Below are 56,482 nucleotides of genomic sequence, written 5' to 3' on the forward strand. Positions count from 1 at the left end.
CCCGGTGGAGCTGGAGACGCAGATCAACGCGATCGTCGGCGTGGTCACCAATGGCCTGTTCGCGGCGCGTCCGGCGGATCTGCTGTTGTTGGGGACCAGTGAAGGCGTGAAGACCCTGCGCGCGGAGTAAGCCGTACGCAAAACCCTTGTGGGAGCGGGCTTGCTCGCGAAAGCGATGTGTCAGCCGACATTCATGTAGCTGACACATCGCTTTCGCGAGCAAGCCCGCTCCCACATTGGAGGTGGGGTGCAGGTCAGTTTTGCGCTGGTTTCTTGAAGACGTAAAACAGATTCGGTTCGCTCACCAGGTACATCGTACCGTCGTCATCCATGGCGATCCCTTCCGCTTGCGGCACAGTCTTCTGCAATCCTTGGCGCCCCTTGCTCAGCGACATGGTGCTCAGCGGCCGCCCGTCCACATCCAGCTCCAGAATCAGCCGCGACTCGTCGGACAGCGCCAGCAAGTGGCCACTGCGCTCGTCATATTGCAGGCTCGACAGATCGCGCACGAACATCCCGGCATCCCGCTTGGGGTTGTTGACGACGTGCACCGCGTAGGATTTTTCCGGATTGAAATGCGGAAACCCATGCACTTCGTAGATCAGCATCGGGTCGCGCTCCTTGGCGACAAACAGGCGCTTGCCCACCGAGTCATAGGCCAGGCCCTCAAACCCTTTGTTGCCCGCCATGTGCACGCCGAGGGTCATCTGTTCCGCATCGGCGGAATCGAGAAAGGTGGTGCCTTGCTCCAGATGGATCTTGATCAGCCGCTGCTCGCGCTCATCGGTAATCACATAGGTGTCGGCACTGATGAACTCGACGGCTTCCGGATCGCCAAAACCGACCAGGGCAATGCGGCGCAGGATCTTGCCGTCGAGGGAGAGTTCGATCAGCTCGGAATTCTTGTTGGTGACGGTGAACAGGCTTTTGCGCACCGGATCATAGGTCAGCGCTGAAACATCGTCATCCAGCCCTTCGATAACCTGCCCCTCCAGCACCACCCGATACTGGTCCAGGCCAATGGATTGAGTACTCAACGGCTGCCAGAGGGTGTGCAGGTTGAACCAGGCGCGTTCGAACAGGCGCAGGTACTGGCCAATCGCAATCAACACGACCAGCGCAATCATCGACACGATGAACATCAGGGGTTTGGGGCGGGCTAATCGACGCATTGGGAGGGCAGGCTCAGAATCAGAACAGGCGGATGAAATACCACGGCTGTCTGAATTAAAGCTTAATGGCCACTTGCCCGCTCCTACAACCCGACGGCGAAAATCCTACAAAACGCCTTCAACGCTGTTTTTCGAAGCGGTAGAACAGGTTCGGCTCGCTCACGATGTACACCGTTCCCGCCTCGTCCATGGTCACGCCTTCGGCACGGGGAATGGTGTTTTTCAGGCCATTGAAACCACGCAGCAGGGTCATGAAACTGACCTGCTCGCCTTTCTCGTCCAGTTCCAGCAACAGGTGGGAATCGGCCGACAACACCAGCGTGTGGCCGGTCCGCGGGTCGATGGCCAAGGCTGACAGATTGCGCACGTCCAGCTCGTCACTGGCGAGCTTCTGCTTATCGCCAATCAGTTTCTGGCCGTCGCTTTTCCAGGTGAACAGCGCCGGCGGACGTTCCTCACCCAGCAGCAGTTGTTGATGGCGTGAATCCCAGGTGACGGCTTCGAAGGCCTTGTTCTGGTCTTTCGAAGGGCCGAGGTCATATTGGGTGAAATCGGCAATGTTCAGCTCACGGGTATCGGCATCGACCTTGACGACAGTGACTTGATGGTTGCGCTCATCGACAATCGCCAGGAGCCCGTTACCCATCACCGTGACACCTTCGGGATTGCTCCAGCCCACCAGCGGCATTTTGCGCAGCACATCACCCTGCAGGGACAGTTCGACCAGGAACGGGTTTTTGCCCATCACCGAAAACAGGGTTTTGGTCCGGGGGTCGTAGGCCACGTCCGAGGCTTCATCCTTTTCCATGCCCGGCAGCGGCTTGGCATCGATCACCGCGCGGTAATCCGGCAGCCAGATGCTCTGCTGACGCTCGGCGGGGCTTTCGAAACGCTCCTGCAGCCAGAGCAGGCCACGGTCATCCCAATGCATCGCAAACGCGAGGCCGTACGCAGCGGCGACCACCAGCAACAGCCAGGTGTACCAGCGCAAGGCGAAGCGCGAGCGGCGAGCGGTTTTCAGCGAAGGGAACGGTTGGGTGGCCATCAGGTCGTGCATCCAGAAATTCAGGCTATGGGTAATAGCACAATTGGGACCGGCTCAGACGCCGAAAACCCGGGAATTATCCAGATCAGATGTGAAAAAAACGGGAAATGGCGGGAAAGCCCTGCATGGGCGACCACTAGCAAATGTGGGAACGGGCTTGCTCGCGAAGGGTCCGTGTCAGTCGATTAGCGATGTCGACTGACACGGACCCTTCGCGAGCAAGCCCGCTCCCACAGGTTTTTGCGGCGTCCGGGCTAGCGAACGCTGCTGGTGAAACTGCTCGCGCCCGGCAGCTCCAGGACGATCTCATCGCCTACGTTCAGCGGGCCCACGCCCACCGGCGTACCGGTCAGGATCACGTCACCGGCCTGCAGCGAGAAGCAGCCGGCCATGTGCTGGATCATCGGCACGATCGGGTTGAGCATGACGCTGCTGTTGCCATCCTGGCGGACTTCGCCGTTGATGGTCAGGCGGATGCCGATGTCGGTCAGGTCGGCGAACGTACCGGGGGACACGAACGGGGCAATCACCGCCGCGCCGTCGAAGGACTTGGCAATTTCCCAGGGCAGGCCCTTGGCTTTCAGCTCGGCCTGCTTGTCACGCAGGGTCAGGTCCAGGGCCGGGGCGAAACCGGAGATCGCATCGAGCACTTCTTCACGGCTTGGCTTGGTCGACAAGGGCTTGCCGATCAGTACCGCGATTTCCGCCTCGTAATGCACCGAGCCACGCTCGGTCGGAATGCTGAAACCACCTTCCAGTGGCACCACGCAACTGCCCGGCTTGATGAACAGCAGCGGCTCGGTAGGCACCGGGTTGTCCAGCTCCTTGGCGTGTTCGGCATAGTTACGGCCGATGCACACCACTTTCCCCAGCGGGAAGTGAATACGCGTACCGTCGACATACTGGTGCTGATAGCTCATTGACCGACTCCTGGTTCGTAGCGCTTAAATTCGAACGTCAAACAGCGAAAATCTTGCCCGGGTTCATGATGCCGTTCGGGTCGAACACGGCTTTGACAGCCTTCATGTATTCGATCTCGACCGGGGAACGGCTGTAGGTCAAGTAGTCACGCTTGGTCATGCCCACGCCGTGTTCGGCGGAAATCGAGCCGTTGTACTTCTCGACGGTCTCGAACACCCACTTGTTGACCGTGGCGCACTTGGCGAAGAACTCGTCCTTGCTCAGGTTATCCGGCTTGAGGATGTTCAAGTGCAGGTTGCCGTCGCCGATGTGGCCGAACCAGACAATTTCGAAATCCGGGTAGTGTTCGCCGACGATCGCGTCGATTTCCTTGAGGAATGCCGGCACTTTCGACACGGTGACCGAGATGTCGTTCTTGTACGGCGTCCAGTGGGAAATGGTTTCCGAAATGTATTCGCGCAGTTTCCACAGGTTCTGCAGCTGAGTCTCGCTCTGGCTCATCACGCCGTCCAGCACCCAGCCCTGTTCCACGCAGTGTTCGAAGGTTTCCAGGGCGTGGTTGGCCACTTCTTCGGTGGTCGCTTCGAATTCCAGCAACGCATAGAACGGGCAATCGGTCTCGAACGGCGCCGGCACGTCACCGCGCGCCATGATTTTGGCCAGGGCTTTATCGGAGAAAAATTCGAAGGCGGTCAGGTCGAGCTTGCTCTGGAACGCGTGCAGCACCGGCATGATCGAGTCGAAGTCGGCGGTGCCGAGCACCATCGCCGTGAGGTTCTTCGGTGCGCGATCCAGGCGCATGGTCGCTTCGACCACGAACCCCAGGGTGCCTTCGGCGCCGATGAACAGCTGACGCATGTCGTAGCCGGTGGCGTTCTTGATCAGGTCGCGGTTCAGTTCCAGCACATCGCCCTTGCCGGTGACGACTTTCATGCCGGCCACCCAGTTACGGGTCATGCCGTAGCGAATGACCTTGATCCCGCCGGCATTGGTGCCGATATTGCCGCCAATCTGGCTGGAACCTGCCGAGGCGAAGTCCACCGGGTAGTACAGGCCTTTTTCTTCGGCGACGTTCTGCAGGTGCTCGGTGACCACGCCCGGCTGACAAACGGCAGTGCGGTCAGTCATGTTCACGTCGAGGATCTGGTTCATGTAGTCGAAGGACACGACCACTTCACCGTTGGCGGCCACGGCAGCGGCGGACAGTCCGGTACGACCACCGGACGGCACCAGCGCCACCTTGTGTTTATTGGCCCACAGGACGATGGCCTGGACCTGCTCGGTGGTCTTGGGGAACACGATGGCAGTCGGGGCCGGGGCGAAATGCTTGGTCCAATCCTTACCGTAAGCATTCAGGGAGTCGGCATCGGTCAGCACCTTGCCAGGCTCAACCAGGGTCTTCAGCTCATCAATCAGGGCAGGATTGGTCATCGACAGAACTCTCGAACAATTCATGGTCATCCTGAGAACGCTTCACGTCGCAGGAATGAGTGTTTAGCGGGGCGCATATGCTAGCATACCGACCCCGCAGCATAGTGCCCAACGGCTATTCTGCGGCGACGGCTGTCATGCCGCTCGGGTCAGCGTCTGTTGACCATTTCCTGCCAATTTTCTCCGGGATACAGGTTTACGCAGATGAGCAAGACTTCTCTCGATAAGAGCAAGATCAAGTTCCTTCTTCTCGAAGGCGTCCACCAATCGGCTGTCGACGTCCTCAAGGCGGCGGGCTACACCAGCATCGAGTACCTCACAGGTTCTCTGCCGGAAGCCCAGCTCAAGGAAAAGATCGCTGATGCTCACTTCATCGGCATTCGCTCGCGCACTCAACTGACCGAAGAGATCTTCGATCACGCGAAGAAGCTGGTCGCGGTCGGCTGTTTCTGCATCGGCACCAACCAGGTCGACCTGGACGCGGCCCGCGAGCGCGGTATCGCCGTGTTCAACGCGCCTTACTCCAACACCCGCTCCGTTGCCGAACTGGTGCTGGCCGAAGCGATCCTGTTGCTGCGCGGCATCCCTGAGAAGAACGCTTCCTGCCACCGTGGCGGCTGGATCAAGAGCGCGGCCAACTCCTTCGAGATCCGCGGCAAGAAGCTGGGCATCGTCGGTTACGGCTCGATCGGTACTCAACTGTCGGTCCTGGCTGAAGGCCTGGGCATGCAGGTGTACTTCTACGACACCGTGACCAAGCTGCCACTGGGTAACGCCACCCAGGTCGGCAACCTGCACGAACTGCTCGGCATGTCCGACATCGTGACCCTGCACGTTCCGGAAACCGCTGCCACCCAGTGGATGATCGGCGAGAAAGAAATCCGCGCCATCAAGAAGGGCGGCATCCTGATCAACGCCGCGCGCGGCACCGTGGTCGAACTGGACCACCTGGCCAACGCCATCAAGGACAAGCACCTGATCGGCGCGGCCATCGACGTATTCCCGGTGGAGCCACGCTCCAACGACGAAGAGTTCGAAAGCCCGCTGCGCGGCCTGGACAACGTGATCCTGACCCCGCACATCGGTGGCTCCACCGCCGAAGCCCAGGCCAACATCGGTCTGGAAGTGGCGGAAAAACTGGTCAAGTACAGCGACAACGGTACGTCGGTATCGTCCGTGAACTTCCCGGAAGTGGCCCTGCCGGCTCACCCTGGCAAGCACCGCCTGCTGCACATCCACGAAAACATCCCGGGTGTGATGAGCGAGATCAACAAGGTCTTCGCCGAAAACGGTATCAACATCTCCGGTCAGTTCCTGCAGACCAACGAGAAAGTCGGCTACGTGGTGATCGACGTAGACGCCGAGTACTCGGACCTGGCGCAAGAGAAGCTGCAGCACATCAACGGCACTATCCGTAGCCGCGTGCTGTTCTGATAGCGACTTGAGCGACAAAAAAGGGAGCCTTCGGGCTCCCTTTTTCATTCACACCACAGCCTCACTTGACGTTGACGGTGATCTTCTCCGAAACGATTGGCGGATCGAACGGCATGTGGCCGCTATCACCCAGCTCTAGCTGCAGTGTGTGCTTGCCCGGTGTCAACGTCACTTCAGCTTGAGTCTGTGCCTTACCGAAGTGCAGGTGGTTGGCATCGTTCGGGATCGGCTGGCCGGCGGCAGGCAACTCGTCCACGTCGATCAGCAAATGATGGTGACCGGTGTTCTTCGTGACATCCCCCGCCGGCGCCAGTGCGATGTTCTCGACCGCGAACTTGACGATGAAAGTCTGCGGAACCGTGCCGCCATCCTTGGGAGAAACGATGGACACTTCGGCACCTTTGGGGGCCGGCGTCGCCGCACTGGCCAGCACCGAAACGCCCATCAGCAGGCCAGCCAAAGCAGCACGTGACATAAAGGTTTTCATTCTCTTCTCCAGTTTTTCCGTAAAATTCGCGTGACCATCACAACTTCATGGTCAATCGTTGTCGAAGGCACTCGACAACCATAGCAAAGCGAGCCTGAATCAGAGCGTCGCGATAATGATTTCAAAGGAGTGACCATGCGCTTTCTGCCTGGCCTGATCTGCCTGCTACCCCTTTTGAGCCCTTTGGCTCATGCCGAACTGATTGACGACGTCAACGACCGTGGCGAATTGCGCATTGCCGTTGAGGCTAATACACCCCTCTTCAATTTCAAGGAAGACGGCAGCCTTGCCGGTTTCGAAGTCGAGCTGGGCCAAATGCTGGCCAACGAACTGGATGTGCGCGCCGACTTTGTCGTCACCGACGCCAACGATCTGTTGACCGGTGTCGAAAGCGGCAAGTACGACATCGCCATCAATCACATTTCAGAGACACCGGCGCTCAAGGATCGTTTCGACTTCAGCGAACCTTACATTCGCACCGACGCGCAATTGATCGCGCAAAAAGACCCGGAACCGCGCTCGATCCTGTTGGTGCAATCGCTGACGGAAGAAAAGCCGAAAGCCGCCCCGGCGGTGAGCCTGGCGATTCCGTTTCAGAAGGGTAACCCGGCGTTCCATGCCAGCCTGGAAAACGCATTGCAGCGAATCAAGGCCGATGGCCGGCTGGAAGCGCTGGAGCAGAAGTGGTTCGCAGAGGATTCGGGTATGCCCGCGAAGCCTTGAAAACAATGTAGAGCCCTTGTGGGAGCGGGCTTGCTCGCGAATGCACAGTGTCAGTCGACATCAATGTTTTTGACACACCGCATTCGCGAGCAAGCCCGCTCCCACATTTGTTTTGTAGTGATTGTCAGTCCTGCGTAGACAGCACCTGTGCCGCTTCAGCCAGCTCCAGCTCGCTGAAGACTTGCACACCATGGCGCTTGAGCAACGCCGCCGTCACTCCTTCGCCACTGACCTTCACCCCACTGAACGTCCCGTCATAGGTCAGCCGGTTGCCGCAGGACGGGCTGTTGGCCTTGAGCACGGCAATGCGGATGCCGTGTTTGCGCACCAGTTCCAGCGCCTGATAAGCCCCGCAGAGAAACTGCGCGCTGACATCCTCGCCCTCGGTGGTGATCACCGAGGCCTGCCCCTCCAGCACCTGCGCGCCCTGCCCGCCCGGAATCTCCGCGGCCGCCCGTGGCGTCGGCAGACCTCCCGCAACCTCCGGGCACAGCGGCACGACCCGACCTTCGTCGAGCCACAACTGAAGCTGATCGAACGGCCCGCTGGCACCGCCGTCGTACCGTACGCGGTGACCCAGCAGGCAGCGGCTTACCAGAATTTTCTGCATGATCAGAACGGCTCGTTGCCCCGGCGCCGGAACCAGCCCGTCAACGACAGGCGCTCACGGGTTGCGGGCAGGACTTCATGGGGGACGGCACCGGACAGGAAGACCACCAGGCAGCCACCGGTCGGCACCACATCGTAGTGCGTATCGTATTGCGCGCCTTCGTCCAGGTACATGCGCAACTGACCGCCGTGCTCCGGCAGCCAGGCGTCATTGAGGTAAACCACCGCCGAGACCATGCGCCGGTCGTCGTCGCGAAAACGGTCGAGGTGCTTGAGGTAGAACGCACCGGGCGGGTACAACGCGAAATGGCTTTCGAAATCCTCCAGCCCCAGGAACAGATCGCGGTTCATCGCCTCGCGCAGGCTGTCCATCAGGCGCAGATAGCTGTCACACGACTCGGCCTGGCCAGGCTCGATCCACTGGATATGATCGCCGCGAATCCCCTCGCGAATCTCCGAGGAAGGCCCACGCCCGACCGCTGCCGGCGCCAGTTCACCTTCGGCCGCACGTTTACGGCACTCGGCGGCCAGCGCCCGGGTCAAATCCAGAGGCAGGAAAATATTCTGCTGCGACCAGCCGTTGGCAGCCAGGTCATCGACGATTCGTAACAGCAACGGGTGATCAGAAGGTATTTGCATGGCGCGCATAGTATTCCGGCGCCTGAAAATCCGACAGAGCCACGCAGCGGGTTGATACGAATTCTCGACAAGACCGTATGCCACACGGAGAATAGTCGCCTGCTGACAGGAGTCCCTATGCGCCGTTTGCTTTTCTCTCTGCTGATGTTCTGTGTTTTGCCCGCCTGGGCAGACGGCCACGACCAGTTGTACAAGGTCGCCGGCTGGCCGGAACAACGCGCGCATTTCAGTGACGCCCTCTCCGCCGCGCAACAACGCTACCAGAACAGCCTGCCACCGGCCGTGTTCCAGGCGCTGGTCAATAACAGCAACCAGCGGTTTGACCCCAAGGCCGTGGACCAGCGCGCCGAAGCGCAATTGCGCAAGAACCTCCTCGACCCGAAGCCGGCACTGGCGTTCTTTCAATCCCCGCTGGGCAAGAAAATCGTCGCCGCCGAACTGCTCGCGACCCGTCGCGATCAACTGGCGAAAAACGCCAAGGGTTTGCCCAAGGTGCAGGCCAGCGACAGCCGCCTGCTGATCATCGGCCACCTGGCCCAGGCCCTGCCTGCACGCGAGGCCGGCGCCGAAGTCAGCCTGGCGATTGCCGGGGTCGCCGCCGACAGCCTGAGCTCGATGATCCCCGGCCTGCTCGGTGCGGGCCAGGCCCAGGGCATGTTGAACGGTCAGCGCCAGCGCTTGATGGACCAGATCGGCAGCGACCTGAACAACACCTTGCTGTACGTCTATCGCGACCTGTCGGACGAAGAGCTGGAAGAGTTCGCCACCTTTGCCGAGTCGGCCGAGGGCAAGGCGTATTACCAGGCGGCCCTGGCGGCGATCCGGGCGGGGTTGGCGGTTGGGCAGAGCAATTCGAACCTGAGCCAGTAACCGTTAGCGCCAGGCAAATCGCTTTCGCGAGCAAGCCCGCTCCCACATCTCCTGTGGGAGCGGGCTTGCTCGCGAAGAGGCCGGCAAGGTCGCTAAAGATTCCTGCCCTTGATCCGCTTGCTCAAAAACCCGAAAAATTCCCCGCGCAACACTGCCGCCTCATTCGCCAGGTGATGCCGCGCCTCGGGCAACATCAACACCTGAGGCCGATCGAATTTCGCCCGCAGCACCTCAAGGTTGTGCTGCCAATCCACCGTCATGTCCGCTTGCCCCTGCACAATCAACGGTCGTCGAGGGCTGGCAGGTGCCGCTTCGACACGCTTGATCCAGCGCGCCAACGCCCCCACCCACGCCGTCGGCAAGCGCAGCGGTTGCAACGGATCGGCTTGCAGGAACGGCAGGAAATCCGGGTCGTTGGAGTTTTCGCTGAAACGCCGGGCGATGGCCTTCACGAAAGGCCTGAGCAGGTAATAGCTCAGCTGCGACCAACCCCACGCCCGTGGTCGCACCAGCGGCGCCAACAGGATCACCTGGCCCTGGGCCGGGCTGCTCGTGCCCGCATTCAACACATGATCGATCACGATCGCGCCGCCCGTGCTCTGTCCGCACAGGTGCCACGGTTGCGGCAGATCAAGGGACTGCGCCTCGACAAACAGCCCTTGCAGCGTGTCCTGGTACTCGGCGAAATCCTTGATGCTCGCCCGCTCGCCACTGGACAGCCCATGCCCTGGCAAGTCGCAGGCGATCACCGCAAAATCCTGCTCCAGCGCCCACTCGATCACGTGCCGGTAGAGCCCGGTGTGATCGTAGAAACCGTGGAAGACGAACAGCGTCGCCTTGGCGCGCTCGGGCCACCAGACCTGGCTGACCACGTCATACCCGTCGACCTGAAACCGCCCCAGGCCACTGCGGACGTTGCGCGAAGAAAAATCCAGCCCGTAGAACCGTTGATAGGCCTGCGCTTGCGCCGACAACGGCTGCCCCTCGGCCAATGGCCGCAGGCTGGCGCGCAGATGATCAGGGTCGAATGTAGCGGGCATGGACGATTCCGGAGCGTGAAACGGACTTTATGGACCTGCGATATTCATCTGTCGCGGCAAGCATGGCAAGCTAGCCGACCTTCGAGGATTGAACCCATGCGATCGCCCGTGCGCGCCACCCTGTTTGTCAGCCTGCTCGCCCTGGTGTGTGCCGGCGTGTTGTGGGCGGCCTACGACTGGTTCCAGGGGCGTTACCTGCGCGCCTTCAGCGAGCACACCGCGCTGTTCTCCGGCGACCCGCTGCGCCTGCCCGACACCCTCGCCGGCCCTGGCGCCATTCGTCTCGTGCACTTCTGGGACCCGGCCTGCCCGTGCAATGTCGGCAATCAACAACACCTCGGCGAGCTTATCGAGCAGTACGGCCCGCAAGGCGTTGAGTTTTACGCCGTGCAAAAACCCGGCAGCCACGGCCAGTTGCCGAGCACCTTGAGCACGCTTAAAACCCTCAACGTGCTGCCCGGTTCCGAGCAGATTCCCGCCAGCCCCGCCGTGGCGATCTGGGATCGCAACGGCAAGCTGGCGTACTTCGGCCCCTACAGCGAAGGCCTGACCTGCAATTCCAGTAACAGCTTTATCGAACCGATCCTGCAAGCGCTGAACGAAGGCCGCCCGGTGAGTGCCACGCACACACTGGCCGTGGGATGTTACTGCCCCTGGCCTGTCGACCCGTCCAGGCAGTAAAAACGCGGCCACCCGAATCCCTCCTACGGGCGATGGGCCGATCCGGTGGGCCGTGTTAAACAGTGGCACCAGGGAACTGCTGCCACCCATAACAACAAGGAGTCACCATGAAACGTAGCCTGATCGCCCTCGGCTCGCTGGTCGTCACGCTCGCCGCTGCTGGCGGCTGGTACGTCTACAGCAAGCAGCCGACACGCCAGGGCATGGTGGAACTGCAACACCTGCAAGGCTCGGTCACCGTGCGCTACGACGAGCGCGGCATCCCGCACATCCGCGCCGACAACGAACCCGACCTGTACCGTGCCCTGGGTTACGTTCACGCCCAGGACCGACTGTTCCAGATGGAAGTGCTGCGTCGCCTGGCCCGTGGCGAACTGGCCGAGGTACTCGGCCCGAAACTGCTCGACACCGACAAGCTGATGCGCAGCCTGCGCATTCGCGAACGCGCTGAAAGCTACCTGGCGAACCTGGACAAACAATCGCCGACCTTCATCGCCATGCAGGCGTACCTGGATGGCATCAACCAGTATCAGGACAGCCACGCCAAACCGGTGGAGTTCGATGTGCTGGGCATCCAGAAACGCCCGTTCACCGCCCAGGACACCATCAGCATCGCCGGCTACATGGCCTACAGCTTTGCCGCGGCGTTCCGCACCGAGCCGCTGCTGACCTTCGTGCGCGATCAATTGGGCGCCGACTACCTGAGCGTTTTCGATCTCGACTGGCAGCCCAAGGGCGTGCTGGCGGATCGCGCGGCACCGACGCTGGCCAGCGCCGACTGGAAGGACCTCAACGCCCTCGCCCGCCTGAGCGAGCAGGCCCTGGCCGACAACGGCCTGCCCCAATTCGAGGGCAGCAACGCCTGGACCGTGGCCGGCAGCCGCACCAAAAGCGGCAAGCCGCTGCTGGCGGGTGACCCGCATATCCGCTTTTCCGCGCCCTCGGTGTGGTACGAAGCGCACCTCTCGGCGCCGGGCTTCGAACTCTACGGCCACTACCAGGCGCTGATGCCGTTCGCCTCGCTGGGCATGAACCGTGACTTCGGCTGGAGCATCACCATGTTCCAGAACGACGACCTCGACCTGATTGCCGAGAAGGTCAACCCGGACAATCCGAATCAGGTCTGGTATCGCGGCAAATGGGTGGACATGGTGAGCAGCGAGCAGCAGATCGCAGTCAAGGGCCAGGCTCCCGTGACCCTCGTGCTGCGCCAGTCGCCCCACGGCCCGATCGTCAACGATGCGCTGGGCAACAGCGTCGGCAAAACACCGATCGCCATGTGGTGGGGCTTTCTCGAAAGCCAGAACCCGATCCTCGAAGGCTTCTACCAGCTCAACCGCGCCGACACGCTGGCCAAGGCTCGCACGGCGGCCGCCAAGGTCCAGGCGCCTGGCCTGAACATCGTCTGGGCCAACGCCAAGGGCGACATCGGCTGGTGGGCCGCGGCGCAACTGCCCAAGCGTCCGGCCGGGGTGCGCCCATGGTTCATCCTTGACGGCAGCAGTGCCGAAGCGGACAAGGACGGCTTCTACCCCTTCAGCGCCAACCCGCAGGAAGAAAACCCGGCGCGGGGCTACATTGTCTCGGCCAACTTCCAGCCCGTATCACCAACGGGCATGGAGATCCCCGGCTATTACAACCTGGCCGATCGTGGCCAGCAGCTCAACCATCAACTCGGCGACAAGGGCATCAAGTGGGACCTGGAGTCCAGCCAGACACTGCAACTGGGCACCACCACCGGTTACGGTCCGCGCGTGCTGGCGCCCTTGCTGCCGGTGCTGCGCAGCGTGGTGAGCGATCCTGCCGAGCTGAAACTGGTGGAGCAACTGGCCCAGTGGAAAGGCGATTACCCGCTCGACTCCACCAGCGCCACGCTGTTCAACCAGCTGCTGTTCAACCTGGCCGACGCCGCGATGCACGATGAATTGGGCAATGACTTTTTCGAGACACTGCTCTCGACCCGGGTGATCGATGCCGCGCTGCCGCGCCTGGCGGCAAACCCTGATTCACCGTGGTGGGACAACCGCACGACCCTCGGCAAGGAAACCCGCGCCGATACGGTCAAGGCAGCCTGGCAGGCCAGCATCGCCCACCTCAAGGCCACCCTCGGTGCAGACTTCGCACAATGGCAGTGGGGCAAGGCGCACACCCTGACCCACGGTCATCCGCTGGGCCAGCAAAAGCCGCTGGATCGCCTCTTCAACGTCGGGCCTTTCGCCGCGCCCGGCACCCACGAAGTGCCGAACAACCTGTCGGCCAAAATCGGCCCGGCACCGTGGCCCGTGACGTACGGCCCGTCGACGCGGCGCCTGATCGACTTCGCCGACCCGGCCCACAGTTTGACGGTGAACCCGGTTGGCCAGAGCGGCGTGCTGTTCGACAGTCACTATGACGATCAGGCCGATGCGTACATCGAGGGGGTTTACTACCAGGCGCATCTCAATGATGAAGAGGTGACGGCCAATACGCGCAGTACCTTGAAGCTGTTGCCGGCAAGGTCAGCGCAATAGTTCTTCGTTGATTGGACTGACGCCTTCGCGAGCAAGCCCGCTCCCACTTTGGAATGCATTTCAATGTGGGAGCGGGCTTGCTCGCGAAAAGGCCCTGACAGACACCCAAAACCCAGCTCAAACCATCGCCGCAAAATTCAGCCTGAACTGCTGCGGCGTCACCCCCAGCCTGCGGTTGAACACGCTGCGCATGTGCTGGGCATCGCGAAACCCGCACTGGTACGCCACCGTCTTGAGCGGTGCGCCGGTGCTTTCCAGCATCACCCGCGCCGCATCCACCCGCGCCCGTTCGACGAACTCGGCCGGGGTTATTTTCGCTTCCTTGGCGAACACCCGGGAAAAGTTGCGCGGGCTCATGTTGGCGGCGTTGGCCAGGTCGGCGATGGTCAGGTCGCCGGTCAGGTTGGCCAGCACGTAGTGCTGGACCATCGCCACGGCCGACGTCGGTTCGGCGTGGGGCGTGAGGAACGGGCTGAACTGTGACTGCCCGCCCGAGCGCTGGGTAAACACCACCAGCCGCTTGGCCACGCTCAATGCGACTTCCGGCCCGTGGTCACGGCCCAGCAGGAACAACGACAGGTCAATGCCCGCCGTGACCCCGGCCGAGGTGTAGAGCTCGCCATCCTGCGCGTACAGGCGATCAGCCTCGACCCTGGTCGACGGGCACAACGTCGCCAGCGCCGCCGCGTCATTCCAATGGGTGGTCACTGTGCGCCCTTCCAGCAACCCTGCGCGGGCGAGCATGAACGCGCCGTTGCAGATCGAACCAAAGCGCCGGGCCCGCGCGCAGGCATCACCCAGCCAGGCATCGAACGCAGCGCCAAAATCCATGAACGGCAACTGCGGACCGCCGGCGACCAGCAGCAGGTCATAGGCCTGCAACGCATCGCTGAAATGCCGATGGGCATTCAGCGCCAGACCGTTGGAACACGCCATCACCCCGCGCCCCACGCCAATCACCTCCAGCCGATAGTGATCCTCGGGCGCGAGGAAACGATTGGCCTCGGAAAACACATCCATGGGACCGGTGACATCCAGCGACTGCACGCCGGCGAATACCACGATGGCGACGGTTTTACTCATGACGTGAATGGCCCTCTAAGAACCGGATTACACCGCCCCCTGTAGGAGCGAGCATGCTCGCGATGGACGTCAACGATGACGCTGGAGTCCTGACACCCCGAGGCGCTCTCGAGTGCATCGCGAGCATGCTCGCTCCTACAGGGGCGCGCAACAAGCGAGGCTGGCGCGATATGCATGCGCATTGGCCGGGATCGCAGCCATGGATCGATTGTCCGGTTTCAGGTGCGCGAACAGACTGGGCACCTCAGCGCCGCCACGGCGTACATCACGAGGAAGCTGCCATGAGCACCACCATTGCCGGTATCAAAATCCCCGACAGCGCATTGGCCAAGGCCACCACCGAATACATCCGCGACATCGAATCCGACCTGCTGTACCACCACTCGCGCCGGGTGTTTCTGTTCGGTGCCCTGAGCGGGGAGCGCAAGCAACTGGCCTACAACCCGGAGCTGCTGTACGTCGGCGCGATGTTCCATGACCTGGGACTGGTGGAGGGTCACCGCAGCGACAACGAGCGCTTCGAAGTCGATGGCGCCAACGCGGCGGCGGCGTTCCTCAAGCCTTACGGGTTGAGCGATGACGATATCGAGCAGGTCTGGCTGTCGATTGCCCTGCACACCACGCCGGGTGTGCCGCAGCATCTGCGCCCGACGGTGGCGCTGGTGACCGCCGGTGTCGAGATGGACGTGCTGGGCATGGACTACGCGGCGTTTTCCACCGTGCAGCGCGAAGCGGTGGTGCATGCGCATCCACGGGGAGAAGGGTTCAAGGAGTGCATCATCTGCGCCTTCGCCGACGGCTTGCGCCATCGTCCGCAGACGACGTTCGGCAATGTGAAGACCGATGTGCTGGTGGATCAGGAGCCGGGGTTCAAGCCGATGAACTTCGTCGAGGTCATCCGCCAATCGCCTTGGGTTGCGTAAAACCAATGTGGGAGCGGGCTTGCTCGCGAAGAGGGAGTGTCAGTCTACATATTCGTTGACTGATACACCGCTTTCGCGAGCAAGCCCGCTCCCACATTTGAATTGGGTTGACCACAAGAATGTGGTCAACCCAATTAGTGGCTCAAGCCGCTTCCGGCGCTTGCGCGCGGCGCACGTCCGGTTGTTTCCAGGAGTCGGCGGCGCTTTCTTCGATGGCTTGCTGGATCGCACGCTTGCGCGCTTCTTCGGCACGACGGCTGAAGAACCAGACCAGGAAGGTCATCAGCGACACCGCCAGCAGAATCAGGCTGGCCACGGCGTTGATCTCAGGCTTCACGCCCAGGCGCACCGCCGAGAACACTTCCATCGGCAGGGTCGTGGAACCCGGACCCGACACGAAGCTGGCCAACACCAGGTCATCCAGCGACAGGGCAAACGACATCATGCCGCCCGCCCCCAACGATGGCGCGATCATCGGGATGGTGATCAGGAAGAACACTTTCCACGGCTTCGCACCCAGGTCCATGGCCGCCTCTTCGATGGACAGGTCCAGCTCACGCAAGCGCGCCGACACCACCACCGCCACATAGGCCGCACAGAACGTGGTGTGGGCGATCCAGATGGTCACGATGCCGCGTTCCTGCGGCCAACCGATCATCTGCGCCATGGCCACGAACAGCAGCAACAGCGACAGACCGGTGATCACTTCCGGCATCACCAACGGCGCGGTGACCAGGCCACCGAACAGCGTACGCCCCTTGAAGCGGGTAATACGGGTGAGCACGAACGCGGCCAGCGTTCCCAGTGCGACGGCCGCAATCGCCGTGTAGCAGGCGATTTCCAGCGAGCGCACCACCGAGCCCATCAGTTGCGTGTTGTCCATCAGGCCGACGTACCACTTGATCGACCAGCCGCCCCACACCGTCACCAGTTTCGAGGCGTTGAACGAGTAGATCACCAGGATCAGCATCGGCAGATAGATAAACAGCAGGCCCAATACCAGCATCAGGCTGGAGAAACGGAAGCGCTTCATTCTTTACCCTCCATTTCCTTGGCCTGACTGCGGTTGAACAGGATGATCGGCACAATCAGGATCGCCAGCATCACCACTGCCAGGGCAGACGCCACCGGCCAGTCACGGTTGTTGAAGAACTCTTGCCAGAGCACTTTACCGATCATCAGGGTTTCCGGGCCGCCGAGCAGTTCCGGGATCACGAACTCGCCCACCACCGGGATGAACACCAGCATGCAGCCGGCGATGATGCCGTTCTTGGACAGCGGGATGGTGATTTTCCAGAAGCTGTTGAAGGTGCTCGAACCCAGGTCCGATGCCGCTTCCAGCAGGCTGTTGTCGTGCTTCACGAGGTTGGCGTACAGCGGCAGGATCATAAACGGCAGATAGGAGTAAACGACCCCGATATAGACGGCGAGGTTGGTGTTGAGGATCTGCAGCGGCTCGCTGATCCAGCCCATGCTCATCAGGAAACCGTTGAGCAAGCCGTTATTGCTGAGGATGCCCATCCACGCGTAGACGCGGATCAGGATCGCGGTCCAGGTCGGCATCATGATCAGCAGCACCAGCACCGTTTGCATCTCTTTGCGGGCACTGGCGATGGCGTAGGCCATCGGGTAGCCGATCAACAGGCAGAGAATGGTGCTGATCAGCGCCATCTTCAGCGATCCGAGGTACGCGGCGATGTACAACTCATCGTCGCCGAGCATCGCGTAGTTGCCCAGGTTGAGCAGCACTTGCAGTTTCTGCTCGGCGAAGCTGTAGATTTCGGTGTAGGGCGGAATGGCCACGTCGGCTTCGGCGAAGCTGATCTTCAGGACGATGAAGAACGGCAACATGAAGAACAGGAACAGCCAGATGAAGGGAACCCCGATGACCAGCTGACGGCCACCGGGAATTATTCGATTGAGGCGGCGTTTGAGTTTGCGCATGTTCATGAGCGAAGCACCACGCCGCTGTCGTCTTCCCACCACACGTAGACCTGGTCACCCCAGGTCGGACGTGCGCCACGGCGTTCGGCGTTGGCGACAAAGGACTGGACGATCTTGCCGCTCGGCAGTTCGACGTAGAACACCGAGTGGCCGCCCAGGTAGGCGATGTCGTGCACCTTGCCGCTGGACCAGTTGTATTCGCAGGTGGGCTGGGTCGGCGTCACCAGCAGTTTTTCCGGACGGATCGCGTAGGTCACCGACTTGTCCTGCACCGAGGTGCTGATGCCGTGGCCGACGTAGATCTGGCGATCCAGGTCCTTGCAGGTGATGGTCGCGTGGCCTTCGGCATCGTCGATCACTTCGCCGTCGAAGATGTTGACGTTGCCGATGAACTCACAGACCAGGCGGCTGGTCGGGGTTTCGTAAATGTCGATCGGGCTGCCAATCTGGGCGATCCAGCCCAGGTGCATGATCGCGATGCGCTCGGCCATGGTCATGGCCTCTTCCTGGTCGTGGGTCACCATGACGCAGGTTACGCCGACGCGTTCGATGATCTCCACCAGCTCCAGCTGCATCTGCGAGCGCAGCTTCTTGTCCAGTGCGCCCATCGGTTCGTCGAGCAGCAACAGCTTCGGTCGCTTGGCCAGCGAACGGGCCAGGGCCACGCGCTGACGCTGGCCGCCGGACAACTGATGCGGCTTGCGCTTGGCGTACTGGCTCATCTGCACCAGCTTGAGCATGTCGGCCACGCGCGCATCGATTTCAGCGGCGGGCAGCTTGTCCTGCTTGAGGCCGAAGGCGATGTTCTGCGCCACGGTCATGTGCGGGAACAGGGCATAGGACTGGAACATCATGTTGATCGGCCGCTCGTACGGCGGCATGTCGGTGATGTCCACGCCGTCGAGGAAGATCCGCCCTTCGGTCGGTCGCTCGAAGCCGGCGAGCATGCGCAGCAAGGTGGATTTGCCCGATCCCGAACCGCCGAGCAGGGCGAAAATCTCGCCTTTCTTGATTTCCAGGGACACATCGTCCACGGCAATCGTCTCGTCGAACTTCTTCGTGACCCGGTCGATTTTGACCAGCACCTGTTTAGGTGACTGGTCGCCCTCGAGGGCTTTCTTATAGGCGCCGGAGGCAACTGCCATTTACGAAACTCCCAAAAAAAAGAGTGCAGTTCGCTCAAGGTGAGCCAACTTTGGATAGTTTGAGCCTTGAAGCTACTTGCCCGACTTGACCTTGGTCCAGCTACGGGTCATCAAACGTTGAATGTTGGGTGGCAACTCGATGGACACGTAAGTCTTGTCGAGCACGGCTTGCGGTGGATACACCGCTTCGTCGGTGCGAATGGACTGTTCCATCAGTGAGTCCGACCCCGGGTTAGGGTTGGCGTAGCCGACGTAATCACTGACCTGGGCGATCACCTCAGGTTTCAGCAAATAGTTGATGAACGCGTGCGCTTCTTTCACGTTGGCCGAGTCTTTCGGAATCGCCAGCATGTCGAACCACAGCGCACCGCCTTCCTTGGGAATCGAGTAGGCGATGTTCACGCCCTTCTTCGCTTCGGCCGCGCGGTTGCGGGCCTGGAACATGTCGCCGGAGAAACCGATGGCCACGCAGATATCGCCGTTGGCCAGGTCCGCGATGTATTTGGAGGAGTGGAAGTAGGTCACGTAAGGCCGCACCGCGAGCAACTTGGCTTCGGCCTTTTTGTAGTCTTCCGGGTTGGTGCTGTTGGCATTAAGGCCCATGTAGTTGAGGACTGTCGGCATCATTTCATCGGCGGAATCGAGGAACGCCACGCCGCAACTCTGCAACTTCTTGATGTTCTCCGGTTCGAACACCGCCGCCCAGGAGTCGATCTTGTCGACGCCCAGTACAGCCTTGATCTTGTCGACGTTGTAACCGATGCCGTTGGTGCCCCACAGGTACGGCACGGCATAGAGGTTACCCGGATCGTTCTGCTCCAGACGCTTGAGCAGGACAGGGTCGAGGTTCTTGTAGTTGGGCAACAGCGACTTGTCGAGTTTCTGGAAGGCGCCGGCCTTGATCTGCTTGCCGAGGAAGTGGTTGGACGGCACGACCACGTCGTAGCCGGTGCGCCCGGCCAGCAACTTGCCTTCCAGGGTTTCGTTGGAGTCGAACACGTCGTAGACCGGCTTGATCCCGGTCTCTTTCTGGAAGTCGGCCAGGGTGGTCTCGCCGATGTAATCGGACCAGTTATAAATATGCACGGTGCCGGCGGCCTGAACATTGACGGCGAGCGTCAACCCGGCAGCGACCAGCATGGCATTGCGTAACAAAGAAGAAATAGGCAAGTGGAGGTCCTCTAAAATGAGTTGGGCCCAAGTTGCCCCGAGTTACATGACAGCCTGGGCTGCCTGGCAACTAAACCGGCGCGCAACTTACCCTCGAAAAACCGTTCCAGCAAACTTTATAAAGATCCTGTAGGAGCGAGCACGCTCGCGATGGTCGTCAACGATAACGCTGGGTGCCTGACACCCAGCGGTGCTCTCAGGTTCATCGCGAGCAGAGCTCGCTCCTACAGGGGGTATTACTTACTTACCGGATTTGATCTTGGTCCAGCTGCGAGTCAGGATCCGCTGGGTCGCGGCCGGCAGGTCGGCAATCGCGTACAGCTTGGCCAGCACGTCCGCTGGCGGGTAGATGCCCGGGTCGCTGGTAATGTCTTTATCCACCAACGGCGTGGCCGCCGCGTTACCGTTCGGGAAGCGTACGGCGTTGGTGATTTCAGCCATGATTTCCGGCTTCTGCAGGAAGGTCATGAACTTGTAGGCGCCTTCGACGTTTTCGGCATCTTTAGGGATCGCGACCATGTCGTAGAAGCTGCCGGCACCTTCTTTCGGAATGTTGTAGCTGACTTTCACCTTGTCACCGGCTTCAGCCGCGCGGGACTTGGCCTGGTAAATGTCACCCGAGTAACCCACGGCCACGCAGATGTTGCCGTTGGCCAGGTCGGAGATGTACTTGGAGGAGTGGAAGTAGGCAATCGAAGGACGGACTTTGAGGATCAGCGCTTCAGCCTTGTCGATGTCTTCTTTCTTCTGGCTGTCGGTTGGCAGGCCCAGGTAGTGCAACGCCACCGGAATCATCTCGGTTGGCGAATCGAGCAGGCTGATACCGCACGACTTCAACTTGGCGGCGTTTTCAGGCTTGAAGATCAAGTCCCAGGAATCGGTCGGTGCGTCGGCACCCAGTGCAGCCTTGACCTTCTCGGCATTGAAGCCGATACCGATCGAACCCCACATGTACGGGAAAGCGTGTTCGTTGCCTGGGTCACTGACCGAGACCGCCTTGAGCAGGTCAGTGTTCAGGTTCTTCCAGTTAGGCAGCTTGGACTTGTCCAGCTTCTGGTAGACGCCGGCCTTGATCTGCTTGGCCAGGAAGTTGTTCGACGGCACGACGATGTCGTAGCCGGACTTGCCTGCCAGCAACTTGGCTTCGAGGGTTTCGTTACTGTCGAAGACGTCGTAGACAACTTTGATGCCCGACTCGTCTTCAAACTTCTTGATGGTGTCCGGCGCGATGTAGTCGGACCAGTTATAGACGTGCAACACCTTGTCGTCCGCCTGAACCGCACCCGCCATAATGCCCATCAGGGACATGGCGAGGAGTGTCTTGCCAGCAAGCTTTTTTCCTAATGCCTTCATGCGTAATGCTCCAAATTTTTCTTTTTTTGAACCACTCTGTTCAGCGGCCGAAACCGGACAACTGGAACTGCGGCTAGTCTGGCAAGATCGGAGGAGGTCTTTCAAGGAAAGGCCGCCCTTAATGATTGCTCTGAGCGAAAGTTTCATGTCTCCCGCTCAGAGCCTAGCACTTAGCCCTGCAACGCACTGAGGGTCAGGTCCAGGCACTTGCGCGCCTTGGTCACCAACTCATCGATTTCCGCTTTGCTGATCACCAGCGGTGGCGCGATGATCATGGTGTCCCCCACGGCACGCATGATCAGCCCGTTATCGAAGCAGAACTGCCGGCAGATCATGCCCACGCCCTTGCCTTCATAGCGCTTGCGCGTGGCCTTGTCCTGAACCAGTTCGATGGCCCCCAACAGACCCACACCACGAACTTCGCCCACCAATGGGTGATCGTTCAGTTCCCGCAGACGTTTCTGCAAATACGGTGCCGTTTCCGACTTGACGCGCTCGACAATTTTTTCGTCGCGCAGGATACGAATGTTTTCCAGGCCCACAGCCGCCGCCACCGGGTGGCCGGAATAGGTGAAGCCGTGGTTGAAATCGCCGCCTTCGTTGAGCACTGCGACCACTTCATCGCGAACGATCAGGCCGCCCATCGGGATGTAGCCGGAGGTCAGGCCCTTGGCGATGGTCATCATGTCGGGCTTGAGGTCGTAGAAATCGCTACCGAACCACTCGCCGGTACGACCGAAACCACAGATCACTTCGTCCGCCACGAACAGGATGTCGTACTTGGCGAGGATTTCCTTGATGCGCGGCCAGTAGCTGTCTGGCGGAATGATCACGCCGCCGGCACCCTGGATCGGTTCGGCAATGAAGGCACCGACGTTGTCGACGCCGACTTCCAGGATCTTCTCTTCCAGCTGGTTGGCGGCCCAGATACCAAACTCGTCCGGGGTCATGTCGCCGCCTTCGGCGAACCAGTACGGCTGTGCGATGTGGACGATGCCCGGGATCGGCAAGTCGCCCTGTTCGTGCATGTAGGTCATGCCACCCAGGCTCGCGCCGGCCACGGTGGAACCGTGATAGCCGTTCTTGCGGCTGATGATGACTTTCTTGTTCGGCTGGCCCTTGATCGCCCAGTAGTGGCGAACCATGCGCAGCATGGTGTCGTTGCCTTCGGAGCCGGAACCGGTGAAGAACACGTGGTTCATGCCTTTGGGCGCGATGTCGGCAATGGACTTGGCCAGCTCCAGCACCGGCGGGTGAGCGGTCTGGAAGAACAGGTTGTAGTACGGCAGCTCGCGCATTTGCTTGCTGGCGGCATCGGCCAGTTCATCGCGACCGTAGCCGATCGCCACGCACCACAGGCCGGCCATGCCGTCGAGGATCTGGTTGCCTTCGCTGTCCCACAGGTAGACGCCCTTGGCGTTGGTGATGATCCGCGGGCCTTTCTCTTTCAGCTGCTTGAAGTCGCTGAACGGGGCCAGGTGGTGATCGCTGCTCAGGGCTTGCCACTCACGGGTTTGCGGGTTGTTGCTGGTCATACGGATCTCCTAGAACAATCAGGTGAAGGCGCTGCCGGACAACTGCAGCGCCCGGCGCATCAGACGGCGAATAGCAGGAATTCCCGTTCCCACGAACTGATGACGCGCTTGAAGTTTTCATGCTCGGCCCGCTTGACCGCGACGTAGCCAGTGATGAAATTTTTGCCCAGGTACTTCTCGATGGTCGCGCTGTTTTCCATGCGTTCCAGCGCGTCTTCGATGGTCAGTGGCAGGCGCAGGTTGCGGCGTTCATAACCACGACCCACCACCGGCGCACTCGGGTTCAGGCCTTCGACCATGCCGATGTAACCGCACAGCAGGCTCGCGGCAATCGCCAGGTACGGGTTGGCGTCGGCGCCCGGCAGGCGGTTTTCCACCCGACGGTTTTGCGGCCCGGCATCCGGAACGCGCAGGCCGACGGTACGGTTTTCTTCGCCCCACTCCACGTTCACCGGTGCCGAGGTATCCGGCAGGAAGCGACGGAACGAGTTGACGTTGGGCGCAAACAGCGGCAGCAATTCCGGGATGAGTTTCTGCAAGCCACCGATGTGCTGCAGGAACAGCTGGCTCATGGTCCCGTCTTCATTGGAGAAAATGTTCTTGCCGGTCTCGATGTCGATGATGCTCTGGTGCAAGTGCATGGCACTGCCCGGCTCGCCGGTCATGGGCTTGGCCATGAAGGTCGCCGCCACGTCGTGCTTGAGTGCGGCTTCGCGCATGGTGCGCTTGAACACCAGGATCTGGTCGGCCAGGGACAGGGCGTCGCCGTGACGGAAGTTGATTTCCATCTGCGCCGTGCCGTCCTCGTGGATCAACGTGTCGAGGTCCAGCTCCTGCAATTCGCACCAGTCATAGACGTCTTCGAACAGCGGATCGAATTCGTTCGCCGCTTCGATGGAAAACGACTGGCGGCCGATTTCCGGGCGTCCGGAGCGGCCGATCGGCGGTTGCAGCGGATAGTCCGGATCGTCGCTGCGCTTGGTCAGGTAGAACTCCATTTCCGGCGCCACGATCGGCTGCCAGCCTTTGTCGGCATAGAGTTTCAGGACCTTCTTGAGCACGTTGCGCGGCGACAGCTCGATCGGGTTGCCTTGCTTGTCGTAGGTGTCGTGGATGACGATGGCGGTCGGCTCGATGGCCCACGGCACCAGGTACACCGCGCCCTGGTCGGGACGGCAGATCATGTCGATGTCGGCCGGGTCGAGCAGTTCGTAATAGATGTCGTCTTCGACGTAATCGCCGGTCACCGTCTGCAACAGCACGCTCTCGGGCAGACGCATGCCTTTTTCGGCAATGAATTTGTTGGTCGGCGAGATCTTGCCCCGGGTGATCCCGGTCAAGTCGGCGATCATGCATTCGACTTCTGTGATCTTGCGGTCTTTCAACCAATCGGTGAGCTGGTCGAGGTTGTTACTCATAAATGCCTCTAGGCTTTGAGTTTCCTGGCTCTGCGAGAGTCAGGCGATGTTTGACGCATCGGCGTCGCGTTGAAATGCGTGTCTACGACAGGCTATCGTGTTTTGTCCAGACAGCCCGGCAAACACAGGGCGTGCAGAATCGAGAGCGCTACCCTGCACGAAGGCCGAGCCGCTATTGTGAATCGGTTCTATATTGAATGGAGTAACCGTAATGGGTGTGCCATCAGGACCGTCCAGAATAACGGACGGGGATGGCCGATCTGCCAGGGAAGCCAGGATCGCTGAAAGGCCCGAAGCCTTGCAGGCTGCTGCGCTGACGTGAATGTCGCCACTGATGTGATAAGCATGCAGACCGTTCTGCCTGGAGCAGTCGGTGATGCCGATTAACGGCAGGCGAGACATGAAGCACCCCGGTATTATTGCTGTTATGGGTTTGATTCGAGCTTAGCCTTGTTCATTTTTTTACACAACACCCCCGTAAAAAATACAACACGGCCCGCTCAAGCCTGCGGACGGCTAAGCGTCAAGGGGCATAAAAACGCCCCAAAGTGCTTCAAAAAAGCCACACGAGCGCTTTTTCAGGGCAAAAAAGGCCTTACTTGACTTCAGCATGCCGTTCGGGTTGACTGGAATCCGAAGAGATCAATGATTGATATTTTTAACAACAAAGGTGTTGCATCATGTCGGTACCCCCGCGTGCCGTTCAGCTTAACGAAGCGAACGCGTTCCTTAAGGAACATCCTGAGGTTCTGTACGTTGACCTTCTGATTGCGGATATGAATGGTGTGGTGCGCGGCAAGCGCATTGAACGCACCAGCCTCCACAAGGTTTACGAGAAAGGCATCAACCTGCCGGCCTCTCTATTTGCCCTGGATATCAATGGCTCGACGGTGGAAAGCACCGGCCTGGGCCTGGACATCGGTGATGCTGACCGAATCTGCTATCCAATACCCGATACCCTGTGCAATGAACCCTGGCAGAAGCGCCCGACCGCGCAACTGCTGATGACCATGCACGAACTCGAAGGTGATCCTTTCTTCGCCGACCCGCGCGAAGTTCTGCGACAAGTTGTTACCAAGTTCGACGAGCTGGGCCTGACCATCTGCGCCGCCTTCGAGCTGGAGTTCTACCTGATCGACCAGGAGAACGTGAACGGTCGTCCACAACCGCCTCGCTCGCCGATTTCCGGCAAGCGTCCGCATTCGACCCAGGTCTACCTGATCGATGACCTCGACGAATACGTCGACTGCCTCCAGGACATTCTGGAAGGCGCGAAAGAACAAGGCATCCCGGCCGACGCCATCGTCAAGGAAAGTGCTCCGGCGCAGTTCGAAGTGAACCTGCACCACGTGGCCGACCCGATCAAGGCCTGCGACTACGCCGTGCTGCTCAAGCGTCTGATCAAGAACATCGCCTACGACCATGAGATGGACACCACCTTCATGGCCAAGCCTTACCCAGGCCAGGCGGGTAACGGTCTGCACGTCCACATCTCGATTCTCGACAAAGACGGCAAGAATATTTTTGCCAGTGAGGATCCCGAGCAGAACGCCGCGCTGCGTCACGCGATCGGCGGTGTGCTCGAGACCCTACCGGCGCAGATGGCTTTCCTCTGCCCGAACGTCAACTCCTACCGTCGTTTCGGCGCACAGTTCTACGTGCCGAACTCGCCGAGCTGGGGCCTGGACAACCGCACCGTGGCCCTGCGCGTACCGACCGGCTCTGCCGATGCGGTCCGTCTGGAACACCGTGTGGCCGGCGCCGACGCCAACCCGTACCTGCTGATGGCTTCGGTGCTGGCAGGCGTGCACCATGGCCTGGTCAACAAGATCGAGCCGGGCGCACCGGTGGAAGGCAACAGCTACGAGCAGAACGAGCAAAGCCTGCCGAACAACCTGCGCGATGCCTTGCGTGAGCTGGACGACAGCGAAGTCATGGCCAAGTACATCGATCCGAAATACATCGATATCTTCGTGGCGTGTAAGGAAAGCGAGCTGGAGGAGTTCGAACACTCCATCTCCGACCTTGAGTACAACTGGTACCTGCATACCGTGTAAGCGGTTGCGGTCGAAAAAGAACGCCGCGGGCCTCACAGCCCGCGGCGTTTTTTTATGGCCGCCTGCGGCGGATTCGCGAGCAAGCCCGCTCCCACAGTTGATCTTCAGTGGACACAAATTCTGTGTACGCCGCAAATCCCGGGTGGGAGCGGGCTTGCTCGCGAAGGCGTCCTGGCAGACAACACCCAACCCTGCTCGTACAATGCCCGCTGCCCCGCAGGAGACTCCAATGACGCGCACCGCCACCCCCCGCAAACCCCGCGCACGCAGCCAGGCCCGGATCGATTCGATACTCGATGCGGCGCGCACGCTGCTGGCGGCCGAGGGCGTGGCCAGTCTGTCGATCTACAGCGTCGCCGAACGCGCGGAGATCCCGCCCTCCTCCGTCTACCACTTCTTCGCCAGCGTGCCGGCCTTGCTCGAAGCCCTGACGGCCGATGTCCACGCCGCCTTCCGCGCCTGCCTGCAGGCCCCCATCGACCATCATGCCCTCGGTGGCTGGCGCGATCTGTCGCGGCTGGTGGAGCAGCGCATGCTGGCGATCTACAGCGAAGACGCCGCCGCCCGCCAATTGATCCTCGCCCAGCACGGCCTGACCGAAGTCACCCAGGCCGACCGCCAGCATGACATCGAACTGGGCGACCTGATGCACAAGTTGTTCGATCATCATTTCGAGCTGCCGAAGCTGCCGGACGATGTCGACGTGTTTGCCTTGGCCATGGAGCTGGGTGACCGGGTGTATGCGCGTTCGGTGCAGCAGCATGGGCAGATCACGCCACGCATGGCGGAGGAAGGGATGCGGGTGTTCGATGCGTACCTGGGGCTGTACCTGCCGCCGTATCTGCCCAAGCGCACTGTCACCGCCTGATTCTCGATTGGCCTCACCCGCCTCTTCGCGAGCAAGCCCGCTCCCACAGGGGAATGCATTTCAAATGTGGGAGCGGGCTTGCTCGCGAAGGCCACACCGCCAAATCGACTGATTCACACGCATAAAAAACCCCGAAGGGCTCAAACCCTCCGGGGTGGTGTGAACGGCACCGGCTTACAACTTGGCGATCGACACCTCGGTGGATTTCACGAACGCGATCACTTCGCTGCCTACCGCCAACTCCAGCTCTTTCACCGAGCGGGTGGTGATGACCGATGTGACGATGCCGGAAGCGGTCTGTACGTCGATTTCCGACAGCACGTCACCGAGGACGATTTCCTTGATGGAGCCTTTGAACTGGTTGCGAACGTTGATGGCTTTGATAGTCATGATGTTGATTCCTGTCGTTGGAGAAGGCTTGAGTTACTGAGCCCAACGCAGCTGCGTCGGCAAGGGTGAAACAGGTTCCGGTTCCGGCGGCTGGCCGGGCAGCGACAGCACGCGATTGAGCACTTCGGTTTCCAGCGACGCCAGCCGATGGGAACCGCGGACCCGAGGGCGCGGCAGTTCCACGTGCAGGTCGAGGCCGACTTCGCCGTCTTCGATCAGAATCACCCGATCGGCAATCGCCACCGCTTCACTGACGTCATGGGTCACCAACAACACCGTGAAACCGTGCTGCTGCCAAAGCCGTTCGATCAGCTGCTGCATTTCAATACGGGTCAGGGCATCCAGCGCGCCCAACGGCTCGTCGAGCAACAGCAGGCGCGGTTGGTGGATCAGGGCGCGAGCCAGGGCCACGCGCTGCTTTTGCCCACCGGACAAGGCCGCCGGCCACTCGTTGGCGCGATCCGCCAGGCCGACCGCTTCCAGGGCTTCCAGCGCTTGTGGCCGCCAGTTGCCCTTGAGCCCCAGGCCGACGTTGTCGATGATCTTTTTCCAGGGCAGCAGGCGCGCTTCCTGGAACATCAGCCGGGTGTCTTCCCGTGCCTCGCTGAGTGGCGCGGAACCGGCCAGCAATTCACCGCCCGTAGGCTGGTCGAGCCCGGCCAGCAGGCGCAGCAAGGTACTTTTGCCACAGCCGCTGCGACCGACCACCGCGACGAACTGACCGGCCGGAATGTGCAGGTCGATCTCGCGCAGCACTTGCCGCGAGCCGAAGGTTTTTTGCAGCTTGCGCACCGCCAGCGGAATGCCGCGCAGCAGGCGTGGAGGTTGTTGAGCGGTCATGCGGCACCTCCTTTGACGACCTGATAAGCCGGATGCCAGCGCAGCCACACACGTTCAAGTCCACGGGCCGCGAGGTCGGCCAGTTTGCCGAGCACCGCGTACAGCAGAATCGCCAGCACCACCACGTCGGTCTGCAAGAACTCCCGGGCATTCATCGCCAGGTAGCCGATGCCGGAGCTGGCGGAAATGGTTTCGGCGACGATCAGGGTCAGCCACATGAAGCCCAGGGCGAAGCGCACACCAACCAGAATCGAAGGCAACGCGCCCGGCAGAATCACCTGACGGAACAGGCTGAAACCGGACAAACCGTAGCTGCGCGACATTTCCACCAGCGCCGGGTCGACGTTGCGGATGCCGTGATAGGTGTTGAGGTAGATCGGGAACAATGTGCCCAGCGCCACCAGGAAAATTTTCGCCGACTCATCGATGCCGAACCACAGGATCACCAGTGGAATCAGCGCCAGGTGCGGCACGTTGCGGATCATTTGCACCGAACTGTCGAGCAGGCGTTCGCCCCATTTCGACAGGCCGGTGATGAAGCCCAGGGTCAGGCCGATACCGCCGCCGATGGCGAAACCGAGTGCGGCACGCCAGCCGCTGATGGCCAGGTGCGTCCAGATTTCGCCACTGCTGACCAGGCTGACACCGGCTTCGATCACGGCGATGGGTGCCGGCAGAATCCGTGTCGACAACCAGCCCGCCGACACCGACAACTGCCACACCGCCAACAACAAGACCGGCAACGCCCAGGGCGCGAAGCTGTGAATGATTTTCTTCATGGCGCGCCTCAGCTCTGGGACGCGGCTTTGGGAAGAATATCGTTGGCGACCATCTCGCCGAACGGGCTGACGTATCCGGCGCTTTTCGGCAACTCGGGACGTTCGATATCCAGGTGCGGGAACAACAGCTCGGCGACTCGATACGACTCTTCCAGGTGTGGATAACCGGAGAAGATGAAGGTATCGATGCCCAGGTCCGCGTACTCCTTCACGCGGGCGGCCACGGTCGGACCATCGCCCACCAGCGCCGTACCGGCACCGCCACGCACCAGGCCAACCCCGGCCCACAGGTTAGGGCTGACTTCCAGGTTGTCACGATTGCCGCCATGCAATGCAGCCATGCGTTGCTGGCCCACTGAATCGAAGCGCGCCAGCGAAGCCTGGGCGCGCTTGATGGTGTCGTCGTCCAGGTGCGAGATCAGGCGATCCGCCGCTTGCCAGGCTTCGGCATTGGTTTCACGCACGATCACGTGCAGACGAATGCCGAAGCGTACGGTGCGACCGAGCTTGGCGGCCTTGGCGCGCACTTGCTCGATTTTTTCCGCGACGGCGGCAGGCGGTTCGCCCCAGGTCAGGACCATTTCCACTTGCTCGGCAGCCAAATCCTGCGCCGCTTCGGACGAGCCGCCGAAGTACAGCGGCGGACGGGGTTGCTGGATCGGTGGATAGAGCAGCTTGGCGCCTTTCACGCTGATGTGCTGACCGTCGTAATCGACGGTTTCGCCTTCCAGCACGCGGCGCCAGATGCGGGTGAATTCCACCGAGGCCTGATAGCGCTCTTCGTGGGTCAGGAACAGACCGTCACCGGCCAATTCTTCCGGATCGCCGCCCGTCACCAGGTTGAACAGCGCACGGCCGCCGGACAAACGATCCAGGGTCGCCGCCTGACGCGCCGCCACCGTCGGGGAAATGATCCCGGGGCGCAGGGCGACAAGGAACTTCAGGCGCTGGGTCACCGGGATCAGCGAGGCGGCCACCAGCCAGGAATCTTCGCAGGAGCGACCGGTCGGGATCAGCACCCCGCCGAAGCCCAGGCGATCGGCCGCTTGCGCGACTTGTTGCAGGTAACCGTGGTCGACGGCGCGAGCGCCTTCGGCGGTGCCAAGGTAATGGCCGTCGCCGTGGGTAGGCAGGAACCAGAAGATATTGAGGCTCATGGAGTGGTCTCCTTGGGGAATCGAATGACGGGCTTGGGTCACTGCGCTTTGGCGACAGCTGCCGGCGGCGTCCAGATCACGTCTTTGATGCTCAGCGGCTTCGGAATCAGCTTGAGCTGGTAGAAGCTGTCGGCGATTTTCTGTTGCGCGGCGACCACTTCCGGGGTCAGGAACAACGCGCCGTAGCCCTGGCGTTTCACCGAGGTCAGGGTGATGTCCGCCGGCAGGCCCAGCAGCGGCGAAACCTGTTGGGTCACCTCTTGCGGGTTGGCCTTGGACCACTCACCCACGGCGCGCACTTCGTCCACCAGGGTCTTGATCACCTCGGGATTCTTTTGTGCGTAAGGCTTGGTCGCCAGGTAGAACTGGTGGTTGTCGACGATGCCCTGGCCATCGCGCAGGGTGCGCGCTTGCAGTTGCTGTTCGGCGGCAGCCTGGTACGGGTCCCAGATGACCCAGGCGTCGACACTGCCACGCTCGAACGCGGCGCGGGCGTCGGCCGGCGGCAGGAATACGGTCTGGATATCGGTGTACTTGAGGCCGGCGTCTTCCAGCGCGCGGACCAGCAGGTAATGCACGTTGGAGCCTTTGTTCAGGACGACTTTCTTGCCCTTGAGCTCGGCCACCGACTTGATCGGCGAGTCCTTTGGCACCAGGATCGCTTCGCTGTGGGGCGCCGGCGGTTCGTAGGCAACGTAGAGCAGGTCGGCACCGGCCGCCTGGGCAAACACGGGAGGGGTTTCGCCCGTCACGCCGAAGTCGATGGAGCCGACGTTCAGGCCTTCGAGCAGTTGCGGGCCACCGGGGAATTCAGTCCATTGCACGTCGACACCCTGGGCGGCGAGGCGTTTTTCCAGGGTGCCTTTGGCTTTGAGCAGTACGAGGGTGCCGTATTTCTGATAGCCGATTCGAAGGGTTTCAGCTTGAGCTTGAGTAATGGCGCCGAAGGTGACAGCCGCAGCAAACAGAGCGACCAGACCGCGACGCAAAATGACAGGGCGCATGGCGCTCTCCTTTTGCAGTAGGGTTTTTGGCTGCACCTGCTTGCCCGTTGGCGGGCGAGTAAGGCCAGTACATCAATGTGGGGTGGGGCTCAAATGCTCCAGCGAGCACTCAACAAACGATCATTCAACAGTTGCGGGTCGAGCGGCTTGGGCCGTCGCGCCATGGCGCTGAAAAACAACTCCAGCGACTCATTCAGTCTTTGTTCCAGCTCCGGCGCCAGCTGTGCCTGGGCACTGCCTTCGCCGTAGGCGATCTGGCTGTCCACGGCGAAAATCCCGTGCAGCATTTCCTGGGCCTTCAACGCCGACAGCACAGGCTTGAGCGCGTAATCCACGGCCAGCATGTGGGCGATACTGCCGCCGGTTGCCATTGGCAAAACGACCTTGTGGGCCAGGGCGCGTTCGGGCAGCAAATCCAGTACGGTTTTCAACGCACCGGAGAACGAAGCCTTGTAGACCGGGGTGGCGATCAACAGGCCATCGGCGTTTTCGATCTGTTGCAGCAGGTTGATCACCTTCGGGCTGTCGAAGCGCGCATGCAGCAAGTCTTCGGCCGGGAAGTCCCGTACCTGATAACTGACCACTTCCACGCCCTGCCCTTGCAACCAGCGTTGGGAGCGCTCCAGCAACACCCCGGACCGGGAGCGTTGGCTGGGACTGCCACCGAGAGAGACAACCAGCATTCAGAAGATTCCTTGAACGGTGTTGGCGATTCGCAGTGTGCGATCTCGCTTCGATGGCATGACCTTAACAGCTGATTTATATATCCATAAATCATATTTATTCATTTGGTTATTCGTTTTGGAGATATATCCATCACTTTCTCCCAAGCGAAAAAAAAGGCCGTCGAAACGGCCTGAAATCCCCTGCTTTATGGATTCGTTCAATCTGGATTCTGCGGTGCCCGATCCGCCGCTTTCGCGAGCAAGCCCGCTCCCACAATGGATCTCTGCTGTAAACACTCCCTATGTTCCACCGCCGATCAAATGTGGGAGCGGGCTTGCTCGCGAAAGCGCCATCCGCTACACCACAAAACTCAATGACTCACCTGTTCGGCTGCGGCGTCAGGCGCAAGTAAGGCTTCACGGCGCGATACCCCTTCGGAAAGCGCTGTTTGATTTCCTCTTCATCCTTGAGCGACGGCACGATCACCACCTCGTCACCGTCCTGCCAGTTGGCCGGGGTGGCCACCTTGTAGTTGTCGGTGAGCTGCAGCGAGTCAATCACCCGCAGGATCTCATTGAAGTTGCGGCCCGTGCTGGCCGGGTAAGTGATGGTCAACCGCACCTTTTTGTTCGGGTCGATCACGAACAGCGAACGCACCGTCAGGGTGTCGTTGGCGTTGGGGTGGATCAGGTCATACAGGTCCGAGACCTTGCGGTCGGCGTCGTCGAGGATTGGAAAATTGACGACCGTGTTCTGGGTTTCGTTGATGTCCTCGATCCAGCGGTGGTGCGATTCCACCGGGTCGACGGACAGCGCGATCGCCTTGACCCCACGCTTGGCGAACTCGTCTTTCAACTTGGCGGTGAAACCCAGCTCGGTGGTGCACACCGGCGTGAAGTCGGCCGGATGGGAAAACAGCACACCCCAGCTATCGCCCAGCCACTCGTGGAAACGCAGGGTACCGGCGCTGGATCCCTGTTCGAAATCGGGGGCGATGTCGCCCAGTCTGATGCTCATGGTGTCGCTCCTGGTGAGTGCTGGTTGAGCTCAACTGTGCCTGTATTTTTTATCTATTAAAAAGAATAAATATCGATTTATTTAGAACTAAAAGAAATATTAAACATCTGTTCACTGGACGCCGTCCGGCATCCCGCCGAACATCGACCCCAAGGTTCGTGAAGGCCTTGAGTTGCTGAAAAGAGGGGATTTCAAGACGGATTTACGGGGGTGAACCCGGCTTGAAAACGCAAAAGCCCCGCCTGGCGTGATGCCGGGCGGGGCTTTTTTGCGTCTGTTTTCTGTGTAGGCGCTGCCGAAGGCTGCGAGCTTTTGATCTTGCTTTAAAAGATCGCAGCCTCGTTGCACTCGACAGCTCCTACCGGCTCCTACACAGCGCCTACACAGTTTCTGTGCAGCTCCTGAAAGCTGTTACAGCAGCGGGATCGAGTAGCTGACGATCAGGCGGTTTTCGTCCTGGGAGCGGGTGCTCGGCAGGTCGGTACGCCATGTGGCGTTTTTCCACATCACGCCGAGGTTTTTCAGCGCGCCGGATTGAACGACGTAACCCACGGTCAGGTCGCGTTCCCACTCGGAAGCGCCGTTAGCCGCTTGGCCACCACGGGCGTTGACGGTATCGATGTCATCGCCCTTGAGGTAGATCAGACCCGCCGTCAGGCCAGGTACGCCAACTTTGGCGAAGTCATACGAGTAGCGTGCCTGCCAGGTTTTCTCGCCGGCACGGGCGAACTTCTGGATTTGCATGTCGGTGATGATGTAAGCCGACGAACCGTCGCCCTGGTTCAGCCACGGGAAGTCGCTGCTGCCGTTGCTGACCTGGTAACCGCCACCGAAGGTGTGACCTTCAACGGAGTACAGGAACAGGCCGCTGTACAGGTTGTTGTCGACTTTGCCTTTACCGCTCGGCGCGTTGTAGTTACCCGAGGTGTAGTAGAACGGATCGTGACCGTTGGCACCGTCGTCGGAGCTGTTGAAATAACGCACGTCGGACTTCAGTACGCCCGGGCCAATTGCCCAGTTGTGAGTCAGGCCGAGGAAGTGCTGCTTGTAGAAGTCTTCCAGGTTGCCGTAGTAGTACTGAGCAGTCAGGTCCTTGGTGATTTTGTAGTCACCGCCACCGTAGATGAACTTGTTGCTGTCGCGACCGGCAGCTGTGCGGCCGTTGGCACCGGCAATCGACAGCTCTTCATTGTTGCTGGAGTTACGACCCTTGGCGTGCTCGACCTGACCGCCAACCAGTGTCAGGTCTTTGATTTCGCCCGAGGTGATCTGGCCACCCTGGAACGTTTGCGGCAGCAGGCGACCATCGTTGGTCACGATCACTGGCAGTTTTGGCTGCAGGGTGCCCAGCTTCAGCTCGGTCTGGGAGATCTTGGCTTTGGCTGTCAGGCCCAGGCTGGAGAAGTTGTCCACTGCTTCGCCATTGGACTTGCTTGGGAAAACAGTACCGCCATAGGAGTTGTTCGCCGCACCGTTGGTGCCGCCGCCCGAATCCAGGCGCACGCCCAGCAGGCCGATCGCATCGATACCGAAGCCGACAGTGCCCTGGGTGTAGCCGGAGATGAACCGCAGGTCGAAGCCTTGGCCCCACTCTTCGTTCTTGTTCGGGCCAGTGCCGTCGCGGTAGTCGGTGTTGATGTAGAAGTTACGCAGCCCCAAAGTAGCCTTGCTGTCTTCGATGAAACCGGCGGCGCTCGCTTGCTGCGCCAAAACCCCTACGGCCACAGCCAGGGCCAGGGTGGACTTGTTCATTGTTTCGCTCCTAATTGATTCTAATTCTTGTGGTCCGGGTCGAGTGCCCTGGATCCTTGATTCTTGCGCCACAACCCCGTCAGTTAAGGGCTGCCCCCGTCAAATTGGGCGGCGCAGGATACCTGTACATAAATCCGAAAAGAATCACTTCATCTATATTCATACCGAAATGGAATATCGATACGCACAAGTCATCCGGACAGGATTGAGGTATCGGCGTGAAAACCGATTCCTGTAGCTGGGGTTATCGGAAAGTGAACTTGGGTGTGAAGCGAAGTGGTGCCGGCCTGTACGTCAGGTGAGGCCACTGTAGGTGTTTTCGAAAAAATCTAAAAAGAATAAAAAATCATCAGCATCAACCTTTTAAGAATATAAAAGTTGACCCGAAAAAAAGCCCCGTCCGCAGACGAGGCTCTTTTGAGCACTACGACTTACATGAAGCTGTAGGTGTAGTTGAAGATCAGACGGGTCTGGTCCTGATCGAGGGTGCTGGTGTTGCCACGGTACATACCGTGACGCAGCGTCGTGCCAAAGCCTTTGAGCATGCCGGTCTGGATCACGTAATCCACACGCAGGTCGGTTTCGCGCTCGTTCAGGTCCTTGCCAACGCCGTTGGTGGCCTTGATGTCCTGGCCGTACAGGTAAGCCGCCGAAGCCTTCAAGCCTGGCACGCCCAACGAGGCGAAGTCGTAGGAGTACTGACCGTACGAGGTGTTTTCACCGGCACGGATGAAGCTGCCCACGGTGGCATCGGTAAACGAGTAGAAGCTGGCGCCGCCGGCACCTTCGTTGCGACCGTTGCCATCGACAACGTTACCCTGGTTCAGGAACACGAAACCGCCGTCGTCGCTGACACGTTGATGACCGAGCAGGAACGCGCTGCCGCCCAGGGTGTAAGTGAACGTGGCGCTCCAGGTCTGGTTATCGACCTCGCCTGGGTGCTTGGCGTAGCCATTGTTGTTGTTGAAGCGGTAGCCGGCGTCGCCGTTCTTGCCGTCGGAGCTGCTGTCAAAATAACGAAGATCGGTCTTGAACGACTGGTTAGGTGCGATCGGGTAGACGTGCACCAGGCCGAGGAAGTTCTGCTTGTAGTAGTCTTCCAGGTTCGCGTAGTAGTACTGCAGCAACAGGTCTTTGGTGACCTTCCAGTCCGCACCGGCGTAACGGAACTGATTGCTGTCCTCAGTGCCACCCGCCACGGCCAGGCCGGTGCTGTTGCTGGACGCTCGACCTGTCGCGTGCTCCAACTGACCCACGTTGAAGGTCACGTTGTCGATTTCCTTCGAGGTGATGGTGCCACCTTCAAAGGTTTGCGGCAGAACGCGGCTATCGTTCGCGATCAGGATCGGCATGTTGGGCTGCAAAGCGCCACCGACGTGGGCTTCGGTCTTCGAGAAGCGGGCCTTGACGTTACCCGCCAGGCGGCTCCACTCATCCACTGCCGATCCATCGGTATCGCTAGGGGTGAAGGAGTTGTTATCCGGGTGATGGCCCTTGCCGCCGTCCAGGTGGATACCGACCAGTGCCTGGGCGTCGAAACCGAACCCTACGACACCTTGGGTGTAGCCCGACTGGAAATCGAACTTCAGACCTTGGGCCGTCTCGCGCTGCCGGTTGGCAGGGGTCTTGGCGCCTTCACGGTTGTCAGCGTCGAAATAATAGGTGCGCGAACTGATGGATGCCTTGCTGTCTTCGATGAAACCCGCGGCGCCTGCCTGCTGCGCCAAAACCCCTACGGCCACGGCCAGGGCCAAGGTGGACTTGTTCATTGTTAAGCTCCTCTCGTCTCTAATTCTTGTAGTCCTGGTACCAGGTCAAATGCCCGGAATCCTAAGATGCGCGATTAGCGCCGGACGGTGACTCACAAGTCAATCGTAACCATGTGTGTCTACGACCATAGTCTAATCCCCGGTTTTTTTGGTCCATGCAGGTTCATGCGATTGTCATAAACCTGAAAAGAATGGGTAGATTCTTTTCTCATACCGTTTAGGAATTACCGCCTCTGTCCTGCCACGCCTCTGCATAGAGCAGTCGACTGAAAAGCTAATTCCTAAAGGGTATTTAACATGAGTGCTATAGAACGATCAGCTCCTGAAACAATCCCGCAACAAATCCTGTCGAAATGGCCAACGCCTTGCCGACCAAACGCGCACTATCCAGCCCATTTGTTACAGTTTGTGTGTCAGGAATATTCTTTTTGCGCAGGACGCGCCGGAGGGAGTTAACGGGACCGTTCCCACGCCGACGGTTCGACGTGGGAACGATCAGATCGATCAAAGGGCTTTTTCGAAGATCTTCGAATTGCGCTGGTAGTTGTACAGCGACGCCCGCGCTGACGGCAGGCGCTCGACGCTGCTCGGCGCAAAGCCACGCTCGCGGAACCAGTGGGCCGTGCGGGTGGTCAGGACGAACAAGGTTTTCAAACCCTGAGCCCGGGCGCGGGTTTCAATGCGCTCCAGCAGTTCATCGCCACGGCCGCCGTGACGGTACTCCGGGTTCACCGCCAGGCACGCCAGCTCGCCGGCATCCGAATCGGCAATCTGATACAACGCCGCGCAGGCGATGATCATGCCTTCACGTTCAACCACGCTGAACTGCTCGATTTCACGCTCCAGCACCTCGCGCGAACGCCGCACCAGAATCCCCTGCTCTTCCAGCGGACTGATCAAATCCAGCAAACCACCCACGTCTTCGATGGCCGCCTCGCGCACCACTTCGAATTGCTCCTGGGCCACCAGCGTACCGCCACCGTCACGGGTGAAGAGTTCGGTCAGCAGCGCGCCATTCTCGGCGTAGCTGACGATATGGCTGCGGGCCACCCCGCCACGACAGGCTTCAGCCGCGGCATCCAGCAGTTCCGCCTGGTAGTTGCTGCCCAGCCGCTGCAGGTGCGCCGGCACCTGTTGCGGGCGCAGTTCACGCACCAGACGCCCGTGTTCATCGATCAAGCCTTCTTCGGCGCCGAACAGCAGCAGCTTGTCCGCACCCAGGTCGATGGCGGCACGCGTGGCGACGTCTTCACAGGCGAGGTTAAAGATTTCACCGGTCGGCGAGTAACCCAACGGCGACAACAGCACGATGGAGCGCTCGTCCAGCAGGCGATTGATGCCCTTGCGGTCAACCCGGCGCACTTCGCCGGTGTGGTGATAGTCGACACCTTCGAGCACGCCGATCGGCCGCGCGGTCACCAGGTTGCCGCTGGCCACCCGCAGGCGCGAGCCCTGCATGGGCGATGAAGCCATGTCCATCGACAGCCGCGCTTCGATGGCAATGCGCAACTGGCCAACGGCATCGATCACGCACTCCAGCGTCGCCGCATCGGTAATGCGCATGCCGTGGTGGTAATGCGGGGTCAGGCCGCGCGCGGCGAGACGGGCCTCGATTTGCGGACGGGAGCCGTGAACCAGCACCAGCCGCACGCCCAGGCTGTGCAACAGCACCAGGTCGTGGACGATATTGCCGAAGTTGGGGTGCTCGACACCGTCGCCGGGCAGCATGACGACAAAGGTGCAATCGCGGTGGGCGTTGATGTAAGGCGAAGCGTGACGAAGCCAATTGACGTATTCGGGCATGAACCTGGGCCTGTAATAAATAGCAGCCGAAAAAAGGGCGGAACAGAAAACGCACAGCGGGCTGATGGTTATCGTCGGAACAGGCTTGGCGACACGCGTGCTCTCCTCATGAATACGGGTTGGGACACTGGCAATTTATAGGGTTGCTCGGGCAATGCACAAACCTAATGTGGGAGCGGGCTTGCTCGAGAAGGCGATGCATCAGTCAAATTTGGATCAACTGACAGGCCCAATTCGCGAGCAAGCCCGCTCCCACATTGATTGCATTCAATTGACTGGCATTTGGGCCGGTGTCAGGCAGTAATGTTCAATCAACTGACGTAATAGATGCACCGTAGGCTGCAAACGTGACATTTCGAGGAATTCCCCCGGCTGGTGGGCGCAGGCGATATCGCCAGGGCCGAGCACCAGTGTCTCGCAGCCAAGACGCTGAAGATAAGGCGCTTCGGTGCCGAATGCCACCGCTTCGGCACTGTGGCCGGTAAGCTTTTCGGCAATCCGCACAAGCTCGGCATCCTCGGCCTGTTCGAACGGCGGCACTTCGGGGAACAACGGCGCATAATCGATCTTGACCTCATGCCGCTCGGCAACCGGCTTGAGCCGTTGCAGAATCTGCGCCCGCAGCGCCTTGGGGTCCATGCCCGGCAAGGGTCGCAGATCGAACTCCAGCGAACACTGCCCGCAAATGCGGTTGGGATTGTCGCCGCCATGGATGCAGCCGAAATTCAGGGTCGGTGTCGGCACGCTGAACTGCGGATTGCTGAATTCGCGCTGCCACAGCAGGCGCAGGCCGCGCAGTTCGCCAATCGCATCGTGCATGGCTTCCAGGGCGCTGTGGCCCAGGCGCGGGTCCGAGGAATGACCGCTCTGCCCGAGAATGTCGATGCGCTCCATCATGATGCCCTTGTGCATGCGGATCGGCCGCAAGCCGGTCGGCTCGCCAATCACCGCCGCCCGTCCCAGCGGCCGCCCCGCTTGCGCCAGCGCCCGGGCACCGGACATCGAACTCTCTTCATCGCAAGTGGCGAGGATCAGCAGCGGTTGCTTGAACGGTTGATCGAGCAGCGGCCTGACCGCTTCGATGGCCAGGGCGAAAAAGCCCTTCATGTCACAGCTGCCCAGGCCGACCCAGCGGCCGTCGACTTCGGTCAGCTTCAATGGATCGGTCTGCCACAGCGCGCCATCGAACGGCACGGTGTCGCTGTGCCCGGCCAGCACCAGGCCGCCGGGGCCGGAGCCGAAACTGGCGAGCAAGTTGAATTTGCCGGGGCTGACCTGCTGGATGTCGCAGGCAAACCCCAGGTCGCCGAGCCACGCGGCCAGCAGATCGATCACCGGGCGATTGGATTGATCGAGATGGGCCTGGGTGCAACTGACGGACGGTGCGGCGATCAGCGCAGCGAACTGATCTTTCATGGACGGCAAAGGCATCGCTGACTCCAACTCCCGAATTGAAGTCCATCATAGAGCTATCCCGTGACAGGAATAAACCGTCGCGGCGCGCAGTGGCGGTCAGTCCTGTACACTGCACGGCCTTGGCAGCCACACATTCCCCCCGGCTGCGCTCCCGATCCTGGATTTTCCGGCCATGCAGAAAGAAACCGAAATCAAACTCCGCGTCAGCCGCGAAACCCTCGCTGCCCTGCGCGAGCATCCGTTACTGAAGAAACGCAACAAAAGTGGCTGGGAACGCCGTGAGTTGATGAACCAGTACTTCGACACGCCCGAGCGCGACCTGGCCCGCGCCAAGGTTGCCCTGCGCCTGCGCAAGGACGGCGACGAGGTGATTCAGACCCTCAAGACCCGTGGCCAGAGCGTCGCCGGCCTGTCCGAGCGTAACGAGTACGACTGGAACCTGCCCAAAGCCAAGCTCGATGTGAAGAAACTCGACGGCGAATGCTGGCCCGAGGCGTTGGCCGAACTGGACAAGAAAACCCTGAAGCCGATCTTCACCACCGATTTCGTCCGCGAACGCGCCGAAATCGCCTGGGGCCGTGGCAAGACCAAAGTAGTCATCGAAGCCGCGCTGGACCTGGGTCACGTCGTGGTCGGCAAGCAGAAAGAAGAAATCTGCGAACTGGAACTGGAACTGCGCGAAGGCGAGCCCGCCGCGCTGCTGGAACTGGCGGCCGAACTGGCGGCCACCCTGCCCTTGATGCCGTGCGACATCAGCAAGGCCGAACGTGGCTATCGCCTGTACGACGCCAACAGCTACTCGCTGAGCCTGCCGGCACCGCAGATCACCGCCGAAACGCCGCTGGACGACGCCTTCGCCGCGCTGAGCTGGCATTTGCTGGGCAGCAGCCAGCGCCTGGCCGAGCAGTATCGCTTCAATGGTCACTGGCGCCTGCTGCAGGATTGGGTGGAAAACCTCGCCGAACTGCGTGCACTGGTCAGCAGCCTCGGCCAGGCCGCGCCGCGTCAATCGACCCATGACCTGCGCGCCGCGCTGGATGCCCTGCTCGAAGACTGGCGCCCGCTGGTCCAGGCCGGCATGGAAGATGAAGACGTACGTAAGGCCGCCCCGGAACAGTTCCTCGAAGAACTCGAAGACCCGCGCTGGGGCCTGTTCTCGCTGAACACTTCGCGCTGGCTGCTGGCCCGCACCTGGGCCGCCGACCGCAACACCCGTGGCAATCGCCAGGGCGCGGCGCAACTGGGCAGCTGGTTGCCGCGCCTGTTGGGCGAAGAAGCCACGTCGCTGCAACTGCAACGCTATCAGCAGCAACCCGAAGACCTGGCCGAGCAACTGCCGCGCATCGAGCGCATCCAGTCCTGGCTGCACCACGCGCGTAACGTGCTGGACATCCCGGAAATGGATCGTCTGTATGGCGAGCTGAACAAACTGGCGCAACTGGCCAACGAGCCGATCACCGACGAAGCCCTGGATGCGCGCAAGCAGCAGGCGATCGCGGTGTATCAGAATCGTGCCTGGAAGATGTTGTTGCGCCTGTAAGGACGCCTTCGCGGGCAAGCCGGCTCCCACATTGGAATGCATTTCAAATGTGGGAGCCGGCTTGCTCGCGAAGAGGCCGGCACCTCCACTGCAAAAACCTCAGACCGGCAAGCTGGTCGTGGACTTGATCTCCGACAACGCCACCACCGAATTGACCTCCTGAATCCCCGGCACCATCGACAGCTTCTCGAAAAAGAAGCGCTCATACGCCTCGATGTCCGCCGCGACGATCCGCAGCATGAAATCCACCGCCCCCATCAGCACGTAACACTCCAGCACTTCGGGAAACTCGCGAATCGCCTCGGTGAACTCGGTGAAGTTCGAGCGCCCGTGGGCGTTGAGTTTGACCTGCGCGAAAATCTGCGTGTTCAGGCCGATTTTCTTGCGGTCGAGCAAGGTCACCTGAGCGCGAATGATCCCTTCCTCTTTCATCCGCTGGATCCGCCGCCAGCACGGCGACTGCGAAAGCCCCACCTGCTCGGCGATTTGCGCACTGGAGAGCGAAGCGTCCGCCTGCAATAACGCGAGGATCTTGCGGTCGTAGCCATCCAGTTCGCTTTGCATAAAAAAACCTTTGAATGATGTATTTGTGAATTGTACGAGTCTAAAAAATCGTCATTCAGCCCATCATAGATAAGAAATACCGGCCAGCGAATGTAAAAATTTCTCCACTGATTTTGGAGAATGATCATGCCGCACCTGGAAGCCGTGAACACCTCGCCGACCCGCGCCGATGTCTGGAACGCCAGTAACGTCCATTGCCGCGCTCGCTACCAGTTGCTGGCCGAAGCCGAGCCCGACCTGTTGTGTCGGGTGCTTAATCTGTTCGCGTTGCAGTGCCTGACGCCGGAACAGGTACAGGTGCAGCGCAAGGAAGACTGGCTGACGGTCGAGATTGTCATTGATGGATTGAGCTGGCATCGCGCGCAGGTGATTGCGGAAAAACTTCGCAACCTGATCAGCGTCTGCTCGGTTGATGTGCAGGGCGCCGACGCTGCATGGATCGAAGCGGTTCAGGCGGCTGGCTGAAAAACACGGACACGGCTTCGTCGGGTAGTGGCCCAACGGTCTGCGGCACCACGACTATCCTTTGCCGATTGTTGTTTAAAAGGAGCCCGCATGTCCGTTCAACTCGCCATTCAGGACCGCTGGCTGGATCTCAATGAAGTATTGCGTGAACTGGTCGCCCAGGGCTTTATCAGCCAGGATTCGGCGGATTTCGCGCTCAATGCCCGCCGCCGCCACGCCGCCCATGGCCAGGCGCACCCCCTGGAATTTATCGCCAGCCAACAACTGGACGACCTCAGCCGCCCCGGCAAACACCTGGACCTGGAAAGCCTGACGCTGTGGCTGTCCCAGCAGGCAGGCCAGCCTTACCTGCGAATCGACCCGCTGAAAATCAACGTCGCGGCCGTGACGCCGCTGATGTCCTACGCCTTCGCCCAACGCCACAAGATTCTCGCGGTGGCCATCGACCACGAAGCCGTGACCGTGGCCAGCGCACAACCCTACGTCAACGGCTGGGAAGCCGACCTGACCCATGTGCTCAAGCTGCCGATCAAGCGCGTGGTGGCCAACCCGGTGGACATCCAGCGCTTGAGCGTGGAGTTTTTCCGCCTGGCCAAATCGGTCACCGGGGCCAATAACGGCGATCAGCAGGCCAGCAGCCTGGGCAACTTCGAACAACTGCTCAATCTCGGCGCCAGTGATCAGGAACCGGATGCCAATGACGCGCATATCGTCAACATCGTCGACTGGCTGTTCCAGTACGCCTTTCAACAGCGCGCCAGTGATATCCACATCGAACCGCGCCGCGAACAGGGCACGGTGCGTTTTCGCATCGACGGGGTGTTGCACAACGTCTATCAATTCCCGCCGCAGGTGACCATGGCCATCGTCAGCCGCCTGAAAAGCCTGGGGCGGATGAACGTCGCGGAGAAACGCAAACCCCAGGACGGCCGGGTCAAGACCAAAACCCCGGACGGCGGCGAAGTCGAGTTGCGGCTGTCGACCTTGCCGACCGCCTTCGGCGAAAAAATGGTCATGCGGATTTTCGACCCCGAGGTGCTGCTCAAGGATTTCGACCAGCTGGGTTTCTCCGCCGACGACCTGCGGCGCTGGCAGGACATGACCCGACAACCCAACGGCATCATCCTGGTCACCGGGCCAACCGGTTCCGGCAAGACCACCACGCTGTACACCACGCTGAAGAAACTCGCGACGTCGGAGGTCAACCTCTGCACCATCGAAGACCCGATTGAAATGGTCGAGCCGGCGTTCAACCAGATGCAGGTCCAGCACAACATCGACCTGACGTTCGCGGCCGGGGTGCGTGCGCTGATGCGGCAAGACCCGGACATCATCATGATCGGCGAGATCCGCGACCTCGAAACCGCCGAAATGGCGATCCAGGCCGCCCTCACCGGTCACCTGGTGCTGTCGACGCTGCACACCAACGATGCCCCAAGCGCCATCAGCCGCCTGCTCGAACTCGGCGTGCCGCATTACCTGATCAAGGCCACGGTGCTGGGCGTCATGGCCCAGCGCCTGGTGCGGACCTTGTGCGCGCACTGCAAGGCCCCGCAAACCTTGGGCGAAGAAGACTGGCAAAGCCTGACCCGACCCTGGCAAGCCCCGCTGCCCGGCAACGCCCAGCGTGCCGTCGGCTGCCTGGAATGCCGCGACACTGGCTATCACGGTCGCGCCGGGGTCTACGAAATCATGCAATTGACCGACGGCGTGAAAGCACTGATCAGTCCCGACACCGACTTGCTGGCGGTTCGGCGCCAGGCGTTCAAGGAAGGTATGCGCAGCTTGCGATTGTCGGGGGCGCAGAAAGTGGCCGCCGGCCTGACAACCATTGAGGAGGTGTTGCGCGTGACGCCGCAGAGCGAACAGAAGTAGCTGCGCCGTGATGGAACTCGACTGGGGCAATCCCGATCAAAGCCCGTAGTTAATCAGTGGAGTCACCCATCATGCGTTTCAAACTTGCTGTCGCAACCATCGCCCTGTTGTCCCTGCCTGTCGGTTCGGCGATGGCCGATAGCTTTTGGCGTAACGTCATTTCTTCCGGTGCCACCACCGGTTCGACCTACCTGACCTTCAAGGATCACAAGCTGATCGTCGCGGCCCAGGACGACGCCGGCAGCTTCGTCGCCAGTGACGGCGGCATCCGTGGCCCGTACCTGGAGGCGGCGATGCAGAAAGTCCGCGCCGACAACCCGGGCCTGCAGGCCACGGACATGGAACTGGCGAATGCGATCCTGGCGAAAAATGCCGTGGCTTCGGAATAAGCCTGCCTGCTGAATGAAAATGCCGCTCACATGAGCGGCATTTTTTATGTCCCACACAACCCCCTGTGGGAGCGGGCTTGCTCGCGAAAGCGGTGTGTCAGTCGATATCTGCTTGGACTGACACACCGCTTTCGCGAGCAAGCCCGCTCCCACATTTGTTGTGTGTTTGCCTGGGAGATCAGCGGTATTCATCCAGCGGCACACACGCACAGAACAGATTTCGATCCCCGTAAACGTTGTCCACCCGATTCACCACCGGCCAGTACTTGTTGGCCTTGGTGTGCGCATCCGGCGTGACCGCCTGTTCAATGCTGTAGGGCCGCTCCCAAACCCCGGTGATATCGGCCAGGGTATGAGGTGCACGTTTCAGCGGGTTGTCCTCGGCCGGCCAATTACCGTTCTGCACCTCGGTAATCTCCGCACGGATGCTCAGCATCGCCCCAATGAAACGGTCCAGCTCAGCCTTCGATTCACTTTCGGTCGGTTCGACCATCAAGGTCCCCGGCACGGGAAAGGACATGGTCGGGGCATGGAAGCCGTAGTCCATCAGGCGCTTGGCAACGTCCTCCTCGCTGATGCCGGTCAACGCCTTGAGCGGTCGCAAATCGAGAATGCATTCGTGGGCCACCCGTTCGTTGCGCCCGGTGTACAGCACCGGGAACGCCCCGGACAAATGCCGCGCCAGGTAATTCGCGGCGAGGATCGCCACTTCGCTGGCATCCGCCAGTTGCGGCCCCATCATGGCGATGTACATCCAGCTGATCGGCAGAATGCTGGCACTGCCCCACGGCGCTGCGCTGACAGCACCGTTCTGCGCCAGCGGTCCGTCGATCGGCACCACCGGATGATTGGCCACGAACGGCGCCAGATGGGCGCGCACGCCAATCGGCCCCATGCCCGGCCCGCCACCGCCATGGGGAATGCAGAAAGTCTTGTGCAGGTTCATGTGGGACACGTCGGCGCCGATATCCGCTGGCCGCGCCAGACCGACCTGGGCATTGAGGTTGGCGCCGTCCATGTACACCTGTCCGCCGTGGCTGTGGATAACTTCGCAGATTTCGCTAATGCCTTCCTCGTACACACCGTGGGTCGATGGATAAGTCGCCATCAGGCAAGCCAGTTTGTCGCCGGCCTGGGCCGCTTTATCTTTCAGGTCCTCCAGATCGACGTTACCGGCCTCGTCGCACTCGACAATCACCACGCGCATCCCGGCCATCTGTGCCGAGGCCGGGTTGGTGCCGTGGGCCGACGACGGGATCAGGCAGATATCCCGCCCGCCCTGCTGGCGGCTCTCGTGGTATTTGCGGATCGCCAGCAGGCCCGCGTACTCGCCCTGGGCCCCGGAGTTGGGCTGCATGCAGATCGCATCGAAACCGGTGATAGCGCACAGCCAGCGCTCCAGCTCTTCGATCATCAACGCATAACCGGCAGCCTGTTCCTTGGGCGCGAACGGATGCAGGTTGGCGAACTGCGGCCAGGTGATCGGGATCATTTCGCTGGTGGCGTTGAGCTTCATGGTGCACGAGCCCAGCGGGATCATCGATTGGTTGAGCGCCAGGTCCTTGTTCTCAAGCTGCTTGAGGTAACGCAGCATTTCGGTTTCGCTGTGATGGGCGCTGAACACCGGATGGCGCAGGTAGGGAGTGGTTCGTTGCAGATTGTCGGGGATTGCTGAAACCAGCGCTTCGGCATCCAGTTCATCGACGTTCAATCCATGATCGGCGCCGAGGAACACATCGAACAACTTGGCCACGGTGGCTTCGTCGCAGGTTTCGTCGAGGCTCAAGCCCAATTGCCCGCGCCCCAGAATGCGCAGATTGATCTGCGCGGCCAGGGCACTTTCGATGATCGCGGTCTGGGTGCCGCCAACGTCCAGGGTCAGGGTGTCGAAAAAATGCCGGTTGAGGCGTGTGATGCCTTTGCGCTCAAGGCCCGCGGCGAGGATGCACGTCAGCCGGTGCACGCGCTGGGCAATGCGCTTGAGGCCCTCCGGACCGTGGTAGACCGCGTAGAAACTGGCGATGTTGGCCAGCAATACCTGCGCGGTACAGATGTTGGAGTTGGCCTTTTCCCGGCGAATATGTTGCTCGCGGGTTTGCAGGGCCATGCGCAGGGCAACGTTGCCCCGGGCATCTTTCGATACGCCGATGATCCTTCCGGGAATCGCCCGCTTGTATTCATCGCGGCTGGCAAAAAACGCAGCATGGGGGCCGCCATACCCCATGGGCACACCAAAGCGCTGGGAAGAGCCGAACACCACGTCGGCGCCCAATTCCCCCGGTGGCGTCAACAACAGCAGGCTCAACAGATCGGCGGCAACACACGCCAGCGCCTGCTGGGCATGCAGGTGATCGATCAGCGGGCGCAGGTCACGGATTTCGCCGTGGGTGTCGGGGTATTGCAGCAATGCGCCGAACACCTGGTGCTGCTTCAAGTTATCCACAGCGTCGATGATCAGCTCGAATCCGAAGCCTTCGGCGCGGGTCTGCACCACGGAAATGGTTTGCGGATGGCAGTGTTCATCGACGAAGAACAGATTGCTTTTCGACTTGGCGACCCGTTTGGCCAGGGCCATGGCTTCCGCCGCCGCCGTGGCTTCGTCCAGCAACGACGCGTTGGCCAGTTCCAGGCCGGTGAGGTCGATGGTCAATTGCTGGAAATTGAGCAGCGCTTCGAGCCGACCCTGGGCGATTTCCGGTTGATACGGCGTGTAGGCGGTGTACCAGCCGGGATTTTCCAGGACGTTGCGCAAAATGACCGCCGGCGTCAGTGTGCCGTGGTACCCCATGCCGATCAGGCTGGTGAAAAGCTGGTTCTGCTCGGCATAGCCCCGCAACTTTGCCAGCGCCGCTTCTTCATCCAGCGCCGGCGGCAGGTCGAGCGCGCGGTTCAGGCGAATGCCGGGCGGCACCGTCTGTTCGATCAGCTCGACGCGGCTGCCGAGACCGAGGCTGTCGAGCATCGCCTGCTGCTCGGCGGCATCCGGCCCGAGGTGCCGGCGAAGAAAGGCATTGGGGTCGCGTAACTGGCTCAAGGACGGCAACTGGGACATGACGGGCTCTCTCTTGACTGGCGCTCAACGTCGATGCAACACGGTCAAACCAGCATAGCAGCCGATAATGCAGTGCCCTTGAAGATCAAAGGATCGCAGCCTGCGGCAGCTCCTACATTGACCGCGCTACCTGTAGGCGCTGCCGCGGGCTGCGATCTTATGGCGCCACAACAGGCACAAAAAAAGCCCCGACAGGTCGGGGCTTTGGGGGTGACGCAGAAAGCTTATTCGCCGATGGCGGCCTTGTAGGCGGCGGCATCGAGCAGCTTGTCCAGCTCGGCGGTGTTGCTTGGCTTGAGCTTGAAGATCCACGCGCCGTACGGGTCGGAGTTCAGCAGCTCCGGCGAGGCGCCCAGGTCTTCGTTGATCGCGATCACTTCACCGGCCACCGGGGAATAGATGTCGGACGCCGCTTTAACCGATTCCACCACGCCGGATTGATCACCGGCCGCGAAGGTTTTCCCAACTTCGGTCAATTCGACGAACACCACATCGCCCAGCGCTTCCTGCGCGTGATCGCTAATGCCCACGGTAACGGTGCCGTCAGCTTCCAGGCGTGCCCATTCGTGACTCTCGGCAAAACGCAGGTCGGCAGGGATATCGCTCATGTTCTGTGTCCTCAGGAAAATTGTCAGCGGTCAAAGTCCGCCGGAAAAGGTTAGATCAAGGTTTTGCCATGGCGGACGAAGGTCGGTTTGACCACTCGGACCGGGTACCACTTGCCACGGATTTCCACTTCCGCGCGGTCGGCAGTTGCCATCGGCACGCGCGCCAGTGCAATCGACTTGCTAAGCGTAGGAGAGAAACTACCACTGGTGATCTCCCCTTCGCCAACATCGGCGATACGGACCACCTGATGAGCGCGCAAAACGCCGCGTTCTTCAAGGACCAGGCCGACCAGTTTGTGTTGCACGCCGCCACTGCGCTCGGCTTCCAGCGCCGCGCGCCCGATGAACTGGCGAGCGGCCGGTTCCCAGGCAATGCTCCAGGCCATGTTGGAGGCCAGCGGTGAAACGTCCTGGTCTATGTCCTGGCCGTACAGGTTCATGCCGGCTTCGACCCGCAGGGTGTCCCGCGCGCCAAGGCCGATCGGGGAAATGCCCGCGCCCACCAGATCGTTGAAAAAGCCCGGCGCCTGATCGGCCGGCAGGATGATTTCCAGGCCGTCTTCGCCCGTGTAGCCCGTGCGCGCGATGAACCAGTCGCCGTCGGGCTGGCCTTCGAAGGGCTTGAGCAGCTGGATCAGATTGGCTCGGGCTTGCGTCACCAGCTCGGCCACCTTCTGCCGGGCGTGTGGGCCCTGGATGGCCAGCATCGCCAGCTCTGAACGCTCGCGAAGCTGCACCTTGAAACCCTCGAGGTGAGCCTGCATCCACGCCAGGTCCTGATCGCGGGTGGACGCATTGACCACCAGTCGATAACCGCTGTCGAGGCGATAGACGATCATGTCGTCGACGATGCCGCCGCGCTCGTTGAGCATGGTGCTGTACAACGCACGGCCGGCACTGTGCAGGCGTTCGACGTCATTGGCCAACAAGTGCCGAAGCCAGGCCTTGGCCTGGGGGCCATCGACGTCGATCACGGTCATGTGGGATACATCGAAAACACCGCAATCGCGGCGCACCTCATGGTGTTCCTCGACTTGCGATCCGTAATGCAGAGGCATATCCCAACCGCCAAAATCGACCATCTTCGCGCCGAGGGCGAGATGAAGGTCATACAGAGGCGTACGCTGTCCCATGGGTTTCTCCTTCCGGGCGTGGCGAAGGTGCGGGCGAGTTATCTATCGATTGAAAGCCTTGAAAAAAGAGGCCTCCAGCCAACTTCTACTACCTTGTCTGTCAGACGGACCGCACCGAATGCCGCGCATTGTAGCCGCAAGGTGTAGGACTGACACCTAGCTGTTTTGATGGGCCGAACGTCGAATCAATCCGATAACCGGTAGCAATCCCACCAGAACCAGGGTGAGGGCCGGCAAGGAAGCCCTGGCCCATTCGCCCTCGCTGGTCATTTCGAAGATCCGCACGGCCAGTGTGTCCCATCCAAACGGGCGCATCAGAAGGGTAGCGGGCATTTCCTTGAGTACATCGACGAACACCAGCAACGCCGCGCTCAACGAGCCGGGCAGCAACAATGGCAGATACACTTTGAAAAACAGTCGCGGACCACTGACGCCGAGGCTACGTGCCGCTTCGGGCAAAGATGGCCGTATACGCGCCAGGCTGCTTTCCAGCGGTCCGTAGGCCACGGCGATGAAGCGCACCAGATAGGCCAGCAGCAAGGCCGACAGACTGCCCAGCAACAAGGGCTTGCCGGTGCCGCCGAGCCAGCCGGAGAGCGGGATCACCAGTTCCCGGTCCAGGTAACTGAACGCCAGCATGATCGACACCGCCAGCACCGAACCGGGCAAGGCGTAGCCAAGATTGGCCAGGCTGACCCCGGCGCGGATCCCCTGGGTCGGCGCCAGGCGCCGGGCAAACGCCAGCACCAGGGCGACACTCACGGTGATCAACGCCGCCATCGCGCCCAGGTACAAGGTGTGGACGATCAGGCCGGTGTAGCGCTCATCCAGGTCGAAGCGCCCGCGCTGCCAGAACCACACCAGCAGTTGCAGCATCGGGATGACGAAGGCGCAGGCGAACACCAGAGCGCACCAACCCGTGGCCAAAAGCGCCTTGAAGCCCTGCAGGTGATACAGCGCCTTGACCCGCGGCCGCTCGTTACTGGCGCGGTTGGCCCCGCGCGCGCGACGCTCGCCATACAGCACCACCATCACCACCAGCAGTAACAGGCTGGCCAGTTGCGCGGCGGTGGAAAGGCTGAAGAATCCGTACCAGGTCTTGTAGATCGCCGTGGTGAACGTGTCGAAGTTGAACACCGACACGGCACCGAAATCCGCCAGGGTTTCCATCAACGCCAGCGCCACGCCCGCACCGATGGCGGGGCGCGCCATTGGCATTGCCACCCGCCAGAACGCCTGCCACGGCGATTGCCCCAGCACCCGCGCGGCTTCCATCAGGCCTTTGCCCTGAGCGAGGAATGCCGTACGCGCCAGCAGGTAGACGTAGGGGTAGAACACCAGCACCAGTACCAGAATCACCCCGCCCGTGGAGCGCACGCGCGGCAAGCGCAGGCCCGTGCCGAACCACTCGCGGAGCAAGGTTTGCACGGGGCCGGCGAAATCCAGCAGGCCGACGAAGACGAAGGCCAGCACATAGGCCGGAATCGCAAAAGGCAGCATCAACGCCCAGTCCAGCCAGCGTCTGCCGGGAAATTCGCAAAGGCTGGTGAGCCAGGCCAGGCTCACACCGAGAAGCGTCACACCGACACCGACGCCCAGCACCAGGGTCAGGGTGTTGCCCAGCAGGCGCGGCATCTGCGTGTCCCACAGGTGGGACCAGATCTGTTGATCGACCGATTGCCAGGAAAGCAGCAACACACTCAGGGGCAGCAGGACCAGCGCAGCGATGGCGAAGACCAGGGGATACCAGCGGCGCTGGGCGGGATGGGCCAAGGAAAAGCTCTCGCGAAATTGGGATACGGAAAACGCGAAAAGATCGCAGCCTTCAGCAGCTCCTACAAGGTGTATGTGCAGGAGCTGCCGAAGGCTGCGATCTTTTGCTCTTTAAAGCGGCCGACTCAGTTCCAGCCAGCCCGATCCATCATGCGAATCGCTTCGGCCTGGCGCTTGCCGGCGACTTCAACCGGCAGGGTATCGGCGACGAACTTGCCCCAGGCCGCGACTTCGGCGGAGGGATGCACGGTCGGATTGGCCGGGAACTCCTGGTTGACGTCCGCGAAGATTTTCTGCGCTTCAGGCGTGGTCATCCACTCCACGAGGGCCTTGGCGGCTTCCGGGTGCGGGGCATGCTTGGTCAGGCCGATGCCCGACAGGTTGACGTGCACGCCACGGTCCGCCTGGTTCGGCCAGAACAGCTTCACAGGCAGGTCAGGTTTCTGCTTGTGCAGGCGACCGTAATAGTAGGTGTTGACGATGCCGACATCACACTGACCGGCGTTGATGGCCTCCAGTACCGCAACGTCGTCGGAGAACACGTCGGTGGACAGGTTGTTGACCCAGCCCTTGAGGATCTTCTCGGTTTTCTCGGCGCCATGGACTTCGATCATGGTGGCGGTCAGGGATTGGTTGTAGACCTTCTTCGCCGTGCGCAGGCACAGGCGACCCTCCCAGTTCTTGTCGGCCAGCGCTTCGTAGGTGGTCAACTCGCCCGGTTTCACCCGGTCGGTGGAATAGGCGATGGTCCGCGCCCGCAGGCTCAGACCGGTCCAGGCGTGAGAGGCGGCGCGGTATTGCAGCGGGATGTTGGCATCGATGGTTTTCGAGGTGAAAGGCTGGAGGATGCCCATTTGCTCGGCTTGCCAGAGGTTGCCGGCGTCGACGGTGAGCAGCAGGTCGGCGGTGGCGTTCTCGCCCTCGGCCTTGATCCGCTGCATCAGCGGCGCTTCCTTGTCGGTGATGAACTTCACCTTCACACCGGTCTTGGCGGTGTAGGCATCGAAGACCGGCTTGATCAGTTCGTCGATACGCGAGGAGTAGACCACCACCTCGTCAGCGGCCTGGGCGACGGTGCTGCCGATCAGGGTCAGGGCCAGTGCAGTCAGTAGACGCTTCGGTGCCAACATGGGAGCGCTCTCTCGAATGAAAAAATGAGGCCAAATGATAAGGACTCACATTTGCCATCTCAATCGAACAGTTCGTGGAGGAGTTACCAGATGTTGCACAGGCGGGAATTGATGGCGGATGTGCCGACGCCTTCGCGAGCAAGCCCGCTCCCACAATGAAATGCATTTCAACTGTGGGAGCGGGCTTGCTCGCGAAGAGGCCATCAGCCGCAGCGAAAATGTCAGGCCTTGGCCAGCGCCGGCAAATCCCCGGTCAACCCCAGCGCCTCGCGCACAAACAGTGCCTTGGCCTCGGGCATCTGGTCGACCATCTTCAAACCGGCATTGCGCAACCAGCGTACCGGCAACGGATCGGCCTGGAACAACCGCTCGAAACCCTCCATCGCCGCCATCAACGCCAGGTTGTGGGGCATGCGTCGACGCTCGTAACGGCTGAGCACCTTCACTTCAGCCAGACGCTCGCCGCGCGCAGCCGCCTGCAGCAGCACTTCGGCCAGGACGGCGGCATCGAGGAAACCGAGGTTCACCCCTTGACCGGCCAAGGGGTGAATGGTGTGCGCCGCATCGCCGATCAGCGCCAGGCCTTCAGCCACGTAACGCTTGGCATGGCGTTGACGCAAGGGCACGCACAACCGCGGGTCGGCGCTGAGTACGTCGCCGAGCCGGCCTTCGAAGGCCCGTTCCAGTTCGCGACAGAAGCCTTGGTCATCGAGGGCCATCAGGCGCTCGGCTTCGCTGGGGGTGGTCGACCAGACGATTGAACACCAATCCTGCTGGCCATCGCGCTCCAGCGGCAGGAATGCCAACGGGCCGTTATCGGTAAAGCGCTGCCAGGCGGTCATTTGATGGGGTTTGGAACAGCGCACGCTGGTGACGATGGCGTGGTGCAGATAATCCCACTCCCGCGTCGCCATGCCGGTCAGGCGCCGAACCGCCGAGTTGGCGCCATCCGCCGCGATCACCAGGGGCGCGCGCAACGTCCGGCCATCGGCCAGGGTGAGGAGCCAGTCATCGCCGGAGCGGCGCATCTGCTCCAGGCGGGCATTGGCCAGCAGGCCAAGATCACAGGCGTGCAAGCGGTCAAGCAAGGCATCCTGTACCACCCGGTTCTCGACGATGTGGCCCAGTACCTCGGCATGCACGCTGGCCGCCGAAAAATGAATCTGCCCGGTGCCGCTACCGTCCCAGACCTGCATATCGCTGTACGGACTGCTGCGTCGGCCGGCGATGCCCTCCCAGACGCCCAGGCGATCGAGAATCCGCTGGCTGGCGATGGATAAGGCGCTGACCCGCGGCTCGAACGGCGCCTGTCCGTCAAACGGTTTGACGCTCAAGGGGCTGCCGTCCAGCAGCAGTACTTCCAGCCCACTGTCCTGCAACGCCAGCGCCAGGGCGCTGCCGACCATTCCGGCCCCGACAATCAGCAGATCTGCGCGCATTTCCATGCTTTAAGCCTGTCTCGCTTGCGGTTTGAGCCGCACATAAAGGGTTTTTCCGACGCGCGCCACCAGGTGGCCGGCGCCGTCATGAATATCGACCTGCAACTGCGGCAGGTATTTCTGGCCATCCGCGGTCTGTCGACGGATCTCGTCGAGCAGGGTGTCGTCGATGCGGAAGCGGGCGAACACCGGGCCTTTGCCCGGTGCGATGAAGTCGATGTCGGCGGCCTTGTCCCAGACGATGTAATGGCGCCCAAGGTTTTCCATCAGCATCAGCATGAAGAACGGATCGACCATCGAATACAGGCTGCCACCGAACTGGGTACCGACGTAATTACGGTTGTACCAGCCCAGGCCCATCGTCACTTCGATGTCACGGAAATCATCGCTGATGTGCCGCACCCGAACCCCGGCGCCAAGGTACGGCGGGTAGAGGCCCATGAACCAGCGCATTAATCGGGCCTTGCCGAACGTTTTGCTTAGCCGGTTAAACATCGGGGCGCGTACCCAGGCCCATGGCCTGTCGGGCGAACCAGCGCTTGGCCGGCGGCAGCAGGTCGAGACCGAGCAGCCCGAGATTGCGCCCCAGCGAAACCAATGGCTGCGTGCTGCCGAACAGGCGCGTGACCTGGTCCGAGAAGCCGACCGTGAGGTTCTGATCCAGGCGCTGGCCCTCGCGATAGGCCTGCAAGGTCGCGAAATCCCCCGGGGACTTTTCGCTGGCCAGCAGCGCATCGGCCAGCGCCTGGGCGTCGCGCAGGGACAGGTTGAAGCCCTGGCCGGCAATCGGGTGGAGGCTGTGGGCGGCGTTGCCAAGAATCGCCAGGTGCGATCGCACTTGCTCTTCCGCCTCCACCAACGACAGTGGATACAGGTGCCGCGCACCGACCTGTTTCAACGTGCCGAGGCGATAGCCGAACACGCTTTGCAGTTCGCTCAGGAAGCTGCGCTCATCGAGGGCGGCCAGGCGTTGCGCGTCCATCCCCAGACGGGTCCAGACCAGGGCGCAACGGTTGTCCGGCAACGGCAGCAACGCCATCGGGCCATCGTCGGTGAACCGCTCGAACGCCATGCCGTTGTGGGCTTCGCTCGGGGTGATGTTGGCGATCAGCGCGCTCTGGTGATAGGGGCGCGTCTTGACGCCGATGCCCAGTTGCTCGCGCAGGCCGGAACGGCCGCCATCGGCGAGCACCGCGAGGTCGCAATCGAGGGTGGTTTCGTCATTGAGGGTCAGGCGATAACCGTCGGTGAGCGGCTCCATGCGGGTGACTTCCGCCGGGCAACGCCAGCTGATCACGTCCTTGTCCAGGCCTTGCCACAGGCACTGGCCGAGCCAGGCGTTTTCCACCACGTAGCCCAGCGCCGGAACGCCCTCTTCCATCGCCGACAGCCGCGCCGTGGAAAAACGTCCCCGGTCGGAGACGTGAATCTGCTTGATCGGCTCGGCGCGGCGGGAGATGTCCTGCCAGACGCCCAACCGCTGGTAAATCTGCCGGGCGCCAAAGGACAAGGCCGTGGAACGCGCGTCGTAGCTCGGCTGGTAGGTATCGCCGGGGGCAAACGGCTCGATCAGTACGATCTTCCAGCCACGGGCCTTCGCCCCGGCCTGCAACGCCATCGCCAGGCTCGCACCCACCAGGCCGCCACCGATAATCGCCAGATTGACTCGACTCATGCCGCCTGTGTCCGTGCTTGCGCCATCAAGGCTTCGATCTCCGCGACCGTTTTCGGTACGCCTTGGGTGAGGATTTCACAGCCGCTTTTAGTGACCACCACGTCGTCCTCGATGCGCACGCCGATGCCGCGCCATTTCCTGGCTACGTTCTGATTGTCGGGGGCAATGTAGATGCCCGGCTCCACGGTCAGGGCCATGCCGACTTCCAGCACGCGCCACTCGCCGCCGACCTTGTATTCGCCAACATCATGCACATCCATGCCCAGCCAGTGCCCGGCGCGGTGCATGTAGAACGCCTTGTAGGCTTCGCTGGCAATCAATTCATCGACGTCGCCCTGCAACAAGCCCAGCTCGACCAGGCCGGCGGTGATCACCCGAACCGTCGCTTCATGGGCCTGATTCCAGTGTTTGTTCGGGGCGATCTCGGCAAACGCGGCTTCCTGGGCAGCCAGCACCAATTCATAGATCGCCTTCTGTTCCACCGAATACTTGCCGTTGACCGGCCAGGTACGGGTGATGTCGCTGGCGTAGCAGTCAATCTCGCAACCGGCGTCGATCAGCACCAGGTCGCCGTCCTTGAGCACGGCGTCATTCTGCTGGTAATGCAGGATGCAACTGTTGCGTCCGGCCGCGACGATGGAACCGTAGGCCGGCATTTTCGCCCCGCCCTTGCGGAATTCGTAATCCAGCTCGGCCTCCAGGCTGAACTCATACAAACCGACGCGGCTGGCCTGCATTGCGCGAACGTGGGCCTGGGCGGAAATCCGTGCGGCCTCGCGCATCACTTTCACTTCCGCCGCCGATTTATACAGGCGCATGTCGTGCAGCAGATGATCCAGCGCAACGTATTCGTTCGGGGGCTGGGCGCCCAGGTTGGCCTTGGAGCGAATCACGTTGATCCAATCCATCAGGTGCCGGTCGAATTCCGGGTTGCTGCCCATGGCCGAATACACCCGGTCACGGCCTTCGATCAGGCCCGGCAGGATGTCGTCGATGTCGGTGATCGGAAAGGCATCGTCGGCGCCGAAGTCGCGAATCGCTCCTTCCTGCCCGGCACGCAAGCCATCCCACAACTCTCGCTCGGCGTTACGCTCGCGGCAGAACAGGATGTATTCGCCGTGCAGGCGTCCTGGCATCAAGACCAGCACAGCCTGTGGCTCGGGGAAACCGCTGAGGTACTGGAAATCA

General features: G+C 61.0%; 51 protein-coding genes and 1 pseudogene (1 of these 52 cut by a window edge). 13 read left to right on the plus strand and 39 right to left on the minus strand.

Going from position 1 to position 56,482, the window contains the following annotated elements:
* Positions 1–130: pseudogene (locus tag F8N66_RS25990) on the plus strand (ribose 5-phosphate isomerase A); the annotation flags it as partial.
* 124 nt (positions 131–254) lie between these two features.
* Here F8N66_RS25990 and F8N66_RS25995 read toward each other — a convergent pair.
* The 4 genes from F8N66_RS25995 to F8N66_RS26010 all read right to left on the minus strand — a co-directional run bounded on the left by F8N66_RS25995 (position 255) and on the right by F8N66_RS26010 (position 4,569).
* Positions 255–1,172 carry an SdiA-regulated domain-containing protein gene (locus tag F8N66_RS25995; protein WP_150772873.1) on the minus strand — a complete coding sequence of 306 codons (918 nt, stop codon included), beginning with the start codon at positions 1,170–1,172 and terminating at the stop codon, positions 255–257.
* Between the two features lie 118 nt (positions 1,173–1,290).
* Complete coding sequence (locus F8N66_RS26000; protein WP_150773210.1) at positions 1,291–2,217, minus strand: SdiA-regulated domain-containing protein; 927 nt, start codon at positions 2,215–2,217, stop codon at positions 1,291–1,293.
* A 254-nt stretch (positions 2,218–2,471) separates the two neighbouring features.
* Positions 2,472–3,137 carry a fumarylacetoacetate hydrolase family protein gene (locus F8N66_RS26005; protein WP_150772874.1) on the minus strand — a complete coding sequence of 222 codons (666 nt, stop codon included), beginning with the start codon at positions 3,135–3,137 and terminating at the stop codon, positions 2,472–2,474.
* A gap of 37 nt (positions 3,138–3,174) precedes the next feature.
* Positions 3,175–4,569, minus strand: a complete 1,395-nt coding sequence (locus F8N66_RS26010; RefSeq protein ID WP_150772875.1) for an FAD-binding oxidoreductase — start codon at positions 4,567–4,569, stop codon at positions 3,175–3,177.
* A gap of 204 nt (positions 4,570–4,773) precedes the next feature.
* On the opposite strand from F8N66_RS26010, the gene serA reads away from it, so the two are divergent.
* Positions 4,774–6,003 carry a phosphoglycerate dehydrogenase gene (serA, locus tag F8N66_RS26015; RefSeq protein ID WP_150772876.1) on the plus strand — a complete coding sequence of 410 codons (1,230 nt, stop codon included), beginning with the start codon at positions 4,774–4,776 and terminating at the stop codon, positions 6,001–6,003.
* 61 nt (positions 6,004–6,064) lie between these two features.
* Here the strand turns inward: serA and F8N66_RS26020 are convergent, their stop codons facing one another.
* The gene (locus F8N66_RS26020; protein WP_150772877.1) at positions 6,065–6,490 is read right to left on the minus strand and encodes a DUF4399 domain-containing protein; all 426 of its coding nucleotides are present in this window, start codon (positions 6,488–6,490) and stop codon (positions 6,065–6,067) included.
* A 135-nt stretch (positions 6,491–6,625) separates the two neighbouring features.
* Here F8N66_RS26020 and F8N66_RS26025 point away from each other — a divergent pair, with 135 nt between their 5' ends.
* Complete coding sequence (locus F8N66_RS26025; RefSeq protein ID WP_150772878.1) at positions 6,626–7,213, plus strand: transporter substrate-binding domain-containing protein; 588 nt, start codon at positions 6,626–6,628, stop codon at positions 7,211–7,213.
* 124 nt (positions 7,214–7,337) lie between these two features.
* Here F8N66_RS26025 and F8N66_RS26030 read toward each other — a convergent pair whose 3' ends face one another.
* Together F8N66_RS26030 and F8N66_RS26035 are read right to left on the minus strand one after the other, a co-directional pair.
* Entirely contained in the window at positions 7,338–7,823 is a 486-nt protein-coding gene (locus F8N66_RS26030; protein ID WP_150772879.1) for a DUF523 domain-containing protein, read from the minus strand.
* Positions 7,824–7,825: 2 nt separating this feature from the next.
* Entirely contained in the window at positions 7,826–8,470 is a 645-nt protein-coding gene (locus F8N66_RS26035; RefSeq protein WP_150772880.1) for a 2OG-Fe(II) oxygenase, read from the minus strand.
* 108 nt (positions 8,471–8,578) lie between these two features.
* Here F8N66_RS26035 and F8N66_RS26040 point away from each other — a divergent pair, with 108 nt between their 5' ends.
* Positions 8,579–9,331, plus strand: a complete 753-nt coding sequence (locus F8N66_RS26040; protein WP_150772881.1) for a DUF2059 domain-containing protein — start codon at positions 8,579–8,581, stop codon at positions 9,329–9,331.
* A 92-nt stretch (positions 9,332–9,423) separates the two neighbouring features.
* Here F8N66_RS26040 and F8N66_RS26045 read toward each other — a convergent pair whose 3' ends face one another.
* A complete protein-coding gene (locus tag F8N66_RS26045) occupies positions 9,424–10,371 on the minus strand; it encodes an alpha/beta hydrolase (RefSeq protein WP_150772882.1) in 948 nt (315 codons plus the stop codon).
* Between the two features lie 96 nt (positions 10,372–10,467).
* Here F8N66_RS26045 and F8N66_RS26050 point away from each other — a divergent pair, with 96 nt between their 5' ends.
* On the plus strand, positions 10,468–11,052 hold the full coding sequence (locus F8N66_RS26050; protein ID WP_150772883.1) for a DUF6436 domain-containing protein: 585 nt from the start codon (positions 10,468–10,470) through the stop codon (positions 11,050–11,052).
* A 107-nt stretch (positions 11,053–11,159) separates the two neighbouring features.
* A complete protein-coding gene (locus F8N66_RS26055) occupies positions 11,160–13,562 on the plus strand; it encodes a penicillin acylase family protein (protein ID WP_150772884.1) in 2,403 nt (800 codons plus the stop codon).
* Between the two features lie 117 nt (positions 13,563–13,679).
* Here the strand turns inward: F8N66_RS26055 and F8N66_RS26060 are convergent, their stop codons facing one another.
* The gene (locus tag F8N66_RS26060; protein WP_150772885.1) at positions 13,680–14,645 is read right to left on the minus strand and encodes a GlxA family transcriptional regulator; all 966 of its coding nucleotides are present in this window, start codon (positions 14,643–14,645) and stop codon (positions 13,680–13,682) included.
* Positions 14,646–14,926: 281 nt separating this feature from the next.
* On the opposite strand from F8N66_RS26060, the gene F8N66_RS26065 reads away from it, so the two are divergent.
* Positions 14,927–15,568: an HD domain-containing protein gene (locus F8N66_RS26065; RefSeq protein WP_150772886.1), complete on the plus strand. Its 642-nt coding sequence runs from the start codon at positions 14,927–14,929 to the stop codon at positions 15,566–15,568.
* 142 nt (positions 15,569–15,710) lie between these two features.
* On the opposite strand, the gene F8N66_RS26070 is transcribed toward F8N66_RS26065, so the two are convergent.
* The 8 genes from F8N66_RS26070 to F8N66_RS26105 form a co-directional block, all read right to left on the minus strand.
* Positions 15,711–16,601, minus strand: a complete 891-nt coding sequence (locus F8N66_RS26070; protein ID WP_150772887.1) for an ABC transporter permease subunit — start codon at positions 16,599–16,601, stop codon at positions 15,711–15,713.
* Entirely contained in the window at positions 16,598–17,479 is an 882-nt protein-coding gene (locus F8N66_RS26075) for an ABC transporter permease subunit (RefSeq protein ID WP_263597744.1), read from the minus strand. Before F8N66_RS26075 ends, F8N66_RS26070 begins: the two co-directional genes overlap by 4 nt.
* A gap of 35 nt (positions 17,480–17,514) precedes the next feature.
* Positions 17,515–18,657, minus strand: coding sequence for an ABC transporter ATP-binding protein (locus tag F8N66_RS26080; protein ID WP_150772889.1), 1,143 nt, complete (start codon positions 18,655–18,657; stop codon positions 17,515–17,517).
* Between the two features lie 72 nt (positions 18,658–18,729).
* Positions 18,730–19,827, minus strand: coding sequence for a polyamine ABC transporter substrate-binding protein (locus F8N66_RS26085; RefSeq protein WP_150772890.1), 1,098 nt, complete (start codon positions 19,825–19,827; stop codon positions 18,730–18,732).
* Positions 19,828–20,067: 240 nt separating this feature from the next.
* Complete coding sequence (locus F8N66_RS26090) at positions 20,068–21,180, minus strand: polyamine ABC transporter substrate-binding protein (protein ID WP_150772891.1); 1,113 nt, start codon at positions 21,178–21,180, stop codon at positions 20,068–20,070.
* Between the two features lie 170 nt (positions 21,181–21,350).
* A complete protein-coding gene (locus tag F8N66_RS26095) occupies positions 21,351–22,715 on the minus strand; it encodes an aspartate aminotransferase family protein (protein WP_150772892.1) in 1,365 nt (454 codons plus the stop codon).
* Between the two features lie 59 nt (positions 22,716–22,774).
* Positions 22,775–24,133 (minus strand): glutamine synthetase family protein, encoded by a 1,359-nt coding sequence (locus tag F8N66_RS26100; protein ID WP_150772893.1) that lies wholly within the window; start codon positions 24,131–24,133, stop codon positions 22,775–22,777.
* A gap of 39 nt (positions 24,134–24,172) precedes the next feature.
* The gene (locus F8N66_RS26105; protein WP_150772894.1) at positions 24,173–24,535 is read right to left on the minus strand and encodes a gamma-glutamyl-gamma-aminobutyrate hydrolase family protein; all 363 of its coding nucleotides are present in this window, start codon (positions 24,533–24,535) and stop codon (positions 24,173–24,175) included.
* 278 nt (positions 24,536–24,813) lie between these two features.
* On the opposite strand from F8N66_RS26105, the gene F8N66_RS26110 reads away from it, so the two are divergent.
* Together F8N66_RS26110 and F8N66_RS26115 are read left to right on the plus strand one after the other, a co-directional pair.
* Complete coding sequence (locus F8N66_RS26110) at positions 24,814–26,190, plus strand: glutamine synthetase family protein (protein WP_090326336.1); 1,377 nt, start codon at positions 24,814–24,816, stop codon at positions 26,188–26,190.
* Between the two features lie 229 nt (positions 26,191–26,419).
* Positions 26,420–27,058 carry a TetR/AcrR family transcriptional regulator gene (locus tag F8N66_RS26115; RefSeq protein ID WP_150772895.1) on the plus strand — a complete coding sequence of 213 codons (639 nt, stop codon included), beginning with the start codon at positions 26,420–26,422 and terminating at the stop codon, positions 27,056–27,058.
* Positions 27,059–27,232: 174 nt separating this feature from the next.
* Here the strand turns inward: F8N66_RS26115 and F8N66_RS26120 are convergent, their stop codons facing one another.
* From F8N66_RS26120 to argE, 12 genes are all read right to left on the minus strand, one after another.
* On the minus strand, positions 27,233–27,448 hold the full coding sequence (locus F8N66_RS26120; RefSeq protein ID WP_007967989.1) for a TOBE domain-containing protein: 216 nt from the start codon (positions 27,446–27,448) through the stop codon (positions 27,233–27,235).
* Between the two features lie 33 nt (positions 27,449–27,481).
* Positions 27,482–28,288 carry an aliphatic sulfonates ABC transporter ATP-binding protein gene (ssuB, locus tag F8N66_RS26125; protein WP_150772896.1) on the minus strand — a complete coding sequence of 269 codons (807 nt, stop codon included), beginning with the start codon at positions 28,286–28,288 and terminating at the stop codon, positions 27,482–27,484.
* Positions 28,285–29,067: an aliphatic sulfonate ABC transporter permease SsuC gene (ssuC, locus tag F8N66_RS26130; protein ID WP_150772897.1), complete on the minus strand. Its 783-nt coding sequence runs from the start codon at positions 29,065–29,067 to the stop codon at positions 28,285–28,287. Before ssuC ends, ssuB begins: the two co-directional genes overlap by 4 nt.
* An 8-nt stretch (positions 29,068–29,075) precedes the next feature.
* On the minus strand, positions 29,076–30,224 hold the full coding sequence (gene ssuD / locus F8N66_RS26135; protein WP_150772898.1) for an FMNH2-dependent alkanesulfonate monooxygenase: 1,149 nt from the start codon (positions 30,222–30,224) through the stop codon (positions 29,076–29,078).
* Positions 30,225–30,262: 38 nt separating this feature from the next.
* A complete protein-coding gene (locus F8N66_RS26140; protein ID WP_150772899.1) occupies positions 30,263–31,228 on the minus strand; it encodes a sulfonate ABC transporter substrate-binding protein in 966 nt (321 codons plus the stop codon).
* Positions 31,229–31,317: 89 nt separating this feature from the next.
* Positions 31,318–31,911 (minus strand): NADPH-dependent FMN reductase, encoded by a 594-nt coding sequence (gene ssuE / locus F8N66_RS26145; RefSeq protein WP_150772900.1) that lies wholly within the window; start codon positions 31,909–31,911, stop codon positions 31,318–31,320.
* Positions 31,912–32,190, minus strand: coding sequence for a hypothetical protein (locus tag F8N66_RS26150; RefSeq protein ID WP_150772901.1), 279 nt, complete (start codon positions 32,188–32,190; stop codon positions 31,912–31,914).
* Between the two features lie 82 nt (positions 32,191–32,272).
* A complete protein-coding gene (locus F8N66_RS26155; RefSeq protein WP_150772902.1) occupies positions 32,273–32,911 on the minus strand; it encodes a peroxiredoxin in 639 nt (212 codons plus the stop codon).
* 411 nt (positions 32,912–33,322) lie between these two features.
* Positions 33,323–34,663 carry an OprD family porin gene (locus tag F8N66_RS26160; RefSeq protein WP_150772903.1) on the minus strand — a complete coding sequence of 447 codons (1,341 nt, stop codon included), beginning with the start codon at positions 34,661–34,663 and terminating at the stop codon, positions 33,323–33,325.
* 431 nt (positions 34,664–35,094) lie between these two features.
* Entirely contained in the window at positions 35,095–36,432 is a 1,338-nt protein-coding gene (locus F8N66_RS26165; RefSeq protein WP_150772904.1) for an OprD family outer membrane porin, read from the minus strand.
* A gap of 504 nt (positions 36,433–36,936) precedes the next feature.
* Positions 36,937–38,235: an amino-acid N-acetyltransferase gene (argA, locus tag F8N66_RS26170; RefSeq protein ID WP_150772905.1), complete on the minus strand. Its 1,299-nt coding sequence runs from the start codon at positions 38,233–38,235 to the stop codon at positions 36,937–36,939.
* A gap of 267 nt (positions 38,236–38,502) precedes the next feature.
* Positions 38,503–39,666 carry an acetylornithine deacetylase gene (gene argE / locus F8N66_RS26175; protein WP_150772906.1) on the minus strand — a complete coding sequence of 388 codons (1,164 nt, stop codon included), beginning with the start codon at positions 39,664–39,666 and terminating at the stop codon, positions 38,503–38,505.
* 157 nt (positions 39,667–39,823) lie between these two features.
* Between argE and F8N66_RS26180 the strand changes: the two genes are divergently transcribed.
* Positions 39,824–41,191, plus strand: coding sequence for an inorganic triphosphatase (locus F8N66_RS26180; protein ID WP_150772907.1), 1,368 nt, complete (start codon positions 39,824–39,826; stop codon positions 41,189–41,191).
* A 99-nt stretch (positions 41,192–41,290) separates the two neighbouring features.
* Here F8N66_RS26180 and F8N66_RS26190 read toward each other — a convergent pair whose 3' ends face one another.
* Positions 41,291–41,755 carry an Lrp/AsnC family transcriptional regulator gene (locus tag F8N66_RS26190; RefSeq protein WP_150772909.1) on the minus strand — a complete coding sequence of 155 codons (465 nt, stop codon included), beginning with the start codon at positions 41,753–41,755 and terminating at the stop codon, positions 41,291–41,293.
* Positions 41,756–41,881: 126 nt separating this feature from the next.
* On the opposite strand from F8N66_RS26190, the gene F8N66_RS26195 reads away from it, so the two are divergent.
* From F8N66_RS26195 to F8N66_RS26205, 3 genes are all read left to right on the plus strand, one after another.
* Complete coding sequence (locus F8N66_RS26195) at positions 41,882–42,220, plus strand: hypothetical protein (protein ID WP_150772910.1); 339 nt, start codon at positions 41,882–41,884, stop codon at positions 42,218–42,220.
* 90 nt (positions 42,221–42,310) lie between these two features.
* On the plus strand, positions 42,311–44,095 hold the full coding sequence (locus F8N66_RS26200; RefSeq protein ID WP_150772911.1) for a GspE/PulE family protein: 1,785 nt from the start codon (positions 42,311–42,313) through the stop codon (positions 44,093–44,095).
* A 68-nt stretch (positions 44,096–44,163) separates the two neighbouring features.
* Positions 44,164–44,484: a DUF2388 domain-containing protein gene (locus F8N66_RS26205; protein WP_175645465.1), complete on the plus strand. Its 321-nt coding sequence runs from the start codon at positions 44,164–44,166 to the stop codon at positions 44,482–44,484.
* A gap of 178 nt (positions 44,485–44,662) precedes the next feature.
* On the opposite strand, the gene gcvP is transcribed toward F8N66_RS26205, so the two are convergent.
* The 9 genes from gcvP to pepP form a co-directional block, all read right to left on the minus strand.
* The gene (gcvP, locus tag F8N66_RS26215; protein WP_150772912.1) at positions 44,663–47,536 is read right to left on the minus strand and encodes an aminomethyl-transferring glycine dehydrogenase; all 2,874 of its coding nucleotides are present in this window, start codon (positions 47,534–47,536) and stop codon (positions 44,663–44,665) included.
* A 224-nt stretch (positions 47,537–47,760) separates the two neighbouring features.
* Positions 47,761–48,144, minus strand: a complete 384-nt coding sequence (gene gcvH / locus F8N66_RS26220) for a glycine cleavage system protein GcvH (protein ID WP_128604708.1) — start codon at positions 48,142–48,144, stop codon at positions 47,761–47,763.
* Between the two features lie 50 nt (positions 48,145–48,194).
* Positions 48,195–49,277, minus strand: coding sequence for a glycine cleavage system aminomethyltransferase GcvT (gcvT, locus tag F8N66_RS26225; protein ID WP_150772913.1), 1,083 nt, complete (start codon positions 49,275–49,277; stop codon positions 48,195–48,197).
* A 156-nt stretch (positions 49,278–49,433) separates the two neighbouring features.
* Positions 49,434–51,050 (minus strand): ABC transporter permease, encoded by a 1,617-nt coding sequence (locus F8N66_RS26230; RefSeq protein WP_150772914.1) that lies wholly within the window; start codon positions 51,048–51,050, stop codon positions 49,434–49,436.
* 125 nt (positions 51,051–51,175) lie between these two features.
* On the minus strand, positions 51,176–52,180 hold the full coding sequence (locus F8N66_RS26235) for an extracellular solute-binding protein (protein WP_150772915.1): 1,005 nt from the start codon (positions 52,178–52,180) through the stop codon (positions 51,176–51,178).
* A gap of 221 nt (positions 52,181–52,401) precedes the next feature.
* The gene (locus F8N66_RS26240) at positions 52,402–53,619 is read right to left on the minus strand and encodes a 2-octaprenyl-3-methyl-6-methoxy-1,4-benzoquinol hydroxylase (protein WP_191623062.1); all 1,218 of its coding nucleotides are present in this window, start codon (positions 53,617–53,619) and stop codon (positions 52,402–52,404) included.
* A 9-nt stretch (positions 53,620–53,628) separates the two neighbouring features.
* Positions 53,629–54,114: a DUF4442 domain-containing protein gene (locus F8N66_RS26245; RefSeq protein ID WP_150772917.1), complete on the minus strand. Its 486-nt coding sequence runs from the start codon at positions 54,112–54,114 to the stop codon at positions 53,629–53,631.
* Complete coding sequence (ubiH, locus tag F8N66_RS26250; RefSeq protein WP_150772918.1) at positions 54,107–55,294, minus strand: 2-octaprenyl-6-methoxyphenyl hydroxylase; 1,188 nt, start codon at positions 55,292–55,294, stop codon at positions 54,107–54,109. Before ubiH ends, F8N66_RS26245 begins: the two co-directional genes overlap by 8 nt.
* On the minus strand, positions 55,291–56,482 hold the 3' portion of the coding sequence (pepP, locus tag F8N66_RS26255) for a Xaa-Pro aminopeptidase (protein WP_150772919.1). It continues 143 nt past the right edge of the window; the window shows 1,192 of its 1,335 coding nt (coding positions 144–1,335); its start codon lies beyond the right edge, outside the window; it ends in the stop codon at positions 55,291–55,293. The genes ubiH and pepP overlap by 4 nt, the downstream gene beginning before the upstream one ends.

The sequence above is a fragment of the Pseudomonas fluorescens genome (genome assembly GCF_902498195.1).
GTDB lineage: Bacteria > Pseudomonadota > Gammaproteobacteria > Pseudomonadales > Pseudomonadaceae > Aquipseudomonas > Aquipseudomonas fluorescens_BU.

Excerpts from the sequence above, each read along its gene's own strand:
- F8N66_RS25995 (WP_150772873.1), bottom strand. The coding sequence starts at position 1,172 with ATGCGTCGATTAGCCCGCCCCAAACCCCTGATGTTCATCGTGTCGATG.
- F8N66_RS26000 (WP_150773210.1), bottom strand. The coding sequence starts at position 2,217 with ATGGCCACCCAACCGTTCCCTTCGCTGAAAACCGCTCGCCGCTCGCGC.
- F8N66_RS26005 (WP_150772874.1), bottom strand. The coding sequence starts at position 3,137 with ATGAGCTATCAGCACCAGTATGTCGACGGTACGCGTATTCACTTCCCG.
- F8N66_RS26010 (WP_150772875.1), bottom strand. The coding sequence starts at position 4,569 with ATGACCAATCCTGCCCTGATTGATGAGCTGAAGACCCTGGTTGAGCCT.
- serA (WP_150772876.1), top strand. The coding sequence starts at position 4,774 with ATGAGCAAGACTTCTCTCGATAAGAGCAAGATCAAGTTCCTTCTTCTC.
- F8N66_RS26020 (WP_150772877.1), bottom strand. The coding sequence starts at position 6,490 with ATGAAAACCTTTATGTCACGTGCTGCTTTGGCTGGCCTGCTGATGGGC.
- F8N66_RS26025 (WP_150772878.1), top strand. The coding sequence starts at position 6,626 with ATGCGCTTTCTGCCTGGCCTGATCTGCCTGCTACCCCTTTTGAGCCCT.
- F8N66_RS26030 (WP_150772879.1), bottom strand. The coding sequence starts at position 7,823 with ATGCAGAAAATTCTGGTAAGCCGCTGCCTGCTGGGTCACCGCGTACGG.
- F8N66_RS26035 (WP_150772880.1), bottom strand. The coding sequence starts at position 8,470 with ATGCGCGCCATGCAAATACCTTCTGATCACCCGTTGCTGTTACGAATC.
- F8N66_RS26040 (WP_150772881.1), top strand. The coding sequence starts at position 8,579 with ATGCGCCGTTTGCTTTTCTCTCTGCTGATGTTCTGTGTTTTGCCCGCC.
- F8N66_RS26045 (WP_150772882.1), bottom strand. The coding sequence starts at position 10,371 with ATGCCCGCTACATTCGACCCTGATCATCTGCGCGCCAGCCTGCGGCCA.
- F8N66_RS26050 (WP_150772883.1), top strand. The coding sequence starts at position 10,468 with ATGCGATCGCCCGTGCGCGCCACCCTGTTTGTCAGCCTGCTCGCCCTG.
- F8N66_RS26055 (WP_150772884.1), top strand. The coding sequence starts at position 11,160 with ATGAAACGTAGCCTGATCGCCCTCGGCTCGCTGGTCGTCACGCTCGCC.
- F8N66_RS26060 (WP_150772885.1), bottom strand. The coding sequence starts at position 14,645 with ATGAGTAAAACCGTCGCCATCGTGGTATTCGCCGGCGTGCAGTCGCTG.
- F8N66_RS26065 (WP_150772886.1), top strand. The coding sequence starts at position 14,927 with ATGAGCACCACCATTGCCGGTATCAAAATCCCCGACAGCGCATTGGCC.
- F8N66_RS26070 (WP_150772887.1), bottom strand. The coding sequence starts at position 16,601 with ATGAAGCGCTTCCGTTTCTCCAGCCTGATGCTGGTATTGGGCCTGCTG.
- F8N66_RS26080 (WP_150772889.1), bottom strand. The coding sequence starts at position 18,657 with ATGGCAGTTGCCTCCGGCGCCTATAAGAAAGCCCTCGAGGGCGACCAG.
- F8N66_RS26090 (WP_150772891.1), bottom strand. The coding sequence starts at position 21,180 with ATGAAGGCATTAGGAAAAAAGCTTGCTGGCAAGACACTCCTCGCCATG.
- F8N66_RS26095 (WP_150772892.1), bottom strand. The coding sequence starts at position 22,715 with ATGACCAGCAACAACCCGCAAACCCGTGAGTGGCAAGCCCTGAGCAGC.
- F8N66_RS26100 (WP_150772893.1), bottom strand. The coding sequence starts at position 24,133 with ATGAGTAACAACCTCGACCAGCTCACCGATTGGTTGAAAGACCGCAAG.
- F8N66_RS26105 (WP_150772894.1), bottom strand. The coding sequence starts at position 24,535 with ATGTCTCGCCTGCCGTTAATCGGCATCACCGACTGCTCCAGGCAGAAC.
- F8N66_RS26110 (WP_090326336.1), top strand. The coding sequence starts at position 24,814 with ATGTCGGTACCCCCGCGTGCCGTTCAGCTTAACGAAGCGAACGCGTTC.
- F8N66_RS26115 (WP_150772895.1), top strand. The coding sequence starts at position 26,420 with ATGACGCGCACCGCCACCCCCCGCAAACCCCGCGCACGCAGCCAGGCC.
- F8N66_RS26120 (WP_007967989.1), bottom strand. The coding sequence starts at position 27,448 with ATGACTATCAAAGCCATCAACGTTCGCAACCAGTTCAAAGGCTCCATC.
- ssuB (WP_150772896.1), bottom strand. The coding sequence starts at position 28,288 with ATGACCGCTCAACAACCTCCACGCCTGCTGCGCGGCATTCCGCTGGCG.
- ssuC (WP_150772897.1), bottom strand. The coding sequence starts at position 29,067 with ATGAAGAAAATCATTCACAGCTTCGCGCCCTGGGCGTTGCCGGTCTTG.
- ssuD (WP_150772898.1), bottom strand. The coding sequence starts at position 30,224 with ATGAGCCTCAATATCTTCTGGTTCCTGCCTACCCACGGCGACGGCCAT.
- F8N66_RS26140 (WP_150772899.1), bottom strand. The coding sequence starts at position 31,228 with ATGCGCCCTGTCATTTTGCGTCGCGGTCTGGTCGCTCTGTTTGCTGCG.
- ssuE (WP_150772900.1), bottom strand. The coding sequence starts at position 31,911 with ATGCTGGTTGTCTCTCTCGGTGGCAGTCCCAGCCAACGCTCCCGGTCC.
- F8N66_RS26155 (WP_150772902.1), bottom strand. The coding sequence starts at position 32,911 with ATGAGCATCAGACTGGGCGACATCGCCCCCGATTTCGAACAGGGATCC.
- F8N66_RS26160 (WP_150772903.1), bottom strand. The coding sequence starts at position 34,663 with ATGAACAAGTCCACCCTGGCCCTGGCTGTGGCCGTAGGGGTTTTGGCG.
- F8N66_RS26165 (WP_150772904.1), bottom strand. The coding sequence starts at position 36,432 with ATGAACAAGTCCACCTTGGCCCTGGCCGTGGCCGTAGGGGTTTTGGCG.
- argA (WP_150772905.1), bottom strand. The coding sequence starts at position 38,235 with ATGCCCGAATACGTCAATTGGCTTCGTCACGCTTCGCCTTACATCAAC.
- argE (WP_150772906.1), bottom strand. The coding sequence starts at position 39,666 with ATGCCTTTGCCGTCCATGAAAGATCAGTTCGCTGCGCTGATCGCCGCA.
- F8N66_RS26180 (WP_150772907.1), top strand. The coding sequence starts at position 39,824 with ATGCAGAAAGAAACCGAAATCAAACTCCGCGTCAGCCGCGAAACCCTC.
- F8N66_RS26190 (WP_150772909.1), bottom strand. The coding sequence starts at position 41,755 with ATGCAAAGCGAACTGGATGGCTACGACCGCAAGATCCTCGCGTTATTG.
- F8N66_RS26195 (WP_150772910.1), top strand. The coding sequence starts at position 41,882 with ATGCCGCACCTGGAAGCCGTGAACACCTCGCCGACCCGCGCCGATGTC.
- F8N66_RS26200 (WP_150772911.1), top strand. The coding sequence starts at position 42,311 with ATGTCCGTTCAACTCGCCATTCAGGACCGCTGGCTGGATCTCAATGAA.
- gcvP (WP_150772912.1), bottom strand. The coding sequence starts at position 47,536 with ATGTCCCAGTTGCCGTCCTTGAGCCAGTTACGCGACCCCAATGCCTTT.
- gcvH (WP_128604708.1), bottom strand. The coding sequence starts at position 48,144 with ATGAGCGATATCCCTGCCGACCTGCGTTTTGCCGAGAGTCACGAATGG.
- gcvT (WP_150772913.1), bottom strand. The coding sequence starts at position 49,277 with ATGGGACAGCGTACGCCTCTGTATGACCTTCATCTCGCCCTCGGCGCG.
- F8N66_RS26235 (WP_150772915.1), bottom strand. The coding sequence starts at position 52,180 with ATGTTGGCACCGAAGCGTCTACTGACTGCACTGGCCCTGACCCTGATC.
- F8N66_RS26240 (WP_191623062.1), bottom strand. The coding sequence starts at position 53,619 with ATGCGCGCAGATCTGCTGATTGTCGGGGCCGGAATGGTCGGCAGCGCC.
- F8N66_RS26245 (WP_150772917.1), bottom strand. The coding sequence starts at position 54,114 with ATGTTTAACCGGCTAAGCAAAACGTTCGGCAAGGCCCGATTAATGCGC.
- ubiH (WP_150772918.1), bottom strand. The coding sequence starts at position 55,294 with ATGAGTCGAGTCAATCTGGCGATTATCGGTGGCGGCCTGGTGGGTGCG.